Source organism: Paenibacillus sp. FSL K6-1096, from assembly GCF_037977055.1.
In the GTDB taxonomy this organism is placed as follows: domain Bacteria; phylum Bacillota; class Bacilli; order Paenibacillales; family Paenibacillaceae; genus Paenibacillus_AQ.
In genome coordinates, this window is record NZ_CP150274.1 from 4,556,048 (window position 1) to 4,613,718 (window position 57,671).

Genomic DNA, 57,671 nt, shown 5'->3' on the forward strand with positions numbered 1-57,671 from the left:
CGGTACTGACCAAGAAGGTCGATCTGAGACAGCAGCAGATGGACCTGCTCGGCCAGGAGATGATGACCGAAGATAAGGTCACGCTGCGCCTGAACTTCGTCTGCCAGTACCGGATCGTAAGTCCGCACCGTGTGCTGGAGATGAAGGACTTCGATGAGCAGATTCACATCCAGCTTCAGCTCCTGCTGCGGGAGTATGTCGGGACACTGAAACTGGACGATCTGCTGAAGCGGAAGGAGGATGTGGCGACGTTCATCCTGGACCGTATCCGGGAGAAGGAGGAAGAGTTCGGGGTGCGCTTCCTCGGGGCGGGGGTGAAGGATGTTATTCTGCCGGGAGATATGAAGGAGATCCTAAACACCGTGCTGCTCGCTGAGAAAAAAGCCCAGGCCAACCTGCTCACCCGCCGGGAAGAGACAGCCTCGACTCGCAGCCTGCTGAACACGGCGAAGCTGATGGATGAGAATCAGACGCTGTTCCGGCTCAAGGAGCTGGAATTCCTGGAGAAAATCTGCGACCGGATCGGCTCTATCTCGGTTACGGGCGGCGGCGATCTGCTGGAGCGGTTAAGCTCGCTGATCGGGAGCAATAAGTAGATACCGCATCCAGAGGAAATATTCATACTACTGTCATTATTTCGTGCCGCCACTTGTTCGTGGCGGTTTTCTTTTGACACGGGCTGGGGATTAAGAGCGCTGCGCAGATAATTTCTTCGCTCAACCGGGAGCGGGTGCCGGGCAGCCGGATTTCGGCTTACCTGACGGATGAGGGGCTTTACTCCGATTTTACCTATATCGCTTCACTCGGAAACTCACGCATTGGCCCTCAGGCAGCGGAAAAAGACAATCCCAAAACCGCCATCTATCGGTGTCAGATCCTATATTACCCGCTAAAGGAGCGGGTATCTTCGTTCAAGCCTACAGGCCCCTATTAGCCAGCCGGACGCATGCACCGGGCTGCTGATAGGGTCTTTATGTGTTGTCTCCCATTTTTACAGGATATGTGCCGGATTGAAGCCGTAAAACACACACGGGAACCGTTAAGAAGAATATTACTGTATAAACCAACCTTTCTACTGGTAGCTTCCACATGAGATAGATTCAGTAGAGGTTGGTGATTTGGTAGATACTCAAATCTGAGAAAGGGAGACGGAGCGATGAGCATATCATCAACAGGTCCAACAGGTCCAACAGGTCCAACAGGTCCAACAGGAGCAACGGGAGTGCAGGGACCAAGGGGAGTCACTGGTATGACCGGAGTAACGGGAGCTACTGGAGCGTCAGGAGCGACGGGAGCAAGAGGCAATGCCGGGCAGGTAGGTGCGACCGGAGTAACTGGAGCCACTGGTGCGACCGGAGCACCGGGAATACCGGGAGTACAGGGAGTAAGAGGAGCCACTGGTGCAACGGGAGCAACCGGAGCAAGAGGTATTGCCGGGCAGGTAGGTGCGACCGGAGTAACTGGAGCCACTGGTGCGACCGGAGCACCGGGAATACCGGGAGTACAGGGAGTAAGAGGAGCCACTGGTGCAACAGGAGCAACCGGAGCCAGAGGTATTGCCGGGCAGGCAGGTGCGACCGGAGTAACTGGAGCCACTGGTGCGACAGGAGCAACCGGAGCAATGGGAGTCACTGGTGCGACCGGAGCTACTGGTGCCACTGGTGCCACCGGTCCGAACGTTGCAACCGAAGGCTTCTCTGTATTCCTGCCTGCGTTCTCAACCGCTGCCAGCACTCAGCTTACGGGCTGGACAGTGACCTCGCCTTTCTATAGCAGTGCGGCATTTGATGAAGCTACGGGTAACTATACAATCCCGGAATCGGGCCGGTATTCGTTTGAGGCGACCATTAATTACAGCACTACTGCTGCGATCACTGCTTCATTAGGAACAGGAGTGAATCCAGTCTTTGTCGTGCGGAGAACCTCGCCAACCGTAACCGATCTGGTCACCGGAATGTTCCCGCTGCTCAATATTAACGTTGCGTTTGTGCTGACCCTGCGGACGATCCTGGGGAATGGCACCGTAACGCTGTCCGGGGAGTTTGAACTGGCAGCAGGCGATGTAATCGGCTTATTCTATGAAGCAGACGGTTTAACGATTCCGCTGCAGCTTGGCGGTTCATCCTCAGGCAGTGTATGGTCTGTTCATCGCTTGACTTAACTCGAAACTGGCCTTTGAGATAAGGGATTACGGCCGGTGACACGGCACAGCAAGGCGTTCCACAGTTAACGTGGAGCGCCTTGTTCTATTTCCAGCCTAATCTCAAAAGTGATCGCATCCTCCAGGAGCTATGCCTGTATCGTGCCCTTCATCGACTGGATAATCTTCCTGGCAATCGACAAGCCCAGACCGAGATGTCCCTGAGCCTCTAGAAGTGCTTCCGTAAAGCACATTCTGGACTGCCTGCTCCAACGGATAGAGATCAATACACGTCGTGGCCAGATTCTCCGGCTCTTTCTTGTTTATTCTACGTTTAGCGCTGTCGTGTAGAATAAATTAATGCGGAAAAAATGAAAATAATGGGGGAAAAGGCATTGAGATTTAAACGGATAATTGCCTTGTTGCTAGTGTTTATCATGGTTATACCGGGGGGCATAATCCATGCTGCTGATCCGGTACTCAGAGAGGATGCAAATTTTGCGAAGCAGCTGCCTTCCGGGTTGATATTCCTGGAGGATACTGTTGATGTTACGGATGAATCGTATGAGGCAGACATTCGTGTTACCTTTTATGACGGGGAGGCGTCTTATAGTCCGGATTCTGTTCAATTATCCATTGTAGACGATAATCCGGTCGGCAAGCGGTTTGAGGGCAATAGACTGATTATTGATCAAGGAGCGCCCGCTGGAACGATTACCATCAGAGCGGTATTGCCGGATAATTTTTATACGGTTCATACTATTACTGTGGTGAATTCTGGTGCGGGGAATCCGCAGCCTTCTCAGCCAAGAATATCCCACACGCTGCTGGATACAAGCGATCTTAATCATCTCATCGTAAGAGCAACGGCTCTGGATGATGGGATTAACAAGGTACAGATCAGAACATTTTATAAGAACGCCTCTGGTATGTTACCGGGCGACATCGTAGATCTGGTGCGGGAAGGCGGCAATAGTTCAGTATTTTCTGTAGACATTACTGACAGGGTCTCCAGTATGATGAGAGATTCCAATGCCTATGAACTGACTTATTTCTTCACGATGTTGGATGGAGACGGGGGATTCCTGCAATATCCCGAGGTTATTGATACGAACTCGTTGGAGGGGGCTTTGACGGTTAAGCTGGCTGAAGCACCGGACAATGGGTCTGGAGAGCCTGAGCTAGATAAAGCTGGTTTGATTGCTAAGATTAATGAAGCGAAGGATTTATATGCTTTTTCAGTAGCTGGCAACGGTTTTGGGGAATATCCGGGAGAAGTGATGGATGCGTTTAATACAGCTATCGAAGCAGCCTCCCGCGCAAAGGATACAGCTACAACCCAGGCACAAATTGATGCTGCCTATCAGGATTTGGTGGGTTCCATAACGTCATTTAAGGCGGATGCCATTAAGGGAGCGAGTAAATCGGACCTTATGGATAAATATGATGAAGCGAGATTTCTCTATTGGGATACCTCAACAGGTGAAAGGATTGGAGATTATCCTCCTCAAGCAAAGGCTGCACTCATGACTGCCCTTGTGTCAGTAGAGGGTGTTCTAAACAACCCGGCACCTCCTCAAGATGAAATTGATGATGCCTACCAAAGGTTATATTATGCGATACAGGAGTACCGCGCTGCACAAATCAAAGCAGGTGATCCTGCACCGCTTCAGGTGAAAATTAATGAAGCCTGGAACCTTTACCTTGAGAGTAAAGTAGGCGATGAACCTGGACAATATCCGGAAGCAGTACACTCAGCCTTAGCTAATGCTATTTCAATGGCACAGGATACGATTTTTTTAACGACGACACAAAAGAAAATTGATGAGGCTTATCAAGCTCTATCCAAAGCGATGCAGGAACTCATTGATGCACAAATCCCGGAGCCGGATAAAAAAGAGCTGCTGCAGGCGAAAATTAATGAAGCGCAGCTGTTATGGGAGGATGCCGACGTGGGGACAAGTATAGGCCAATATCCCGCTGAGGCAAAAGACGCGTTGGAAGCTGCTATATTTGCCGCTAATGAGGGGTTGAACAATGTTGCCACGGAAGCTGAGCTGGATGCTGCCTATCAAGCATTGAATACCGCAATCACAACTTTTAATAACACTAAAATTAAGCAAGGAGATACCACCGCACTTGAGGGCAAGATCCATGAGGCCTGGGTCCTTACGGTTACTAAAGAAGAAGGTAATGATTCAGGACAATACCCTTCTTCGGCATTCGACGATTTGCGCAGTGCCATCACTGCCGCAGAACAATGGGTGACTGACCCGGTAAACAACCCGGGAACTCAAGCGGAAATTAATGCAGCTTACGAGGTTTTGGTGAATGCGATCCAGACTTTCCTCGATTCCCAGAATACCGGACCGAACAAACAAGCACTTCAGAGTGCCATCGAAAACGCCAAGTCAGTTTTAAACAACAGTGTTGAAGGCACCGGAGTTGGACAATATCCAGAAGATTCGAAGGCCATCCTCCAGGGCTCCATAGATGCTGCGTGGAATACGTTGATCAACCTGTCATCCACGCAAACAGAAGTTGATCAGGCATTTAATAACTTAACTGCTGCGTTGCAGGATTTTGAATTATTAAGAATTGAGCCTGGGGATAGCACGCTCCTTCAGGACAAAATTCATGATGCAAAGGACCTTTTGCAAAATAGTGTAGAGGGCAATCATGTCGGAGAGTATCCTTCGGAAGCCTTCGATGCTTTGGAACAGGCTATTGCAGATGCTGAGACTCTGATTGACTCCTCCGGGACACAACAACAGATCGATGCAGCCTATCAAGCTATAGTACAAGCCATCAAAGCTTTCGAAAATGCCGAGATTCAGGCAGGCAATTATATGCCGCTTCTAACAGCGATATCGGAGGCAACGGCGTTATATGATACTAGCCCGGAGGGCTATGGCGCAGGACAATATTGGCCTGAAGTCAAAGCGTTGTTCATGACAGCGATTGAGGCGGCAAACGTGGTATTGGGAGGGCCATCTACTCAAGAAGAAATAGAGCAGGCACTCCAAGAACTTGCGGATGCAGTTGAAGAGTTTCAGAACTCCGTGGTTCCCGAAGGAGATAGTACAAAGCTTCAGGCAGCCATTGCTGAGTTGACAACCTTGTTGAATAGTGTAAGTGAGGGCGATGACGCAGGAGAATATCCGGCAGGTTCAAAAGCGATTTTGCAAGCAGCGGTTACTGCCGCGGCGAACGTGATCAGCGTACCAGCTACCCAAGAAGAGATAGACCATGCCTATGAGGTATTGGAAGACGCAACAGATTTGTTCAAAGCTGGAATCATTCCAATTGGCGATAACTCGAAAGCTCTTGAAAAAATTCAAGAGATAGGCCGGCTTTTGGAGGGCAGCGAAGCAGGAAATGGAGTTGGGCAATATCCGGCTGAAGCAGTGGCAGCATTGCAAGCAGCATTCGATGCAGCAGTGCTAGTGCTCGATAAACCATCTTCGCAAGTGAAGATTGATGCTACGTACCAAGCCCTTGTAGATGCGGCCGATGTGTTTGAGAAGGCGCAGATACAGGCTGGCGACAGCGAAGAAGCTGGCGCAGTAGTGAGCGAAGCAGGAACGCTGCTGAAAGACAGCGTTGCAGGCGAAGGCGTGGGCCAGTACCCGGCTGAAGCTGTCAAAGCATTGGAAGCAGCGATTGCAGCCGCGAAGGAAGTGCTGGATCATCCGGCGACGCAAGCGCAGATTGACGCTGCGAAAGCGGAGTTGGAAGCAGCAGTCACCACATTTAAAGCTACAGTAAACACAAAAGGCGACAGCGAAGAGGCTAACACAGTATTGACGGAAGCAGGAACGCTGCTGAAAGACATCGTTGTAGGCGAAGGCGTAGGCCAGTACCCGGCCGAAGCTGTCACAGCGTTGGAAGCAGCGGTTGCGGCAGCGAAGGAAGTGCTGGATCATCCGGCAACGCAAGCGCAGATCGACGCAGCGAAAGGGGCTTTGGAAGCAGCAGTCACCACATTTAAAGCTAAAGTGAATACAAAAGGCGACAGCGAAGAAGCTGGCGCAGTAGTGACGGAAGCAGGAACGCTGCTGAAAGACAGCGTTACAGGCGAAGGCGTAGGCCAATACCCGGCCGAAGCTGTAACAGCGTTGGAAGCTGCGGTTGCCGCAGCGAAGGATGTTTTGGATCATCCGGCAACGCAAGCGCAGATCGACGCAGCGAAAGCGGTGTTGGAGTCAGCGATCACTACATTTAAGGCGGCAGTCATTAAAGTTGGCGACAGCGGAGAGGTTCAGACGAAAATTAATGCAGCGACAACTCTCTTGAATGAAAGCACAGAGGGCAGCGGCGCAGGCCAGTATCCGGAGGGATCAAAGGCCGTTCTGCAGGCTGCAATTACGGCGGCGGAAGAGGTCATCCGTTCGGCGGCATCACAAGCTGAGATTGACCAAGCCAATGAGAAGTTAACAGCGGCTTATAATGCCTTCCTGGCATCAGTCATCAAGAAGACGGATGATCCTTATACACCGCCGTCCACTACACCAACTACGCCAACTGTGGCGCAACCGTCAGCTACGCAGCCTGTAGTACAGCCGTCGACCAAAATTACAGATGGGCTGAACACTGTTGAAACGGGACAAGGCACGGTGAAGGCTGCCGCGTCTGAGGTTCAAGCCATCATGAAGGCTGTAAAGCCGGTCATTCTTGAATCCACATTGGCAGTGATTGATTTTGGCAAGAATGGCTTGAACGTACCTGAGCTCAGACAAGGACTGGAGACTTCCCTGGAGTTAGGAGCCCTTCTGACAGAGAAGTCCAAAAACGATGAGGTGTTGGCAGGAGCCAAGCTGGATCAGGCTGGACTGCAGCCGCTCGGCGGGAAGGTTCTGGACCTGATTGCCCAGCTGAATTACTCCAATGGTACAAGTACGAAAATCAAGAGCTTCGCGGAGCCGGTCAAAGTTACAGTGAACTTGAAGGAGTTAGGCTTGACTGGTGATACAACAAATCTGACAGCAGTCCGGTTCGTGCCTCAGGCAGATGGCACATATAAGACGATCAAGCTGGGCGGGGTCTATCTTCCGGAAACAAACAGCTTCGAGTTCTATACCGACAGCTTCAGCTTGTACAGTATTGTTAAGGCCGATTCCGTTACCAAGATTACGTTCAAGATTGACAGTAAGGCGTATTCCATCGGAGCACTTGATAAGGTTAACGACGTAGCGCCGGTGATCCGGGAACAAAGAACCCTGGTGCCAATCCGCGCTGTAGCGGAAGCTCTGGGTGCTGAAGTCAAGTGGGATCACGCAAGCAAAACAGCTACCATTACGCTTAACGGTAAAGTGCTGACTATGACTTTGGGAGAATTAATTGCAGGAATGGACGTACCTGCGCAAGCGATTGACGGCAGAATCATGGTGCCGCTGCGTTACGTCTCGGAAACTCTGGGAGCTTATGTCATGTGGTTCCCGCAAGACCAGCGGATCGAGATCATCCGTTAGCATAATCTTAATCGAAAGAAGCCGATTGCCTGTTTCCGGGCAATCGGCTTTTGTCTGCTTACCTGATTAAATGGTGCATCAACTCACGGATGGGAGCGCCCGGCTGCGTTCCGAGCTCCTGCAGCAGAACCTCCTCCAGCTTGCGGTACCGCCGGATGGCCTCGCTGGTCCGCCCCAGTCCGATCAACAGCCGCAGGACGTGCACGGCGATATCCTCACGCAGGGCATCGGTCAGGAGGATTTGCTCATAGGCCTGCAATGCCTGTTCCACCTCATGCTGCTCCAGAAAGAGACGGGCGGCCAATTCCAGCAGCTCCATATAATCCTGCTCCAGACGGCGTGCCTTGGTGCCGGCCCACTCATAGGTTTTGCCCTTAAGGAAAGGTCCGGTATACCAGGCTGCCGCCTGCTTCAATCGTTCCTTGCGCCCGTCTCCGCCCAGCCGGATTTCCCTCAGCACCTGCTCAAACACATACAGGTCACAGGACAGGGAATTCTCTACAATCTGTACTTCATTCCGGCCCGCCAGCAGGCAGACCTTAAGCCCGCTATCACTGATAGCCTTGCGGATATAATATAGATTGCTGTTCAGGTTGTTGCTCGCCTTGTCGGAATCAAACCCGCTCCACAGGGTATCCATGATCTCGTCACGGCTGACAGAGCGCTTATATAGGAGAAAAGCGAACAACTCCTCCGTCTTGGGACTCCTCAGCTTAAGGGGCCTCCTGTCCGGACCGGGGTGCACCAGCTTAAACCCGCCAAACATGTACACCTCAAGCATAGGCTCCGCCTGCGGGCGTACCGGCCGCCTCTGGATTTTGTCCAGGGCTTGCCTCACGCGTTCGGCCGATACCGGCTTCAGGATGTAGTCTGTCGCGTTAATATCGAATGCCTGAAGGGCATATTCCTCATAGCCGGTGACGAATACGATGTCCATGGCCGGGTACAGCTCGTGAATCTGCCTGGACAGATTCATCCCGTGTACCTCCGGCATAGAAATGTCCAGAAAAGCAACATCCACAGGGTTCTCCCTGACATATTCATAGGCCATGAGCGGATTCTGGAAGGTCTGGCAGACCTCAATCTCACCGCTCTCTGACAGAATCCGGCTGAGCCGTTTCAGTGAAGGCTGTTCATCATCGACAATGATTGTCCGCAGCATCTATTCACCCCCTAATGCATTAAAGACTCAGCTGGAAGATCGAACCAAATTCTGGTGCCGTTCCCCATGCTGCTCTCAATCTGTAGCTCCCGGCCATACAATAGCCTGAAGCGCTGTCTGATATTCCATAGCCCTACTCCTTTTTTATCTATATCGGCCTTCTGTAAATCTTCGAGCAGCTCAGGGCTCATTCCCTGCCCGTTGTCCTCAATGGCCAACCGGATCTCGCCACTGTCCAGCCGGACAGCGGACAGTCTGACCAGGCCGCCTTGATAACCGGCCATCAGCCCATGCCGGATGGCATTCTCGACCAGCGGCTGAAGCATCAGCGGCGGGATGGGAACTGCTGTATCCACCTCAATCTCATAGTCTACCTGCAGCCGGTCTCCGAAGCGCACCTTTTCAATATAGACATAGGCTCTAACCAGATTCAGCTCCTTCTCAAGGGTCGTCAGCGATGCAAGCTGCTTGAAGTCAAAGCTGGCCCGTAAATAATGCGATAGCTTGAGCGTCAGCTCCTCCGCCTGATCCGGCTCGTCCACACATAATTCTGCGATGGCATTCAGCGCATTATAGAGGAAGTGCGGATTGATCTGTGCACGCAAAAAGGCAATCTCGTTGTCACGGGCTTCTTTTACAGCGGTCTTCAGTTGAATCAGACTGCGGATGCGGGCGAGCAGCTCCTCGGCTTCAAAGGGCTTCTCCACATAATCGTTGGCTCCGTTCTCCATCGCCAGCCGGATCTCGGCAGCCTTGTTACGGGCCGTCAGCATGAGCACCGGCAGCTCGAAGAGGGAATACTTGGCTCTTATCTGCTCCAGAACCTCATAGCCCGTCATGTCCGGCATCGCAATATCCAGCAGCACCAGGAGAAAATCTGCCCTGCGGGTGAGCTCATCCAGAGCAAGCTGGCCGCGGTGTACAGCAACCATGGAGTAGCCGGCAAGCGATAGCAGACTGACCATGGCCTGGAGATTGGCATAGTCATCGTCCACCACGAGGATCCATTGATTAAGTCTGCCGGCAATGACCTGGGGGTACACAGGCTGGAGCATTCCTGCCCTTACCTGAGGCAGCTCCTTCTCCCAGGGATGCTCGGAGCTCTCTTGCTGCTGCTCATCAGGATCTGCCAGAGGCAATGTGAAGTAGAACTCCGATCCCTCCCCGGGGCTTGAGACTGCGTGAATGGTTCCCCCGTGCAGCTCGACCAGCCTCCGGGTGATGCTGAGTCCGAGACCGGTTCCGCCAGAAGGCTTGTCTGCCGGGCGCTCCGCCTGCTCGAAGTCCTCAAAGATCCGCTCCAGCATATGAACGGGAATGCCCCATCCGGTATCCCGGACACTGATCTTGGCCCATCCGCGTTGTACCTCAGCCTCAATACTCACCAGCCCGTTGTCGGAATACTGCACTGCGTTGCCAAGCAAGTTATGCAGGATTTGAATCAAGCGGTTGCTGTCTGCCCGCACAGCCGGGAAATCCGCCGGAATCCGGTTCTCGAAGGTAATCGTTTTTCCGCCGAGCAGAAACCAATGAATCCGCAGAACGGAATCTGCAACCGCCCGCAGATCCACGCTGCCGGGGTACAGCTTGAAGTCGCCGTGCTTCATTTTGGAATAATCCAGCAGTTCATTTACCAGCAGCGTTAATCTTCTTCCGCTTCCCATTACGATAGCCAGATTACGGGTCTGATTGTCCGTCAGCGGACCCTCCGCTCCCTTCAGCAGGGTGTCCGTGATGCTGACGATGGCATTGAGCGGTGTTTTCAGCTCATGGGAGGTGGCAGACAGGAATTCATCCTTGAGCTTGTCCATATCCAGCAGCCGGATTCGCATTTTGTCCATGGTATTGTAAGCTTCGAAGAACCAGAGGATGATCAAGAGTATGACTACCAGATTAAAGACCACCATATAAAATTGCGCAAGAACAAGGTCCTCTTTGATGGACATCCCAAGCAATAGGGCATCGACTGAATAAAGGTTGAGGGTGAGCGTTACCAGGAACAGCAGCAGCGACTTCAGGGCATTGGCGGCAGGGCCGCGGATGTGAAACCAAGCTGCCCTCCAGAGCAGGGCAAACAGAAGCGCTTCATAGCAAACTCCGATAAACGTGGAGAATTCTGTGTATGCACGGATCGGCAGAAGGATCGACAGGACGACGAAGCCGCCAAGAAATACGGCTACCAGCCGCGCCTGTCTTAAGGAAACCAGGCTGCGTGACATCTGGTTGAACAAGAAGGTCAGCAGAATGAAGCAGAGGATGGAGAAGATGTCCTTGACTTTATATATAACTACAAAAGGAACATCGGGCATGAACAAGAGCAGCGGACGTTCACCGACAAGGCCGTGATAAAGAGTATAGAGAAAGCAGATAAGGGAATACAGCAGAAGGGTAATGTCCCGCTTGCGGTAAAAGGCTGCCACCAAATAGCAGATCAGACACACCATAGCGAGCGTACTGAGGCTGGCCAGCATGGTGAACTCTCTTGCTGTGCTCTTCTGCTGATGCTCCATCATCGCTGATTGCTCGCCAAAGTACAGCGAAACCGGGATTCCGCCGTTGACATAATCGAAATTCGCCACCTGAATGAGAATCTCCGCTTCACCAGCCGCTGAAAAAAAGCCGATCTGCGGTTTATTTCCGGGCACATAAGAGGAGGAGTTGCTTGCTGGCGCGCCATCTTCAAACAGCTTATGACCATTGACAAATATGGCGCTGGAGAAGCGGATATTGGTCTTTTTAATCGCATAAACAGTGTTAGCGGGGGCATTCTTCAGCACCATACGGTAAGTGGCGTAGCCAAAGGCCGGAATAGGCTTCCCTTCGACCAGACTGCCGTTCCAGGGGGAGGGAACTGTCATCCAGATCATCGGTTTGGGCGGGTTCACTGCCTTGAAATCGCCGGAAGTAAGCAGCTGATTCCAGTAGAACTCCCACTCTCCATCCAGCTTAATGCGCTTATCCACGGCGGGGTTCCACGTAGAAAGATCCATAACGCCTTTCCGTACCTGAAGGTGCTGCGCCCCGTAATCTCTGTTCAGGAACACCGAAAGGGGGATGAGCGAGCAACCAATGAAGCTGATCAGAATGATCAGAATAGCTCTTCTGCGCAATATTGCCCGCTCCTTTATCATCATGAGTCATTAGTCCCGGTATAACTAATCAACCATTAATACTAGCAGCTAACTGATAGGCTTTCAATTAGAATTTACACGGAAAAAGTCTATATTTGTCGGATCTACTGCACCAGCCCCATCAAATATCCGTAATGCTCCCCCTTCATCTGGTCCAGCGTGATGAAGCGGATAGAGGCGCTGTTGATGCAGTAGCGCTTGCCGCCGCGGTCAGCGGGGCCGTCGTCGAAGACGTGACCCAGGTGGATGTCGCCGGATTGGCTGCGCACCTCGGTGCGTTCCATACCGAAGCTGGTATCCGTGTGGTAGGTGACGACCTGCGGGGCAATGGGCTTCGTGAAGCTGGGCCAGCCGCAGCCGGAGTCGTATTTATCCTTGCTGGAGAACAGCGGCTGGCCGGTGGCGATATCGACATACAGGCCGGGCTCGTAGTTATCCCAATATTCGTTGCTGAAGGCATGCTCGGTATCATTATTGACGGCTACCGCATATTGTTCAGCGGTAAGTTGCTGCTTGAGCTCTGCATCTGAAGGGCGCGGGTATTGGACCGGATCAATAACCGGCTCTTGCCCGTCCAGGATTCTCAGGTCGATGTGGCAATACCCGTCCGGGTTCTTCGCCAGGTAATTCTGATGATATTCCTCCGCCAGATAGTAGTTCTGAAGAGGAAGGACCTCCGTTACGATCTTCTTGTCATACTTCGTCTGCTCCTGCGCTACGGCCTGCTGAATGATCGCTGCATCCTCCGGGGACGAATAGTAGATTCCCGTCCGGTATTGGACGCCCTGGTCATTGCCTTGCTTGTTCAGGCTGGTTGGGTCAATGACCTTGAAATAAGCCTCCAGGAGCTGCTTCAGGGTGACCTGCTTCGGATCATATTTCACATGCACCGTCTCCGCGAACCCCCGGTCCCCGCGTATGACATCCTCGTAGGTCGGATTCTCGCCTTCCCCGTTGGCATAACCGGAGGTAACGTCCTGAACGCCCTGGATGCGGGACATGTAAGCCTCGACACCCCAAAAGCAGCCGCCCGCCAGATACAGATTCCGCAGATCCTTGTCAGGTATATTGTTGGTCGTGACTGCTGGCACCGGGGTGGCGGCTGAAGCGGCGGAGTTCATACCCGCGAACGTGTCCTTAATCTGTTCATTGGAGGCATGGCCCGGGAGGGATTTTACTAACATTCCTTCTTCATCGATATAAAAAGAGCTCGGATACGCCCGTACCTGAAACTCCTTCGCCCATGTCCCATCTTCGTCAGGCAGCACGGTCAGATTGTCATATGACTGCCGGTTGAACCAGTCCGTGAATTCCTCAGCGGATTTCTCGCCTTTGTAGCCGGGGGCTACAATCGATACCACCTCGAAATCCTTCTCCTGTCCGGCCAGCGTATTCAGCTCCTCCAGACCGGCAAGACAGATGGAGCACCAGGAGGCCCAGTATTTCACATAGACCGGCTTACCCTTCAGGTCCTCCAGCTTCAGCGAATCACCCTTCAGATCCAGCAAGGCGAATGCCGGTGCCGGCTTCCCCTTGCTCATAGCTGCGGCAGAATCTGTCTTGCCTGCGTCTGCCTCCGGCTTGACGCCGCAGGCGGCAAGGACCGCGAGCAATCCGCCAATGACCAGAAGCATGCCGAACCATTTCCATGTCTTCTTCATGCTTGCTTCCTCCTTCCGTTATTGAATCCAGCTTACCAATGTGTTCAGTTGGTCGGTCATAAGCAGCAGCCCCATGACGACCAGGAGGCAGCCGGAAGCGATCTTGATGCCGCCCATGTACCGGTACAGGCGGCGAATCCGCTGGAGCAGAACCTCCGAGAAGACGGCCAGGATGAGAAAAGGAATCGCCAGACCCAGCGTATACAGCAGCATCAGGAATCCACCGTAGGCCGGGGAGCCTTCACCGGCGGCGATGCTGAGAATCCCCGCGAGGACCGGGCCGATGCAGGGCGTCCACCCGAAGCTGAACGTCAGGCCAAGCAGGAAGGCTCCGAGATATCCTCCCTTGGTGGCGCGCTGGCTTGACAGCTTCTTTTCCCGTTCGAGCCAGGAGAGCCTGATGAGTCCCGTCTGATAGATGCCGAATAGCACCACGATGACTCCGCAGACGGCAATGAACCGGGGGCTTGAGATGAGATTGCCCAGGATGCCGGAGCCGAAGCCCAGAATAATGAACACGACCGAGAGTCCGAGCACGAGCAATAATGTCCGCAGCAGGAACACCGAACGGAACCGGAAGGCGCTTGCCGCATCTGTGCCCTGAACCATCGTACCGCCAGCCATGCTTCCCGACAGATACGAGACATAGACCGGAAGCAGCGGCAAGATACATGGCGCAAAAAACGACAGCCCCCCCGCGCCAAACACACCAAGCAGAAAAACAAGCTCACCCGCCATCTCCATCACCCCCTTATAAAGTACTGCTTCGCTACAGCGCCAAGCTTACCGGCTGGTATAGACCGGAACGGTGAACCAGAAGCGGCTGCCCGCGCCCTTAATGCTGTCTACGCCAATCTCGCCGCCATGCAGCTCAACAATCGATTGGGCGATGGCGAGACCTAGCCCGGCGCCGCCGCTATTTTTGCTGCGTGATTTATCGATCCGGTAGAAGCGTTCGAAGATGCGTGAGGTCTCCGCCGCATCGATTCCCTGGCCTTCATCCGTCACGGAGATGCGCAGGAACGGGCCGTCCTCGGCAGCCGCCAGCACGATATTTCCGCCCGCGGGAGAATGCTGAATGGCATTCTGCAGCAGATTGGACAGCACCCGCTTAATCTGTGTGGGCATCATCAGGGCCGCAGGCAGCTTATCCGGCAGCTCGATCTCTACCTTCAGCTGCTTCTCCGCCAGATGGAACGAGAAGCTCTCCAGCGTGCTGATCAGCAGCTCATCCGCATGGCAGGGCTGCGGGTCGAAGGTTCCGCCGCTGGCCTCCAGGCTGGATAGCTCAAAGAGGTCCTGAATCAGCCCGGCCAGCCGCTTCGTCTCCAGCCGGATGGTGTTCAGATACCGCTGGAAGGTCGCATCGTCCTTGATCACATCATCCTCCAGCGCTTCCACGAATGACTGAATGGAGGCGAGAGGGGTCCGCAGATCATGCGAGACATTAGCAATCAGCTCCCGCCGGGCGGACTCGGACTGGTGGAGATGGTCGAAGCTCTCTTTTAACTTACTGCTCATCTCATTGAATTGCCGGGCCATCAGCTTGAACTCGTGCGGGCCAATCGTGGGAACCTCGGTGTGGAAATCCCCCTCAGCAATCCGCACCGTCTGCTCGGTAATCCGGGCAATGGACTTCTCCACCGGCCGGGTCAGGAGGTGCTGCACGATGAAAGAGAACAGGGCGATGCCGGCGGTGATGCCGGAGAGGTAGTAGAGCTGGTCAATGGTGAGCAGCATCCGGGAATAGCTGACGAAGAGACAGACCAGCAGGACGCCGATGCCGGTGAAGCTGGACAACAACAGATAGGTGCGCAGCTTCATCAGATACCGTCACCCGCAAACTTATAGCCGATGCCCCAGACCGTCTTGATATATTTCGGGTCGGAGGGAGCGGGTTCAATCTTCTCGCGTAATCTTCTTATATGCACAGTAACTGTGGTCGTGTCTCCTTCGTAGCTGAAATCCCAGACTTTGCTCAGAATCTGCGTCCGCGAGAACACCTGCCCCGGATGGCTGGCCAGCAGATACAGCAGCTCGAACTCGGTCACCGTCAAGTCCATCGCCTGCCCGCCGATCTCCACGGTGCGCTTCCCTACATCGATAGTCAGCCCTTCGTACTTAATCGTGTGCTCCGCAGCGGTAGCGGGCGATACCTGGACAACTCTCATCCGGCGCAGAATCGCCTGCACCCGCAGCACCAGCTCTCTTGGACTGAAGGGCTTGGTCAGGTAATCATCCGCCCCCATCGTCAGCCCCATCAGCCGGTCCTGCTCCTCGCCGCGCGCCGTCAGCATGATGATCGGGAGATCATCGGTCTGCCGGATCTCGCTGCACACCTCCCAGCCGTTCTTGTGCGGCATCATCAGATCGAGCACCATCAGACTGGGCGGCTGGCTGCGCCATAGCTCTAACGCCTCCAAGCCGTCCTTGGCGGTGGTGACCACATACCCTTCCCGTTCCAGATACCTGCGGCACACATCGGTAATATTCGGATCATCATCAGCGACCAGCAAGCGTTCGTTCATCTTAAACCCACCCCATATCCGTAAAAATCCATTTGATTCCATCATATCATATGGCGGGGGCACTGCTCTGTCTGGCTTATTCCATAGCCCCGGCAGGCTTCATGTACATGTTCACTACCGTATCCGCCACATAAGTGCTGCCATCATACAGGGCCGGAGCCATGCTCAGATTGACCGTTTTACCGTCGACCATCATTTTTTTCGACCCGATCATGATCTTGATCATCTTGGCCGCCGGCATCATGGTATCATCCATCATCTTACTGTCGTCCATCATCTTGCCATCGTCCATCATCTTGTCCATGTACATCAGCGAGACGGAGCGGTCTTTGCTGTTCCATTCAATGCTGTAGCCGTACATCATGGCCGCCTGTCTTAAGTTCATCAGCTCCATGCCGTCTTTCTTCATCGTCTTGATGCCTGCCGCCGCACCGGCGATGCCGGACACCGCCAGAGAGAGAACCAGTACCGCTGTCATCATGAACCGTTTGCCTGCTTTGCTGTTACCCATGCTAATCACGCTCCATTTCGTTGTAGTGGTTACAGGGAACAGAATAAGCGGGAGAGCTTACGATTCTCTAAGCGAAATCTTACGATTGTATTACGGCAGCGGAGAAGCAGTATAACTTTTGACTATAGCCAGGTATCAAGTTTAAGTGTTACGTCCTTGAGCGTTCTCCATGCTAGAATTTATACACCAAGACAGAACAGTGAGAGACTAGAGGAGGACTATAATATGTGCGAGAGATTTCAGATCGTAGGCAGCCTGCTGCGTCCGGCGGAGCTATTAGAATATAAACAGCAAATCGAACACCGGGACGATATTCAATATCCGTTCTATGGAGACTTCCAGGGGTATGAGCAGTGTGAAGCAAAGGCAATTCAGACGGTAGTGGAGCAGGAGAAGGAGAACGGGCTGTCGATTCTGACTGATGGAGAATATTCCAAGTCGATGTGGCATCTGGACTTCGTGTGGGGCTTCCAGGGGATTCAGCGTTATATTGCCGATCACGGGTATTTCTTCAGAGACATTGACGGCAGCTCCAAATACGAGACGCGAAAAGACATCGGCCTCCGCATCACCGGCGAGCTGGGCGGGAAGAATCACCACTTCCTTCAGGCGTACCGCCAGCTTCAGGACCATGCCGGAGACCGGGAGACGAAGCTGTGTGTGCCTTCGCCGTCCCATATTTTCGGAGAGCTGTCCTGGTCGGATAACATTGGCGGCGAAGGTGCAGTGTACCAGAACCGCGATGAGCTGAAGGCAGGGCTCGTGAAGGCGTATAAGGATTTTGTTGGGGAATTCGCAGCTGCTGGCGGCAAAATCCTTCAATTCGACGACTGCCTCTGGGAGCTGTTCGCGGACGATAATCCGAATTCACCGTTCACCGGCGAGAAGGTCAATCATGAGGAAGTACAGAGTCTTGCTGCAGACTTCATTGATATTAACAATACGATTATCGATTACGGGCACAGCCTGGGGCTGAAAATGTGGACCCATAACTGCCGCGGTAATTATGATTCGCGCAATATGGGCGGCGGCTCCTATGTGAAGATTGCCAACCTGTTCCTGAAGCAGCTGAAGTATGACCGCTTCTTCCTGGAGTGGGACGATGAGCGCGCTGGCTCGCTGGAGGCACTTGCCGTGTTCAAAGATAGACCGGAGACGGAGATCGTGCTGGGCCTGCTGTCCTCCAAGACGAGCACGCTGGACGATGAGGAACGTGTTCTGAGAATGCTGGACGAAGCCTCCAAAATCATTCCGAAGGAGAGACTGCTGCTCTCCCATCAATGCGGCTTCGCCTCCTGTGACGGGGGTAATGAGCTGACGCAAGCGGAGCAATGGGCGAAGATCAGACAGGGGCAAAAGATTGCTCAACAATATTGGGCTTAACATCATTAATTAGACAATAACTGTTCTTAAAAGCAAGCCCGCACCTGGAAACAGGATGCGGGCTTGTTGCTGTTTAGGAAGTCCACTGAACGAGGAGCAGATGGTGCTGCTGCGCCAAAGGTGGCCCATGCTCCACAGCCAGTAACATTTATAGAAAAATCCTGCAGGAAGTGCAACAATACTGCTCCTCACAAGCGGTTTATGTCGAAATTATGCAAGAAATGCAACAATTTTAGCGCTAATCTGCTCTAGACTCCGAAATTTGTGCAAATAATGCAACATTGTACATTCAGTAAGTAATAGTTAAAGAGGAATCCTGCAAAAATTGCAACAATTTTCTATACAAACGGCCGGAAGTCCAAAACTTCTCTGGAGTCACGGCCAATCCCCCCAAAAAAACGTTAGCCCTTTTTATATAGCTAAACACGATGTCGCATTTATCCGGCCGCAATGTCGCAAAAGTACATGGAAACAAAGGCGGCAAATCGGATATACTCGCTTTAACAATTATGATAATGAAAATCATTATCACATAATAGATATTAGGGGGATTTCAGCATGAACAGAGCAACAAGGGGACAGAAGGCCGGACGGAAGAAACACGCCACCCGGAAATCAGGACTATTCATGGTATGTATGCTGGCACTGGTACTCGTGCTGGCAGCTTGCGGAACTGGAGGGGGCAACAATGCAGGCACAACTGCACAGCCGTCAGCGTCAGCCGAGCCGTCTCCGTCATCAGAAGCACAAGCTCAGGCCACGCCGGAGGCACAGGCTACAGCAGCCTACCCGGTTACCCTCACACATATCAAGGGTGAATATACGCTGACGGAGAAGCCGAAGGTAATCGCTGTGCTTGACGTGAAATTCGCCGATCAGCTGATCGCGCTGGGAGAGAAACCGGCAGGCAGCGTTGTTGCCGGAACCAAGGACGAGTTCCCGGAATATCTGAGTGCTCAGATGGACGGTGTGAAGGTCCTGGGTACCCGGGATGAGCCCAATCTGGAGGCGATTGTGGCGCTGAACCCGGATCTGATTCTGATGACAGACTTCCAGGAGGAAGCCTATGAGAGCGTAAGTAAAATTGCGCCTACGATCGTCCTGGACTTCTATGAGGATTGGCGGGATACGCTAGCTACCATCGGTACAATTACAGGCAAGCAGGCAGAAGCTGAAGTGGTGAAAAAGGACTACGAGGACAAAATCACCGGACTGCGGGAGCAGCTGTCGGCGAAGCTGGGTGACGAGACGGTAGCGCTGATCCGTCCGAGACCGGAAGGGATCCGGGTACATGGTCCCGAGCACCGGACCGGAAGCATTTTATATGAGGATCTGGGATTAAAGGCTCCTGCGTTCGTTCAGGCAATCAAAGATGACACCTCAATTGAAATATCGATGGAGACCGTCGCTGATATCGGGGCAGATCACTATTTCCTGCTCTCGGATGATCTATTCGCCAAAGAGGCAGAGGCGCTGGCCAGCAGTCCGATCTGGAAATCCCTTGAGCCAGTCAAGAATAACCGTGCCTATGAAGTGAATTCAACGCTCTGGATCGCTTATTATGGTCCGCTTGCAATCAATATTATTGTGGATCAGGCCGCAGAGGCGCTGCTCGGAGCGAACTGAGATGGACCGCTATCTGTCGTCGGCCTCCTGGAGGGAACTGGCGGAGGATTTCTGGATGATGCTGGGGGAGCCGCCTGCGGACAGTGTCCGCACCATTGCTCTGAGTGAACTGCAGGACGAAGCGGCATGCCGCGAATATGTCAGCTGGTTTAAGGATTATATCGGTGCGCCGGATACGCAGGTTGCGGCTTCCATGCTGGCCAAACGGATCGGTTATCTGTGGATTGCGCCAATGTTGACCGCTATGACTTTGCATAATCGTGAGGTGCTCTTCCCGCTGGACAGAAGCTTCCTCTACCACCCGGCCTCTACAGAAGAGACGACCTTTCCTTTCCTGGCGGTGGACGGAATTCAGTCATCCTCACCGGCGGATGATCGTGAGGTGTGGCGCGAAGCGGTTGTAGAGGAGAATTTTGCGGCACGGCTTGCCCCGATGCTGCAGACGCTTGCCACGGTTGGGCCTGTCTCGATGGCCGTGCTGTGGGAGAATATTATGGTGCGGATTGCCCCGCTGTATGCGTCTGGAACAGACCCATCCGGCCAAGCAAGGCTGCGGGTGCAGGAGGATTTTGCATATCTGACCCGGACGGCCCCCGGCCAATGCTTCGGCGCAAGACGCAATCCGTTCACCCGGTTCACAGAGGGAAATGATGAGTCACCGGTTGCGAAGAGCACGCGTATCACCTGCTGCTTGTACTACCGGATGTCAGAGGAATATTGCAGGAAATGCCCGAAAATTGACAGTGAGAATAAATCTCAACTAAAATGACAGCAGGTCTATCCATTTCGTACAGGATACTGTTGTCAGGAGATGAGAGAAATGCCGCAACAAGAACAGGCAAGTCTATGGAGTGATACGGCGGTCAAGATGCTTGACGTGCGCAGCGGCACTGTGCCGCCCGGTGGTAGTATAAGCGAGACGGGACTGGCGGCTAATCTGCTGCTGCTGGCCATCGGCGGGCAGGGAGGGCTTGTGATCAATGGTGAAGGCTGCCATGTCCAGGCCTCTTTTGCTTGTCATGCTGCCAAGGGATCAGCCTATACTCTGACTGCGGAATCAGACAACATTCATTATACAGCGATCGGCTACAAGGCCATTCCTGTGGCGGGAGCCGCCCATGTGCTCTTCCCTCCGCGCAATCACCCGCTGCGCACTTCGTTTGTGCACCATCCCGCGCTCCCGGCGGAGCTGCATCTGGCGGCGGACAGGATTGCAGCCAAATGGCGCCTGGGCGAAGGGCTGGAACGCTTCCATGCCAATGCGCTGCTGCAGGGGATGCTCTACGAGCTTATTATGGAGCATGAACGCGGCCAGGGCGGCATGGAGCCGGATGTGGTGGAGATTGTTGCCGCCTATATCGAGGGGCATTACCGTCAGGAGCTGGGGCTGAAAGAGCTGGCGGCGCTGGCCGGATGCGGCGTGCGCCAGCTCCAGCGGCGGTTCAAGCAGGAGAAGCGGCTCGGGCCGATGGAATATGTGATCCGTCTGCGGATGGAGAATGCAGAGCGGATGCTGCGTTACACGGACGCTTCTATCGGTGAAATCGCCGAGCGGACAGGCTACCGTGACATGTATTATTTCAGCAGAGCGTTCAAGAAGCATTACGGAGTCCCCCCGCAGCACTACAGACGCACTGCCGCTTCAGCTCCCGGTGCGCTCTCCGCTGCTTCAGGACTGCCGGAACGCTTGACTTCCCCGCAAGGGTCTCAACAGGCTCCGGTGATCCCCCATCTGCGGGGCGAATATGGTGTTACCGCTGCTCCGCAGCGGATCGCCGTACTGGACGTTCAATATGCTGACCATCTGCATGCGCTGGGGATGTCCCCCGCAGGAAGCGTAGGCTTCGGAAGCAGAGAGCTGAACTTCCCCGCTTATTTCCGGGAGAGGTTAAGGGGAACGGAAATGCTTGGAACCTATGAGCACCCGGACCTGGAGGCAGTTGAGCGGCTGCGGCCGGATCTGATTATCTGCACCGAGGTGCATGCTCCGCAGTATGAACGCCTGAGCCGGGTGGCGCCGGCGATCATGTTCAAGCGCAATGAGAGCTGGCAGACGATTCTGCGCCTGTTCGGCGAACTGACCGGCAAGCAGGCGGAGGCGGAACGGATGATTGCCGGTTACCTCCGCCGTACGGCGTTGCTGTCCGCTGAGCTTGCTCCGGTATTGGCCGGTAAAAGCGTTGCACTAATCCGCCCGCGGGATTCAATAGTCCGGGTACATACGGCTTCGCACCGCACAGGTGCTGTGCTGTACCGCGACCTTGGTCTGCCTGCTCCGCAATTTGTGGCCGCCCCTTCCTCCGACACGGCTTATCACATTTCCGTAGACAGACTGCCGGCTGTGCATGCGAATTATTACTTTCTGCTAAGCAACGAGACGATGCAGGAGGGAATATCCCTGACAGAGCAAAGCGTGAGGGGTATGCTGGGTACAGACCCGCAGCGTATCTACCCGGTGGATGCGGCTACCTGGATCGGCTGCTATGGACCGACAGGCATCAATTGTATTGTGGATCAGGTGGCCCGGGCCTTGCTGGCTTAGGCGTGTTAAGTAGCCAAGCCGGAATCGTCTCACATCTCCCTATCATACTTCAGGCGGTAATACGTCCCGTACCCGATAGTGAACAGGTAGGCGAATACCAGTAACAGCACCACGGTGAGCTCGGTCTCCATCAAGGCGAAGGCCAGCATCAAGGCTCCGAACACAAAAACCATCATATCATAGGCTTTCGCCTTCGCCCGGTTGGCAATGGCAACATTACGTTCATCGTTCTTGTTGATCTCAAGCTGCTTGGCGATGGCGGGGCTGTTCTTCAGCGCACGCCTCCCGATCAGTTCCCCCATTCCGCCGCCGAACAGGCCGCAGCCTATTCCGATACAGACATAAGGCAGTGACCGCAGCACCCCCTGCGGGTCTGGAGTAGTTCGAATAAGGTACAAACTGCCCGCCAGCAAGAGTAGACCAGCAATGACCAGAACATAAGCGGTGACCGATTTCTTCATCTCTTCTCTTCCTCCTCATAAATAAAAATCTCCTCAATACTGAGTCCAAAATACCGGGCAATCTTGAATGCGAGCAGAATGGACGGGTTATAACGGCCGTTCTCCAGTGAACCAATCGTCTGCCTGGACACCTCAAGCGCCGCTGCCAGCTCTTCCTGCCGGATTCCGCGCTGCTTGCGCAGCTCTTCCAAACGGTTATTCATGGAATCCCTCTTTCATGGAAAGTTAACTTTACATAAGGAGTGTAGCGCATTATGTAATGGATGTAAAGCGTGCTTTCCATTTTTGGGCGTATAGAGAGGTTGGTCACTCCCCATATGCGAACATCTGTGCTACAATAGGCTTTGTGAATATATGGAAGGCGGTGGGGCTGTGACTGCAGGGCAGTGGGTGATCAAGTTCATGCGGATGCACAGGTGGGTGTTTGTATGCGGATTCCTCGTAACTACGGTGATGACGCTGGTTAATCTGAGCTATCCGTTTCTGGGCGGGAGGATGATTAATATTGCTTTTTATGATCAGGATCTGAGTGCATTTATGAATCTGTGTCTGGTCTATGGCGGTATTCTTCTGTTCAATCAGTTTATTGTGGCGACGCTGAACAATCTGATCTCCTCGCATTTAATGACGGGGTTCGTGTTCGATATCCGGCGGGCGCTGTTCCGCAAGATTCTGCACCAGCAGGGGAAGGATCTCTCCGGGATGTACAGCGGCGATCTGATCAGCCGGATGAACCGCGATGCCACGGACATTATGAATCTCGTCTTCTGGAGTGGTCTCTGGGGATATTCCAATCTGCTGCATATTGTGTTTGCCGTGGGCTTCATGTTCTATTATCATGTCCTGCTGGGCGTGTTCACTGTTGTTCTGGTCCCTGCCATATTCCTGGCTTCGAGATACTTCAAGCAGCGGGCGCTTAGCGTTAACCGGGATCTGGCGGAGGAGCAGGGCAGGCTGTCCTCATACTTATTTGAGATTGTGGCCAATATGCGGGAGATCAAGCTCCTGAATGCGGGGAAGCAGGCTGCTAATACATACTTGAGAAAAACGGTCTCGATCCATGGCATGAATGTAGAGAATGGAAGAATTGAAGTGACCACGGAGCGGGTGAATGCCTTCATCTCGCTTGCCGCACAGCTGCTGCTGTTCCTGATCTGCGCCTATCTTATTGCCGAGGGCCGGATGCCGCTGGGGGTATTCGTGGCTGCTGCCAGCTATTTCAATATGGCGGTGACTTACTTCAGCTCGATTAACAGCAAGATTACCGATGCCTGGCGGCAGACAATCTCCTTGCAGCGGGTAGCGGGTATACTGAATCAGGAGGAGGAGGATTACAGGGCAGACCTGCCGCCTGTGCTGATTCAGAAGGGAACTGTGGAATTCCGTGATGTCCGCTTCGGATACACTGAAGGCAGGCCGGTGCTGGACGGTTTCAATCTGCGCGTGGAGGGTGGAAGCACGATCGGCATCGCCGGAAGAAGCGGCGCCGGGAAGACGACCATCGGAAATCTGCTCTACAATCTGTATAACGTAGATGACGGCGAGCTGCTGATCGATGGTGTGAATGTGCAGGAGATGAACCTGCACAGCCTGCGGAGCCAGGTGGGAATAGTTCATCAGGAGACGGTGCTGTATGATCATACGCTGCGGTATAATCTTTCTTTTACGAATAACCGGGATAATGACCTGCTGTTAATGGAAGCGCTTAAGAAGGCGGCCCTGCATGAGCTTGTACTGACCTTCCCTGACGGATTGGATACGATGCTTGGCACATACGGCCAGGAATTGTCCGGCGGGCAGAAGCAGCGCCTGAGTATCGCAAGAATCCTGGTTAAGAATCCGAAGATTCTGATCTTCGATGAGGCGACCTCCTTCCTCGACAGCAGAAATGAGACGCTCATCCGGGAGATGATCCGTAAGCTTGCACAGGACCGCACAATGATTATTATCGCCCATCGGCTCTCTACAATCAGGGACTGTGACAGAATCGCCGTTCTGGAGGATGGCGTGGTTACGGGGTACGATACGCATGACGTGTTGATTAGAGAGAACCGGACGTATATCAGCTTATTCAGTGAACAGTGTGAGGGAGGCGAGGCGGTATGAGCAGACGGGCAACGTTCAAGGCATTAACAAGGGATATTGGCGGTATCCGCAAGCCTCTGCTGGCGCTCGCTTTTTTCAAACTTTGGAATTTACTGCTCGGACTTATTCCGTTGTTCCTGTATTCACGGCTCGTTAACCGGGTGCTGGTGGGCCGGAACCTTCATGAGCTGTGGCTGATTATTGCCGGGTATCTGGGAACCTTCCTGCTTACGACGCTCGGGATTGCCGCCAGCAGGCGCTACTCCAACCAGTTGATGCTGAAGTATGACTTGAGAATCAAGCATAAGCTGCTGAATACTGTGCTTCATCTGGATTATGAGGACTATAGCAGATATAGCGTTGGCGATGTCAGAGGCCGGATTGAGCAGGATGCTGCGGTGGCCGGGAGATTTTTCACGACTCATATTCTAGAGTTCATCTACTCTGTGGTGTATGCTGCTGCGCTGGCTGTGATTCTATTATGCTATGATTGGCGGATTGCGCTGCTCAGCTTCATCTTCGTTCCGGTCTCCCTGTGGACGGTGCATCACCTGGGGGAGAAATCGCGGACGGCCGGAGAAGAGCTGTGGACGCTGCAGAACGCATATGAATCCTTCCTGCATGGCAATCTGCAGAACTGGAAGGATATTAAGGCCAATCATCTGGAGGAGGCCCAACTGGCAGAATTGAACAGACATTACATGAGAATCCGGCCGGTCTGGTTCCGTAACCAGCTCTATCTGCATCTGGGCGTCACCTATTCGTTCTTCACCAAGAACTTTATTACCCAACTGTTCATCTACTTTATTGGCGGACTGTTCGTCATTAAAGGATATTCGCAGGTCGGCGTCCTGCTGGTGTTCATCAGCTTCTACGGGCAGTTCTTCGGGTTCATCGAGAGCATCAGCAATGGCATGATCAACTACCGCAAGGATTCGGTGAATATCAGCAAGGTGATTGGGCTGTTAGCGGCAGAAACGGACAAGCGGCCGTACAAGCATATTAACGGAAGCGATGTAGACGTTCAGCAGCTGCGGTTCCGCTATGAGGGGAATGATTCTTTTGCCCTTGAGGACATATCGTTCACAGTAGGCAAAGGGGAGCACCTGGCGATTGCCGGGCTAAGCGGCAGCGGGAAGTCTACTCTGGCGAAGCTGCTGACGGGGCAGCTCAGGCCGCAAGAGGGAAGGATCTGCATTGGCGGCATTGATCTCACTTCAGTCAACAGCGGGAGCATCTCCGCCAAGGTAAGTATTGTGGTGCAGGAGCCGGTATTGTTCAATATGACGATTAGAGAGAACCTGCTGCTGGCTAAGCCCGGTGCAACCGGAGCGGAGCTGGTGGAATGCTGCCGCAGGGCAAGCATCTATCCCTTCATTGAAGCTCTGGAGCATGGTCTGGATACGGTCATCGGTGAGAAAGGGATGAAGCTATCGGGAGGTCAAAAGCAGCGTCTGTCGATTGCCCGGGCGATTCTGCAGGATCGGGACATCATCATCTTCGATGAGAGCACCAGCGCTCTGGACAGCGGGAATGAGAGCGATATTATGGCCGAGCTGAAGAGTCTGTCCGCCGGGAAGACGATGATCTCCATTGCCCACCGCTGGTCTACGGTTCAAGCCTGTGACCGGATTATGGTACTGCAAGCGGGAAGAGTAGCCGCCTGTGATACCCATGAGAATCTCATTAATCATAGTGAGGCCTACAAGCTGCTCTTCCAGAGCCAATATAAGGCAGGCTAAGGCATAACTGTCCATTGACGGCATCTTCACCCGGTAATATATTAAAATTAAATCATGTGACCGGCGGAAGAGGAGAAAAGTAAATGAGCCCGACCCATGTGTGGATTCCCGTCGTATTCTATTGGCTGCCGATGCTCATTTTTTTCTACATGGGGCTTGATGTGCTGCTGCGCAATCCTAAGAAGACTGAACACCGTCTGGTGAGCGCTACTATACTGTGTTATTTCCTGATGTTCCTGGAGGAGTACTTCCGGTATATGCTGCCAATGGAATATAGCCCGCTGCTGGCAGCGGTGTGGTTCTCGAATGTGGGGGTTCTGATTCCGGGACTTGGATTCCACCTGATCGCCCGGTTGATCGGCCTGCATAAGCGGATGCGGCGGCCCTGGTATCCGTATCTGTTCCATATCCTGGCGCTGGCGATTCCGGCCGGGCTGATCAGCCAGCGGTCCTATACCTCTGTACAGATGTTCACCGTAAGCGGAGTCTGGAAATGGCCAGTGGCGAATGGGGCTTACTACGGGACTATGACGGCCAGCCTGCTGCTGAGCTTCATCCCGATTGCCATGCTGCGCAGCGCGCGCAAGTGGAGCGCGGCCGATCCTGCCTACCAGAAGCATGACGGCATCTTCAAGCTGCTGGAGTACGGCTCCTGGGTGACGTTCCTCTGGGTAGCGGTGTTCGGTTATTTTCGCTTCAGTGAAGTGTTGCCGCCCTATGCGTATATTTATGGAGGGCTGATCTGGTGTTTCGTCCTGCGGCTGTCCATGCAGCGGTATGAGTTCCTTAATCATGCAGGGCAGCGTTACAAAAAGATGTTCCAGATCAATTCGCAGGCGGCTCTGCTCGTCTCCCTGAACGGAGACATTAAGGAGGCGAACCTGAGCGCGGAGAAGATGTTCGGGCAACTGGTTCCCGGGAAAGCCAACCTTACCGGTCTGGGGGGTGGAGAGATTGTAGCGAAGCTTAAGGCACAGGACGATATCGGTGAGCTGGAGATGGTCCTGCACAGCGGCGACAGCGTAATTGAGGCCATGATTAACGGGGATTATGTGACCGTAGATCATGAGCTATATGCTGTTCTGCTCATCCGCGACATCCGGCTGCGGAATCAGCATCTGCGGCAGATCGCCTTCATGGCCTACCATGATCCGCTTACCGGGCTGCCGAACCGCAGGCAGTTCTATGACAAGCTGGAGGAGGCGCTGGCAGAAGCCGGGCGGACCGGCGGAGAGCTGGCAATTCTGCTGCTGGATCTCGACCGGTTCAAGCAGGTCAACGACCGCTGGGGCCATGAGGCCGGAGACCAGATGTTATGCAAGGTAGCAGGCATGATCCATCAGCTGGTCCAGCCTGACGGGCTGGCGGCCCGCTTCGGCGGCGATGAATTCGTCATGTTCTGCCCGGTGGGGCGGGAGGGGCATACGGCCGCAGAGCTGGAGCGCAGGCTGCAGGCAGCGGCTGCCCAGGCCACGCTGGATTATGAGGGCGAAGTGCTGAAGATCGACATGAGCGCCGGCCTCAGCCTGTACCCGCAGGACGGATCGGCCCCGGACGCGCTGCTGCGCCAGGCGGATAAGCGGATGTACGAGATCAAGCGGGGTTTTACGGAGGGGAATCACGAGATATGAAGATAACGACGGATATTAAGGGACCCTGACGGGTTCCTTTTCATTTGCGAAGATGGTTACCATAATCAATCTTCGGAGATTAATGAACCAGATTAGCCCGGCCATCGCCTATAGAGTATAACAAGTTAAATGGAGATGAAGCAGTTGGAACAGGAGCAATTATGGCTGCAGCAGTGCCGGGATGGGGAGCAGGATGCATTCTATCAGCTGGTAAAGCCTTATCTGGACCGGGCATACAGCACGGCCAGGGCGATTCTGAACTCCCCGCACTATGCAGAGGATGCCGTCCAGAATGCGATGCTGGAAGCCTATAGAGCCATTATGAGCGGCAAAGAAATCCGCAGCTTCCGAAGCTGGTTCAACCGGCTGGTTGCGATGCGGGCGTTGGATCTGGCCAGAGCACGCTCCAGGCGGTTCAGACAGACAGAAGTGCTGGGGGATCATGAGGAGCCGGGGGATGAGCGGGAACAGCCTTTGGATGCGGTTTTGAAGAAAGAAGAGCAATCCCGGTTGCTGGCCCAGGTCATGTCACTGGATATGCGCCACCGTTCAGTGATTGTGTTGTATTACTATCAGGAAATGTCCGTAGAGGAGATTGCGGATGTGCTGGGCGTCAAGGCCGGGACCGTGAAATCCAGATTGTATAACGCGCGCTTGAAGCTGATGAGTCTGAATGAATCCATTAATCCGAAGAAGGTGATTTTCGATGTCTAAGTTCAAGAACGGGATACAGGGTGAACCGCAGCGGCAGGCAGAGGAAATGGGCGGTGTGCTGAGCCTTCATGCTGCGCCGCAGAGCCTGCATGATTTTGCAAAAAATATTGTGATGCACGCGGCGGCTGCGGAGCCTGCTGCACCTAGCCGTCCGGCCCGCTCCCGCACGAAGCGTCGGCTGATCGGTGCTGCCTGCAGTACGGCTGCTGCTGCTATGCTCCTATTCTCGGCCCAGGTATCGCCGGCCTTCGCCAGTCTGGTGCAATACATTCCCGGCTTCTCGGTGGCCTCCGATTGGCTGACCGCGCTGCGTACCGGTGACGGTGTGCAGAATGCGGGTAATTATGATTACCGGCCATTCCAGCCGGTCGTGATGAGCTTTGGAGATACCAAGGTTAGTCTGAGCGATGTGTATCTGACCAGTGACAAGCTGGTGTACAAGGTCTTTGTCCAGTCGGACAAAATTAGCGGGAGCGTGACCACCTGGCCGGACGGAACGCCGGGGATTGACTACAGCAACGCCGGTTATCACGTAACGAGCAAGGATTTTCCGGGCGCCAGAGCAGGCGGGGTGATGAAGCTTACCCATGATGAGCAGACCGGTGAGCCGATTCTGGTTCTGCCGACCGAGCAGCAGCTGTCGCCGCAGGAGGTGGCCGATTTCCTTGCGGGGAACCCGTCCAAGCTGAGCTTTACCTTCTATGAGCCTCAGGCGGGAGGCGCGGTTCCGTTGAAGCACAGCATGGACGTTCCTTTTGACAAAAGCCAGTGGAAGCAGGACCGGATCATCCCGCAGCAGACCTCTATTCCGGTTATGGTCAACGGAGACCAGCAGGAAATTGAGGTACAGGAGATTAAGCTTACGCCGCTCAGTACCTATGTAACTCTGCATCTAAGCAACACGGACCGGAGCCTGCTGGATATCGATTGGAGCAACCCGTCCATTGAATTGACGGATAACGCTGGCGGTACCTACGAATTTAAAGATTACACCAGCCTGAATACTGTGCCAGGACGCAGCAACGGCGGCTCCGGTACGATCCGGCTGGAGTTTGCTTCTTCACCGTATTTCAGTAAGCAAGCTCGCCAGCTGAATCTGAAGATCGGGCATGTCCAGCTCTCAGAGGTAGGCTCCTTCTCTCTGGCCATGGACGAAGTACTGCCCAAAGTGATCCCGTTCAGCGGCAAGCAGATGCTTCTGACCGAGAGCCGTTATGAAGACGGATTCCTGAAGCTGAAGCTTACGCAGGATGCACAGAACCGTATGAGCATTGACTTCAATATCCCGGGCTATATGGCTAAGGTGCTTCAGTCCCGGGAGCTGTATGATAAGTTCTACGCGGGCAACAGGGATCAGTCAGGCTTCGCCCGGAATATTTTGCAGGTTCAGGAAGGACGCGGAGAATATGAGGTCTGGATTGCGGCCCCTGAGCAGAAGCAGTATGAAGTGGAGATGATTAATGCCGTAACGCAGCGCGAGCAGGTCCAAGTGAATCAGCAGGTTGAACTCAGCGTGCGATAATGGAATTATCCGCCAGGCAGCGCTCCGGCCTCGGGGTTGTCTGGCGAAGGTTTTTACAATCGTATATACTGATTAGACCAATTCATTTCATAGGAGCTGTGTTCCAAGCCATGATCAAGAAAGAAGCCGCACATATACGCAAGCAGTTCAAGATGGACCATGATCAGCTGAACCTGTACGATATTCTGAACGTGTATATTATGAAGGATACGAATGAAATCTACCACTTCGAGCGCCAGCCGTTTGCCATGCTGGAGCGTGAGAAGCAGGAGCTGTATATGGGCAACTTCCGGAAGCTGCTGACCGGCGAGCTGGACCAGAAGCTGTTCGAGCTGAAATTCCTGAAGGAGGCGGAGGAGCCGTCGCAGGTGATGCTGCACCAGGGGCTGGTGACCGGGGACCCGGAGGAATGGCAGGACCTGATGCTCATGCTGGTAGACAAAATGCTGGTGGATGCCAAGTACGAGAAGGATACAGTCGTCACGTTCGTGCGGGGGCAATATTTCCGGCCGACTAAGGCGCGCAATGACGAAGCCGAGGAGACCGGCAAGGACGAGGTGTTTGCCCATCCGTTCATTCTATGCAGCGTGAATTCCACGGAGCAGCAGCGCAAGACGCTTCTGTTCGATTATGTGGAGCGGGAATTCAAGTATAATATCATGGTGGACCCGATTATTAAGCTGAGCACGCCGGAGCAAGGCTTTTTCTACCCAAGTGTGACGGACAACTACTCAGATGTGAACCGTGTCCTGTACTGCACAGGAAGCGCCAATAATCCGAACCCGCATTTCATCGAGCAGGTGCTGAATGCGGAGCGGTCGGTGACGGCGCTGGAGGAACGGTCTATTTTTGAGGAAATTGTTAAGGAAGTGGCCGGTGAACAAATCGATGTGGCGACCATTGCCCAGGTGTATGAGGAGATTCATCAGGTGATTGAAGATAACGCGGAGGAGGAAGAGCCGCCGAGACTCGATTACCGCGATGTGGAGCGTGTGCTGAAGGCCAGCGGGGTAGAGGATGTGACGGTGGAGAAGGTCGAACGCGCCTTCGAGACCATCGTGGACAACAAGCATTATGAGATGAAGGCCAGCAGCGTCATCCCGAAGTATACGACCAAGTCGATTAAGATTGACACGAAGGTCGCTTCGATCACGATCAGTCCGCAGGACCTGAGATATGTGCGGCAGGTGAATTACCAGGGCAAGCGCTGCATTATGATTGAGATTGAAGAGGATGCGGTGATTGAAGGCTTCACATTATTGACAGAGAACTTATAAAATGATTCGTATGACGGGCTATCCCGGTGTCTCTGAGCAGACCTGGGATAGCCCTTCTGTATGGTTACTGGGCTAATACGCTATAACTACAGTCCGTTCTCCGCCCAAATGGCCGCATACTTCTTCTCCCAGATCGCCCAGCGCGTCTCGGCCCCGTATTTTCCCTGGAGTTGCTTCAGGTATTGCTCTGCGGTCTCTGTCTCGCCTGCGCGGAGCAGGAACCGGAAGGTCTCCTCGCTGAGATGCAGCGCTGTGTGTTCCATATAATAATCGAGAATGTCTCTGGCACCGGTTAAGTTATGCATGAAGGCAAGCGCCTGGTCCAGGTGCTGCAGCAGCTCTGCAGTGAAGCTGTCCGTATCGGTATCCTCCGTTAAGGTGTAGCGGTCCGGGGCGGCGGGGACGATCTCCCTGATCCGTGAGGTGAAGTGGGAGGTGCCTGTGACAGATACGATGGATGACTTGCCCGCCTGCAGCTGCTCAAGCTCTGTAGAGTGAATAGTACAGTTCACATAGAAGCTGAGCTTGTCCCAGGAATTGCCCGACGATTTCTGAATATTGATGTTATAGATAAGCTGATCCTCAGTTTTCGTGAAATTCAGAGCTTTTTTACGATAGCCCCGTGCGGTTAAAAAAGGTTTCACGTCCTGTGTAATGATCTCCTTGAACACATCCTGCATGGAATGCCTCCTTCGTGTGCGGTGATATTAGATTGCCTGTGATAACCTGTCTGATGACAGTTATATTGTACTATAAACAGGATGAACTCAAATGTCTTCCTTTTGGGTAAAAATAGGTATAGAGGAAAGGAGAGTCTGTAGATTCATGAAAAACGTTAAGATTCTGTTGGCTGTATTCGGCTTCGCTGCCGTTATGGTGGTGCTGTTCGGGTGGGGCGGGCCTATTGTTCTGAAGTTATTCCTACATAATGATTACGCGAGGAGCGTTATCCTGCTGGTGGTGTTCAGTCTGGTGGTATTCGGCAAACGGTGGCACTGGTCGAATGGTCTGGTCTATATCATTGCCCTGTTCTCCTTCTTCGGCATGTTCATTGACTCGGCGGGCAATCCGCTCTATAACAAGCCGCTGGAATGGATCGTCTCGCCGTTCGGGCAGTTGCAGGTGGACCGGTATGTCACTAATTATGCGCCGGGACAATTCTCCATTACGGATAATGTGACCATTCTGAAGCCGGACGGAGAGGTCACCCGGTTCAGCACAATATGGCTATACCTGTACCGCTTGGCGCAGTATATGGTGTTTTACTCTATTATAGGCACCTTGCTTAGTGCGATCCGGGGCAAAAGGCCTGAGAGCCTGCCGCTCACCCCTACATCCGCAGCCGAGACGTTGACGCCGGAGATGGAGCAGCGGGTCGCGGCTGAGCTGAAGCGGCGGGAGGCCGCAGGCACAGCATTGAAGGTTGTGCCTGAAGAAGTCCAGGCACAGGTGCGGCAGCTTAAGCAAGAGGGTCAGCTCATCCCGGCAATCAAGCTCGTCCGCGGGCATACGGATATGTCCCTGGGGGAAGCCAAGCGGTATGTGGAGGGACTGTAACTGGTGGGATTAGAACACAAAGCCTATTCTGTTCAGTAAACAGAGTAGGCTTTTTTTGTTGTTGGCGTGCCCAGAGGCACGCATTATCTAGTTGGTGAAAGTCCAACCAAAGGAGGGACCAAGCCACCTTTGTAGCTAGGATGCTTGCGCATGGCGAAATCTGTGTGTAAAAGCGCATCGACAAAAGTACCGGTCAGAGACTGGGCGAGCAACAATCCAGGCCGCAACATGAAGTGAATCTTGCCGCGTCGTCAAAAAGGCCCTGCGAAGGGGAAGAGAGGATGCCGAGTCTCGAAACAATAGACGAAGGCCAAGGAAACTGTACAGAACTTGGAACAGCAGTGAAGAATCCTCCGGCGTATAGGGAACGGCATGGATTGAAAGATAATGCAGTGAACTGGGGAGACCCTCCCCCACACGGGAGAAAAAAATTTTTTTTTTTTAAGGAACCCGTAGAGAGACGCTCTATAAGTCCAGAAGACGAAGTGAACCGTCTGTGGGAAGGGAGTCCGAGGGGCTTATAGTACCGAAGAACCTAAGGACAACATAACCTTAGGGAGGGAAGGAGCCCTGCTTTGTTTACGCTTTTGGAGGAGGTACGAGTGAGTGAATGCCAAACGGCTAACGACACCCAAGGAAAAAGTTCAAGAACTCCAAGAAAAGCTAGGTCATGCGGCCAAGGAGAACAACAAGCGTAAATTCCACGCCTTGTACGACAAAATCTACCGGTGGGATGTGCTAGGCGAAGCCTGGAAACGGGTGAAAGCGAATAAGGGAGCCGCGGGAGTAGATGCCGTAACGCTCGCTGAAATCGAGAAACAGGGAGTGACGAGATTTCTCAAAAGATGTGAGCGAGAACTGAAAGCAGGCAGCTACCATCCGCAGCCGGTACGGCGGCACTATATCCCGAAGAAAGACGGGAAGCCAAGACCGCTAGGCATCCCCACCGTACGAGACCGAGTGGTGCAGATGGCAACTAAACTGGTGATTGAACCCATCTTTGAAGCCGATTTTAAAGAAGTCTCCTTCGGATTTCGCCCGAAGCGAAGTGCAAAAGGAGCACTGGAACGAATTCGGAAAGCCTGCAACCGCAAAGGAAATTGGATAGTCGACGTCGATATCCAAGGCTACTTCGACAATATAAATCAGGAGAAGCTCATGAAACTGGTACAGATGCGTATCAATGACAGGCGAATCCTGAAATTAATACGGAAGTGGCTTCATGCGGGAGTGATGGAAGAAGGAAAGGTACGGCGCTCCGATCTAGGTACACCCCAAGGTGGCGTCATCTCGCCACTGTTGGCGAATATCTATTTGAACTACTTTGACCGGTTATGGGAGAAACACGGAAGTAGGGTGGGAGAACTGACGAGGTATGCAGACGACTTTGTCGTGGTCTGTAAAACGAAAAAGGATGCCGAACATGCGTATGAACTCATCCGCAACATTATGGAACGTCTGGAACTCACGCTACATCCGACCAAAACCCGCATTGTAGGTCTGTGGACAGGAGACGAAGGCTTCGACTTCTTAGGAATGCACCACCGAAAAACGAAAGCAGAAACTTCTCAAGGGAAGGTGTACTATACCACCCAGCAGTGGCTAACGAAGAAGGCAGAGGAACGTATCCGGGGCGTGGTCAAAGACCGATTAGCACCGCCTGGCATGCGCTGGAAATCGTTTGAGGAACATGTGGAATGGCTCAATCCAAAGATACAGGGATGGAGAAATTATTACTACACGAACTACAGCCAAAAGAGGTTAGCGAAGCTGGATTGGTATATTATGCAGCGATTCACACGGTGGTATGCAAAGAAGAGAAATCGGAGGAGATGGATGAGTTCATTCCCGGAGGTCAAGTATATGGCCAATAAATGTGGACTAAAAACGCTATTGTAATCTGCATGCCCATGAATGACAAACATCGGAAAGCCGTATGAGGGAAAACCTCACGTACGGTTTGATGAGGAGGGGCTGGGTCATACCAGCCCTTTACTCTAGAGGAAACTATAGTTTCCTCTTGTTGTGGACAATGGATATGTAAATTTATGGAAAATAGTTCTTTGATTGATTCGAAGAGTGACTTTGTTGCTGAATGTATGTGAAAAACAGCATACGTTGTGCTCGTAAGCCATCACACGGCCTGAATGTATATGGAAAACAGCATACATTGTGTTCGTAAGCAGGCATACGGCCTGAATGTATGTGAAAAACAGCATACATTATGTTCGCAAGCAGGCACACGGCTTGAATATATGTGGAAAACAGCATACGTTGTGTTCGCGCAAAGGTAATCTTATTCATCCGTTAGGATGATTTCGTCCCGTTGTTTGTGATGCGAAAGAATAATGCAAGGACTAAAGATTCATTTGTATGAAATTTCAATATAATATTTTGACTATTTCGTTAAATGTTTTGCGAAAAATGTCGATAAACCACTCAGGGAAACCTGCTTCCCCGTTGTGGACCTCACTGCGGCGGAGTTGCTTATATTATAGAGGCTGTCATCCGACAAGGAGGAAAACAATGTTAAGAAAAATGGGGAAGATCGGGCTGGCGCTGGTGTTAATCATCGGACTGCTGCCCATGATGCCGCTCCGGGGCTATGCGTCTGTGCCGTCCTTCAATGAAGCGGCTGATTATGCGATTGAGGGTCCGGTCACTTACGGTGGGGGTCTTAATTTCTCCGGTGCCCAGGGTCTGCAGGATGGAAGCACGGCGGTTCTGATGAATAAGTACGTCTCTCAGGGGAACACCTACGTTGCATCCAATTTTCTGAGAGTATATAACAGCTCAGGGACGCTTACTACGGATGTCAATATGAGCAGCCTAATGGATACCTATTATAATATGACGAATGTCGGTATGCTTGCGCTGAATAACGGCAATCTGTTGGTGTTCTATGGTAAAAGCGATTCCGGTGATAAAAATCTGCAATTGGGTACCGTTACCGAGAGTACGCCCAATGCCTATTTCATGATCCTTAACAAGGCAGGGCAGAAGGTAACCGGCCAGACCAGACTCAACACCTTCAGCGCCGGCACTCTTCCGCAGCTTACACGCTTCATCTCTGCGGCGGAATTGTCGGACGGCAATATTGCTTTTACCTGGCAGAGAAATGACAACAAAAGTACGGTAACCCGTGTATTCACCCCTGCGGGCCAGCCGGTGACCAACGAGATTCTGCTGGTTGATGCGAATGCGAGCATGTCTTATGTGGCCGCCGGAGATGGCGTATACATGACCGCGTACAATTCGGGGCCCTCGAACGATAACATCTATCTGCAGTTGTTCAGCAACAGCGGAGTACCACTGAAAACAATTAATGTGGGACCAAGAACAGATGAGAAGCAGCTGCATCTGTCTGTGCTGAGTAACGGGAACTTCATGTTCGGCCAGTACAGATCGCAAAGCGACAACACCGCGGTTACCTTATATGATAACAATGGCGATAGCCAGGGAAGCTTCTCGGTAAACGGCGCTCTGAGCGGAGCAGCGGTCTACCGGAAGGGCGGCATCCCGGGTTTCGTAACCGTAAGTACGGATGCGGCGTCGAATCAGGCAATCAATGATGCGTATTATTCCGGCGGGGAGTGGACAGGAACCCAGTATGCTTACCTGAATTACTATGACAATGACGGGAATCTGGTCTTTACGACTGATCAGCCGATTGACTCCGGTTCGGTTGCGCTTCAGGGATATGATGCAGAGAACTGGATGTACGATGTGGAATATTATCCTGGGTTTAGAGTATATACGGCCTTCGGTGACAAGATTGTGTTCATCAAGACAGATAATACCGATGCCAGTCATTACAGAGTCACCGGGAAACTGTTTAATCAGGGAGCTGGTGCCTTAACGCCGGTTACTTTGCAGTCGGCAGTAGCTGACGGTACGCCGGGTGCTGTAACCTCGACGAAGATTGATCTGACCTTCGATCAGCCGATCACTGGACTGACGGCGGAGGATATCACGATTACGGATGGTACAGGCTCTGCAGTAAAAGGGGCACTGAGCGGAGGTGGCACTGCGTGGAGCATCGGGCTTAGCTCGGTGACTAAGGAAGGTGATGTCTCAGTGGCCGTAAATTCGCCAAGCGGATATACCGTAAGCGGCTCGCCGCTGACAGCGGCCGTGTCGCTGTTCAGGCCTGCGCCGGAAGATACTCCGACGGCAGTCATTGATTATGCGGCGGAGCAACTGACAGGCCTAACACCAGGCGCTGCTTATACAGTGAACAGTGAGCCTGTAACGGCAGACATTAACGGCAAGCTGGCTATAGATAGCAGCTGGCTGGGAGCGTCATTAAGCATCGTGAAAAAGGGTGACGGTTCGGCGACAGTCGACAGCGCGGCGCAGACACTGACTGTGCCTAGTCGTCCGGCAGCGCCAGTGAGTGTAACGGCGACCGATGAGACGGCGATTAATGCGGTAGATGGCGCATTGGTAAATGTGGATTCGGGGATGGAATACAAGTCAAGTGGTGCGGGAGTATGGACGGATGTGACGGGAACAACGGTGACAGGGCTTGCTCCGGGTACGTACGAGGTCCGTGTGAAATTGACGGCTGCGTCTTTTGTGTCGGAAGCGCATAGTGTAACGGTGAACGCCTATGTGCCAACGGTAGAGACTACCCCGGCGGCAGTCATTGACTATGCGGCGGAGCAGCTGACAGGGTTGGCAGCGAACGGGAAGTACACGATCAACGGCACGCCGGTAACGGCGGATGTAACTGGGAAGCTGGAGCTGGACAGCAGCTGGCTGGGCGTCACGCTGAGCATCGTGAAGCAGGGGAATGCTTCTACGACGGTGGACAGCGCGGCGCAGACGCTGGACATTCCAGTTCGTCCGGCAGCGCCAGTGAGTGTAACGGCGACTGACGAGACTGCGATCAATGCGCAGGATGGCGCATTGGTGAATGTGACTAACGCGATGGAATACAAGCGTGGAACCGCAGGCGAATGGATGGACGTTACAGGCACGACCGTGACTGGTCTTGCACCGGACACATATTACGTGCGTGTGAAGGCGACCGCAACGGACTTCGCTTCCGAATTGCAGAGCGTAGCCGTTGAGGCGTATGTGGCAGTGCCGGAAGCTATTCCGGCGGCAGTCGTTGACTATGCGGCGGAGCAACTGACAGGGTTGGCAGCGAACGGGAAGTACACGATCAACGGCACGCCGGTAACGGCGGACGGAGCGGGCAAGCTGGAGCTGGACAGCAGTTGGCTGGGCGTCACGCTGAGCCTCGTGAAGCAGGGCAATGCTTCCACGACCGTAGACAGCGCGGCGCAGACACTGACTGTGCCTAGTCGTCCGGCAGCGCCAGTGAGTGTAACGGCGACTGACGAGACTGCGATCAATGCGCAGGATGGCGCATTGGTGAATGTGACTAACGCGATGGAATACAAGCGTGGAACCGCAGGCGAATGGATGGACGTTACAGGCACGACCGTGACTGGTCTTGCACCGGACACATATTACGTGCGTGTGAAGGCGACCGCAACAGACTTTGCTTCCGAATTGCAAAGTGTAGCCGTTGAGGCGTATGTGGCAGTGCCGGAGATCACTCCGGCCGCAGGGATTGACTATACGGCGGAGCAATTGACCGGCCTGGTTCCGACCGGTAAGTATGTAATTAATGGTACGCTGGCAGTAACGGCGGATGTAACCGGGAAGCTGGAGCTGGACAGCAGCTGGCTGGGCATCACGCTGAGCCTCGTGAAGCAGGGCAATGCTTCCACGACCGTAGACAGCGCGGCGCAGACACTGACTGTGCCTAGTCGTCCGGCAGCGCCAGTGAATGTAACGGCGACTGACGAGACGGCGATCAATGAACAGGATGGCGCATTGGTGAATGTGACTAACGCGATGGAATACAAGCGTGGAACCGCCGGTGAATGGATGGACGTTACACGCGTAACCGTGACTGGTCTTGCACCGGATACGTACTACGTGCGGGTGAAGGCGACTGATGCTGCTTTTGCCTCGGCTCCGGTGTCACTGGCGGTCACGTCCTTCACAGCGAAGGCTGAGGCAACACCTGAAGCGGTTATCGATTATGCCGCTGAGACATTGACCGGTCTGGTGCCAGAAGGCTTATACACTGTAAATGGTGTCGTGGTCACGGCAACAGCGCAAGGGGTGCTGGTCATCAGCAGTGATTGGCTGGGAACCACGCTTAATCTCGTGAAGCAGGGCAACGGGGTAACAACCACCGACAGTGCCGTGCAGACGTTGAATCTCCCGGCCCGCCCGGCTGCACCTGTCGGTGTTAGTGTGACGGATGTGACCTACAAGGGGGCCAATGACGGTACTCTGCAGAATCTGAATGTTCAGATGGAGTACAAGGCAGGCAACGCAGGTCTGTGGACAGACATTACAGACACAACGCTTACTGGCCTTGCGCCGGATACGTATTACATCCGCGTGAAGGCAACAGACGGAGCCTTCGCTTCGGTTGCGGCTCAGGTTACCGTTCACGACTCTGATGCGGTCATTCCTGGGGCGCCAGAAGTAGCGGCAGACGATCAGAATAATACCATTACCGGTCTGGATACAAGCATGGAATTCGCAGTGGATGACGGACCCTACGTGCGGTATGACGGAACGAATCTGCCGGATCTCAGCGGTGACCATACTGTGAAGGTGCGGGTGGCGGCCAGCGGATCGGTTCCGGCGGGACCGGCAACGGCGCTGACTTTTACAACGAATATGCCTGTTCCTGCATCAGGGTTAACTGTAAGTGCCAGTGATCCGGACGGTGTAGCCAATAATGGCAAAACACAGATCACCGTTACTCCTGCACCTGCGGAAGGGAACAAGCTTCTGTATATGAATTTTGGAACGGGCAGCGTAATTGTACCTGAGGTTGGAGAGCTTCTGACGGGGTACACCCTTGTGGGCAATGATGGCCTGATTCCTGCAGAGGGTGGTGATACGCTTGGGATTGCAGAGGTTGACGCTGACGGCAGGGTAGTGAAGTATGGCAGCGTAATTGCGGCTGTAACCGCGTCGACACCTGTGACTCCGGGACCTGATCCGGTGAACCCCGGCAGCAGCGGTAATAACCCGGGCGGCGGAACGGTGCCAGGAAATACAGCAGGCAATGTTACCAGCGTCATCGTTCTTGTGAACGGTAAGGAGGAGAATGCGGGCACAGCCACCACAATAACCTCCGGCAATATCAAAATAACCACCATCGCCGTAGACCCGGCCAGACTGCAGGCGAAGCTGGATGCAGAGGGGAACGGGGCCGTTGTCACTATCCCGGTGATGCTGGATTCCAACATTATCATTGGCGAGCTGAACGGTCAGATAATCAAGAATATGGAGGATAAATCAGCTACGCTGGTGCTCCAGACCAGCCGGGGCACGTATACACTGCCGTCATCGGAGCTTAATATCAGTGCGTTAGCGGCAAGACTCGGAAACGGGACCAAGCTGGAGGATATCACACTGAAGATTACGATTGGCGAGTCTTCGGCAACGATGAACCAGGTTGTGACTGCTGCGGCAGGCAGAGGCGGCTTCGCGGTGGTTACGCCATCCCTGGACTTCTCTGTTACAGCTTCATCCGGTTCAGCAACTGTGGAGATAGACCGGTTCAAGGCGTATGTAAAACGGACAGTGACGCTTCCGCAGGGTATTGACCCGAACCGGGTTACGACGGGGATCGTTGTAGATCCGGACGGCAAGGTACGTCATGTACCAACCCGAGTCATTCAGCAGGGCGGCCAGTATTATGCCGAGATTCACAGCCTGACGAACAGCACCTATTCTGTGGTCTGGCATCCGCTAAGCTTCAAGGACATGGAACAGCATTGGGCGAAAAATGCAGTGAATGACATGGGCTCCCGCCTGGCCATTAACGGGGTGAACGAATCGACGTTCAACCCGAACGCTGACATCACCCGCGCAGAGTTCGCAGCCATTATCGTGCGCGGTCTGGGACTGAGGCTTGAAGAGGGCGCTGCGAAATTTGCAGATGTTCCGGCGGACAGCTGGTATGCAGCGGCGGTCGAAACAGCCTCACGGGAGGGGCTGATTAACGGCTTCGAGGACGGAACCTTCCGCCCGGATGCCCGGATTACCCGCGAGCAGGCCATGAACATCATCGCGAAGGCAATGAAGCTGACGGGGCTTGCTGAGCAGACAGGTACCGTTGATACAGCAGGTGTACTCGCAGCCTTCACAGATGCAGGCCAGGTGGGCGCTTGGGCGAAGGACAGTCTGGCGCTCGCTGCGAGAGCCGGCCTGATCACCGGACGCGGCGGCAGCAAGCTGGAGGCCAAAGCAAATGTCACCCGTGCAGAGGTGGCCGTGCTGATTCAGCGCTTACTTCAGAAATCTGATTTGATCGATTAACCAGAGCTACAAACATCCAAAAAGCGGATTCAGACGTTGAGCTGAGTCCGCTTTTTGCTGCACAAATGAAGCTACTCCGTCCGCCCAAGGCGCTTTATCCTGCTGAGGTTGCTATAATTGGCTGTAACAAAGTCTTTTATGAGAGGAGCAGGGGCTGGATGTTCATAGTTAACGTAGAGGCTGCAATCTGTAAGGAGGACAAGTGGCTTCTGATCACACGGAGCACCAAAGAAGAGCATGCCGGGGGAACCCTGGCCTTAGTAGGGGGCAAAGTAGACGCTGAAGGCAATACACTGGAGATCCTCGAACGGACAGTGAAACGGGAATGCTATGAAGAAGTTGGGATTGTGATCAGGGATGCGGTTAAGTTTGTGTATAGCTCCTCCTTCGTGACCGGGGATGGGCGGCATGTGATCAATATGGTGTTCTTATGTGAATATGACAGCGGGACAGCAACAATTAAGAGTCCAGATGAAGTTGAAGCCGTACATTGGTTAACCCGCGAGGAGATCATGAATCATCCCCTGGCCCCTCCCTGGACGAAGGAGAGCATCAGAAGAGTATCGCTGGCGGGAAAATAATTTACACCCATCCCGTAAACTCCTGAATGCTCGCCTTGGCCGACTGTGCCTCCGCTTGCGCACTCCTGCGCCATTCCTTGGGCGGGACGCCCATCAGCCTGGAGAAGCAGCGGTTGAAGCTGGAGATCGAGTGGAAGCCAACCTTCTCTGAGATGGCCAGAATGGACTGCTCTGTGCTTTTAAGCTGCTTGCAGGCCTCCTCGATCCGGGTGCTGTTCAGGAAGTCGAGGGGGGCGGTGCCCATCGTATCATGGAATTTGCGGCGGAAATGGGTGGTGCTCAAGTGGCACAGCCCGGCCAGGTCATCGATGGTCATCGGTGCCATATAGTTGCGGGTGATATATTCCAGCGCGGGGGCGATAGCGAAGTCACCAAGGAACGTAGGCCCGGCTTCCTGGCCGCTCAGCGCTTCCTGCGTGGAATGAATGCGGAGCAATTCAATGTACAGGGACAGCAATAAGCCGTAAGCGCTCTCCTGATAATAAGGCCGCTGCTGCTGCAGCTCCAGAACGATGGAGGTAGCCAGAGTATACACCAGCGGATAGCGCTCCCGGCTCAGAATACAGCTGTTTCCCTGCACGGACCACAGGTTCGGCTCGAAGTGGCTGTAGGCGCTTTTGAAGGAATGCTGAAACAGATCCTCCGGCGAGAAAAACAAATAAGACCACAAGCTGGCCTCTCCCGGCGAACTATACGTGGTATGGGGCAGATACCTGGGCAGAAAGGTCACATCACCGGCTGCAAAAGGCACAGCCTCACCCTTAATCTCCATCACCCCGCTGTCCGAATGGCAGATGCCGATCTCCAGATGGTTGTGGAAATGAAGATGCTCGCTCTTGATATCGGAGATTCTCCAGCGTTCGCCGCTGAGCAGCAGCACCGGGAAATGGAGCGGGAGGCTGTAGCGGCGGTATTCAATGACGGGCTTCTTGGCTCTGGGCATATTCGCGGCTCCTGCTCTCCTAAGATAGATGCTGAGGATAAATGGTCGAAACTGCGCAGTTTTGCTATGAATGTGCTTAGATGTTGAATATTTTACTGCTTACAATAGACTCTGTAAAGCGTTTACATGGGAGGGGATACATATGCTGCAAGTAGAGTATAACCGGGAGGAAATTCTGGACGTGATCGACAAGGTCACCCGGAAGACGCTGGCGATGGACTTGACCTGGGAATGGCCCTGCGGCGTAGCCTACTATGGGGTATCGCGGGCGTACCAGACCACCGGGAACCAGGAGTATCTGGACAGGCTGGTGCAGTGGGTGGAGGAATATATCGGGCTGGGGCTGCCGGACTGGACGGTCAACACCTGTGCTATGGGGCATATGCTGATCACCTTGTACGAAGAGACCGGAGAGCAGAAGTACTGGGATATTGTTATGAGCAAAATCGGTTATCTCCGCGGCTCGGCACTGCGGTTCGGAGAGAATGTGCTGCAGCATACGGTATCGGTGTCGAACGACTTCCCGCAGCAGGCCTGGGCGGATACGCTGTTCATGGCGGCGTTCTTCCTGCTGCGTGTAGGCTGTAAGCTGGAGGACCAGGAGCTGATTCAGGATGCGCTGAACCAATATTACTGGCACATCAAGTACCTGCAAGACCCCGCCACCGGACTCTGGTACCACGGCTACAACCATCTGAAGCAGGACCATATGTCCGGGCTGTATTGGGGCCGGGCGAATGCCTGGGGCGCGTATACGATGTCACAGGTGAAGCCGCTGCTGAAGGAGTGGTATCTGTATCCGCAGTGTATGGATGTGGAATGCTCCTTGCGTGATCAGCTGGCGGCGCTGAAGCTGGTGCAGACGGAGAACGGCCTGTGGCGCACGGTGCTGGATGATGAGGAATCGTATGAGGAGGTATCGGCTTCCTGCGGGATTGCGGCGGCAATGGTGAATAACGGTAATCCACTGCATAGCAAATATGTGCAAAAGGCACTGGCCGGCATCCTTGCGAACATCACCGCAGACGGCCGGGTGCTCGGCGTATCGGGCGGCACGGCCGTCATGAAGGACCGCGAAGGCTACCGCCAGATCCCGAAGGACTGGATTCAGGGCTGGGGCCAGGGTCTGGCATTGGCCTTCTTGTCTGATCTGCTTGCTGCACATTGATTCAAGCGGGGAGCATCCTTGGATTAGGATAAGCTCAAGACCGGGAAAGGCCGGGCTTGGGCTTATTAGTGTAATAACACATAGTTATAGTGAAATCCTGCAAGAAATGCAACAATCCTGCCCCATAGAAGCGGTCTATCCCAGAAATCATGCACGAAATGCAACAAATCCAGCGCTAATTTGCCCTAAACACCAAAAATTGTGCAAATCATGCAACATTGTACTTCAGCCAGTAATAGATGTTAGAGGAATCCTGCAAAATGTGCAACAATGCTCTCTACAAGCGGCCGCTGAGAGAAGGAATTAGCGATGAGCTTGCTGCACCGGATGCGGCTTATCAACTATTGGACAAGCTCGATCAAGCTATCTCCAGGCTAAAATCATTCCCCTTCTTCGGGCCAGTTACACGCAACATGAATGGACTGAAAGATGAATATCGTTCACTGATTGTGGAGAATTACATAGTCTTCTACTTGGTGCTGGATGATATTATTGAAATTAGAAGGGTGCTTCATGGAAAACGCAAGGTTGAAGATCTGATGTAATATAAGTCTACCGGAGGAACGTCTATGCCCCAATCCGCCCGTATCAGACAAGCTATAGCCTTCATCGAGGAGCATCTGTACGAGGATATTCCGCTTGAGCAGGCTGCGCAGGCCGGGTACACCTCGCTGATGCAGTTATACCGGGACTTCTACACCTGCACCGGCCATTCGGTCAAAGAGTATATCCGCAAGCGCAGGCTCTCGGATGCGCTCGGACTGATCCGCAGCTCGCAGCTTCCCTTAGCTGAGATTGCCTACGCCTGCGGCTACAGCTCCCAGCAGGCCTTATGCAAATCCGTCAAAACCGCAACCCGCCTCACCCCGCTGGCCTATCAAAAAAGTGAAGCCAGCTATTTCTTCCCCAGATTCGACAGCGAAGCCATCCGGCAGGTTACCGTCCTTACCGAGACTCTTCCCAAGACCATACATATGAAATTCTATCATCCCGTTCAGGAAGGCATTGAGCAGCAGGCGCTGGAGGCACTGGACGCCAGGTTACATCATTACCAGGGCAGAATCTTCGGCAGAGACGGACCGCCGCAGGGCGGCTTGTACTGTTATGAGCTTGCGGTTGAGCATGATCCTGCTTGGCTGCACCTGCTGGCAGGCAGTGTGTTTCAAGAGATCGGGACTGTAGCCGGGCGCAGCTTAACTGTTGCCAAGACAGCGGTCAGCAACGTGCAGACCGAGATCAGATTGGCGTGGGACTATCTGTATCTGACGTGGCTGAGGGCCAGCATGTTCGAGCAGGAAGATGAAGATTATTACGAAGAATATATTCGTAAGGGCCGCGAGGTTAGAAGGCTGGTGCTGTATGTGCCAGTACGGAAGCGCGTAGATTATGACCGCATCCTGGTGCGCTGCTGCCCCGGTCTTGAGTATCTGGTGGCGTACCGGGAAGGGGAGAGGGCGGAGGAAGAGGCGGCTTCGGCGGTGGTGGAGTATCTGTCCATCCATCATCCGGAGATAATAAAGAACGCCAGAGAATTCTATGCAGCGCGAAGCGGCGGAGGTTATACTTGCGGCGTCCGGCTGAAGCAGCCACTGGAGCTGCCCGGCGGCAGCGGGCTTGAGGTGTTGCAGGTAGATGCAGGCAGCTATGCGGTGCTGGAAAGCAGCAGATACAGCGATAGCGGCAGATATACGGCTCTGCTGGAGGCCTGGATTGCGCAGAACGGGTGGGGGACGGAGGGGCGGCCTGCTTTTGCCACGTATGAGACAGGAGGGGGAGCGGACCCGGAGGCCATTACCATGAGCGTGTGGATCAGGCTGAAAGATGTTAAGAACGGATAATAAGAGGCGCGTGATTCCCGTTAGACTGGATGTATACAGGAAAGGAGTGAGAGAGTGAATCTGAATAAGCACGCATGGTCACCGCAGGCTTCCGAAGGCTATAGTCCCCGTGTGAAGCCGGTAATCCTGAGAATGGTGGAGGAGCTGAAGCAGGTGGAGATGTTAAGTGAGGTTCATGTAGAGCAGGTTACGGAGCTGTGCAGCATTGTGGACAGGCCGGAAATGAAGGTTGTGGGGATTGCGCTGCCGATATCGTATGAGAGCCGGGGGTATGGCGGATATTATGATTCCGGGCAGGCGGGCGGCACGATTAATGATTACTTTTATACGAAAAAGCTGGCGGCAGAAGGAGAGATCGCACTGCTCTCCAGTCTGATAGAGCACCAAATTAAGGGCCGGGAGATCGTCACGGTGCGCACCGAGGTTCAGGGGGATGGCAACTACAAAGTGATTGTGGGCATGGAGGTAAGCAGCTTCGAGGGGTTGCCTGCGCATTTGCCGGAATATACAGAGACGCTGACCGTACCCGCTTGCCGGTATGCCAAGGTTCTGATCAATGAATCGAAGAGCGCCGGGCGGACCGGCTACGAGGAACGGATGCACGCTGATGAATATTTCGTGGGTGAATTCCGCAAGGATACAAGCTATGTCTATAATCCCGCTGGCCTCAGCTTCAATACATATGACCAGTCCGGTGATATTCTTACCAAATACGAGCCGGTGATTCTGCCGGGGAATACGGCCGAACAATTCAGCTCCCTGCGCTTCAAGCCGGTGACGCTGCCGGAGATGAAGATTGCCTGCAGCATGACGCTGCCGGAGGATGAGGAGTTTGTGATTACCAAATATTTTGGCGTGCAGGATCAGGTATTCGCCACCGGGGCAGCCCGGTATTACCTGCATGACTATTACGGATTCCCGGTGAACAGCGGGGAGGAGGGAAAGGTGAATTCCTGCTTCGGCACCAGAGTCAGCAGCTTCGCTGGCCTTCCTGACTGTGTGGAGAAGATGACTGTGCCTGGGGGCATTTATCTGCATATTACCCAGCTTGAGGTGAACGGCGACAATCCAGGAATCCCGTACGATACCGCATTCAATCATCTGGAGGAGCTGTACCTGAGCGCTCACCCTGAGTATACGCGTGACTGGAGCAGACATGTGATTGCCCGGTTCCGCCAGGCGAACTGCGCCTCTGTCTTCGTACCGCTTACTGCTGAATAACTTGGCCGGGGACCGGCGGGGGGATAATATGATAGTATAGAGGTACATTTATTTTCCCATAAGGGTAGAAAAGAGTGTACGATGAGAATCATTATTTCGCCGGCCAAGAAGATGAAGACTGATACGGATGTCCTGGGATACCGCCAGACTCCGCAATTCTTAAGCGAGTCGCAGAAGCTGCTGGCCTTGCTGCGCAAGCTGAAGTACGAAGAAGCCAAGGCACTATGGCAATGCAACGATGCTATCGCCACGCTAAATATGCAGCGGATCAAGGAGATGGACTTAACCAAGAGCCTGACCCCGGCCATTCTGGCTTATGAGGGTATCCAGTACCAGTACATGGCGCCGGGGATCTTCCAGACACAGGAGCTGGAATATGTGGAGCAGCATTTGCGCATCCTGTCCGGCTTCTACGGGATCGTCCGGCCGTTTGACGGGGTGGTTCCCTATAGGCTGGAGATGCAGGCCAAGCTGGGCGGACCGGGCTTCAGCACACTCTATGAGTTCTGGAACCGCAGGCTGGCCGATCAGCTATTCGCGGAGACCGATACGATTGTGAACCTGGCCTCCAAGGAGTACAGCAAATGCATTGCCCCGTATACCGGGGACAAGGTGCGGATGGTAAGCTGCGTATTCGGGCAGAACATCGGCGGCAAGGTGGTGGAGCGGGCGACGCTGGTCAAGATGGCCAGGGGTGAGATGGTCCGGTTCATGGCCGAGCGGCAGATTACCAACGTGGAGGAGCTTCAGGCGTTCACCGGGTTCGATTTCCGGTATGAAGCGGCCTTGTCGGATGAGCACACCTATGTGTTCGTCCAGGCCAAGCAAGACAAAGAGTAGACTGATAGAGTGAGCAGCATAGAGGGTAATCTTGAGGATGGCAGAAGCGCCGGATTCGGGGTTGCCCTTGTTTGGTTGCGGGCGGAAGCCCGTTTTTGTAAGATTAAGGAATCAGATCAGGCTCAGGAGGAGGACATGCGATGGTTAGACAGAACCCGCTTCACAAAGAGCGCTTACTGAAGGAACTGGATCGATTAGGATATTCCGATAGAATCCGTAGAATAACCGCCTTAGGACGGCAGCACCTGGGGTCTGCGGAGTACTCCCGGCTGCTCATCTCATTGCTGGAAGGCGGAGCCTATGAGGCGCGCCTGGCCCTGATGGGAGCCATCGCTACGCTGGATGCGCCTGTGATTCTGGCGGGGCTGAAGCATCCTATGGCCAGCATCCGCAATACGGCGGCAGGGCTGGCAGCTAAAGTCGCTTCAGTGGAGGAGATCGAACGCGAGCTTCCCGGGCTGTCACAGGATTGCCGCCGCAAGCTGCTGCGTACAGTGGCCCTGATGAACCGCCGGGAATTGGCGGAACATCTGCTCCCGCTGGTTCGGGCCCGGTGGGGCGCGGACGAGGCGGCGATGGTGCTGCAGGCCTGCTCCGAAGCAACCGTCCGCGCACGGCTCGCTGAGTTGGGGTACGCGATTATGGACTGGAAGAAGCTGGCCAGCCGCCATCTGGAGGTAGTCGCGGAGTATGTCACCAGAGAGCTGGAAGCGGCTCCGCTCAGAGCCAAGGATCAGGTCTGGCGGCGCTTCTCCTCGGCGCTGGAGCAGCTGTGCAATCACAAGCCTGACCTGGTGCTGGCCTGTGCGCTGAACCATAGTCCGGCAGATAAGCTGCCGTCTGCGCTGAAGGCCCATCTCGGCATCCTGATGCGCCAGAGACCAGGCGCGGTGTATGAGCTGCTCATCCGGACGGAGACACGCGGTGAGTTGATGAACTTCGGTGTACCGGAGCCTGTGCTCAAGCGGGCGAAGCTCCTCTCGCTGGACCAGTGGAAGCAGCTTGTCAAGCTGCAGGCAGAAGAGCCCGTGCAAGTGGCGCGGCTGCTTGAGCATCTTGCGCCTTCTAAGCGCGGGGAGATTTTTGAGGCGGTGTATGAGGCGGAGAAGCGCCGGGAGCGGGTATTCCCGGAGCGGCTCCTGTATGTTTTGCCCCACGCGCTGCGTGACCGGGAGGCCGCCCGGATGCTGGGCCTGCGTGAGATCAGGGAAAACCGGGAGCGCAGCCTGCGCATCACCGCCGCCCGCTCGATTCATCAGGTCAGAGACCAGCTTGAGGAAGCCACCCGGGTATCCAGTGCAGACGAACGGGCCACAGCGCTGATGCAGCTGATCCGCAGCACGGTGCTGGCCAGACAGGGTATGGATGCCACGCTAACGACCTTAAGCCGTATCCGCAATGATCAGGACCCTGTGCGGGGGGCGGTGTTCAAGGAGCTGTCGGAGAGTCCGGCGTCTGTGTATGAGGCTGCCCATGTTCCGGCGCTTGCTGAACTGGTGGACAGTGTGATCAATGCCAGAGACACCTCCTACGGGACGAGGTATTCTGTTCAGCTATTGGCCTTCTCGATTCTGCGCCATCAGGCGGCGGAGCCTGACGGAGAGCTGTTCAAGTTCGCCCTGAACACGCTCCAGAAGCTCGCGAAGCAGGACGGGCAGCTCTCCCTGCCGTCTTTGGAGAAGAATATGCCGCAGGGCGTGGAAGAGATCATCTTTGAGGGCATCTATTCCTACGCTGCGCAGGCGGGCAAGCGGGAGAATTACAACCTGGTGCTGAGCCTGGCAACGTCTTTTGGCAAAAGAGGGTACGGCATTGCTAAGCTGCAGCAGCTCTTACGGGAAGCGGCCCGGGCCAAAACGGAGGCCACCGCAATCCGGGCCACCCGGCTCTGGCTGGAGCCGCTTAAGACGCGGGATGAACGGGTGAAGGAGCTGCTGGACGCCGATCCATCGTATATTACCATCTACGAGGTGTTCCGGCATCTGCATCTGAAGCGCCAGGAATGGCTGGACCCTTACATTTCAGGGGCTGCCATCAAGGGCAAATTCCTCTCAGGCAAAACAGTCTATCTGGTCCCGGCTGCGGACGGATTCCACCGCTGGCTGCCGCGCCAGCAGCAGGCGTATAGCGCCCTGTTGAGCAAAGTTGCAACTGGCTCCAAATACAGCTTGTTTGAGCGTTCCCGAGCGATTAGAATCATGGCAAGTATGCCGGATTGGCACCCGGAGCGGTTGTATGAGCTGGTGCAGGACCAAGAGGTGGCCGTAGCCGAAGCGGCGCTTCATGCCCTGTCCCTGCTGGAGGAGCCGGAGCAATCCCTGCCGGTGCTGCTGGAGCATCTCGATAGCGACCGGGCCCGTGTGGCGATGTATTCTATCCCAAGATGCATCCGCAGAGTCAGTCCGGGGCTGCTGTCCCTGGTGCTGAAGGAGCTGCTGGGACGCGACAAGCTGAAAATTACGGTGCGGAAGGAAGCCATCCGCCTGCTTGGTGCGTATAGAAATGAGGACAGTCTTCCGCTGCTCCTGAATGAGTTCGCGAAGCCTAACGCGCATAAGGATGTCATCATCGCCATTGGACATGCTGCGAGGGGGCTGCTGGACGATGAACGGAGCTGGGAGCTGCTTGGTGCCATCGCGGCTTCTCCGCAGCACGATATCGCTGTGAGCTTGTTGTCCCAGCACCCGGACGCGCTTCCGGCTGATTACAGACCCCGCTATCTGGACTTAATCATCGCCATTACCCGTCACCCGGATGTCTTCGTCCGCAGACAGGCCTATACAGCAATGAACAGATGGACGAATGGTTATGAAGATGTTGTTGCCGCGGCTGCGGCTCAGGCTATGATGGATCTGGAGGACGGCACCAGCTGGGAATTCGCGATGATAACACTGATTCAAGCCGCCCGGGACGGCAAGGTCAATGCAGTAGTAGCCGGTATATGCCGGCAGCTGGCGGCAACCGCTGTGACGCAGGAATGGAATGCAGCGGCGGACAGAGATCTGCCGCACCGGCAGCGCCTGCAGGCGCTCATCAAGCAGCTGACCGGTCTGCCCATGAGCACAAGAGTACAGCTTACTCCGTTGTACCTGGAGCTAATCGGTATTCTGGCTGCCGATGAGACCCTTCAGAGTCTCGTCCTGAAATTATATATCGCCTTGATTGATTGGAATAACACTGAGGAAGCCGCAGGTTACCTGAAGCGGATGGTTCAGGGCATAACCTCTCAGCCGTTGTTGTTAAGCGAGGTGTACAGCGAAGTGACCGGCACTCTGGAGCAGAGCGCCGGATATTGGACGCCGGAGGCGCTGCTGGAATTGGTAGATGCGCTGCGGACCGGGCCGCATTATGAGGTCCTGTACACCGGACTCCCGCTGCTTGCGGCAGCGGGCCATGCGCTGCACTGGAGTCCGGAAGCCGCTGAACGGCTGCGGTGGTACAGGAATTGCAGCCATCCGGCGGTCCGCACACAGGCACTTAATATATGGACAGCGCAGGAGTCGTCCGGGTTATTCCTGCGGTAACCGCATATGCAGGATAGGCCAGGGCTTACCCTGCTCATCCAGCTCAGACCGGTCGTAGACCTGGAAGCCTAGATGCTCGTAGAATCCGGCGGCTTGGGGATTATCTTCATTCACATCTACAGAATGTACATTCAGGTTGTGTATGGCGTAGTTCACCAGACTGGTACCAATTCCCTGTCCCCGGACGGCCGGGTCTACGAACAGCATCTCAAGCTTCTGCTCCTGAACGCCCATGAAGCCGAGGGGCTGGCCCTCCTGGTCCGTAGCAGCAAGTAAATGGGGGATAGCTGCAAGGCCTTGCAGGACCAGGGGGCGCAAGTCCTCAATATCCTGCGGGGTGAGGAACAGATGGGTAGCCCGCACGGCCTTCTCCCATATGTCCAGCAGTTTACTGGCAACCACCTGATTCCGGTCTGTAATGTTGTGTATCTGGTTCATAGCTTTCTCCTTAATCATTTTTTTAGATTATAGCATTAAGAATAAACAAGAATCGAGTGGAAGCGTATGAAAACGCACCATCGCCTGCTGAAGTTTGGCGGGATTACCCTGATCGGCTCCGGCCTTCTTTTCCTGGCCCAATATCTGTTCCTGAGACCGGTGCCTGCTCCCCCGCTGGAGGATACTGCACTATTATCATGGCTGAGCGAGTGGCGGTTCCAGCTGTCGATGGCAGACGAGGTGCTGTTCTTCGCTGCGGTATTGCTCATTCCCTCTATCGTGGCCTTGTACCGTCTGCTGGTCCAGGTGCATCCGGTGCTGACGGTTTTTGGCTGCGGCCTGTTAGCGGTTAGCATTCCTGTCTATATCGTGCTGGTCATTATTCTGGGCAGGCTGGTCTATCCGGTATATGGAATTGAGCTATCTTCTGAGAGCTATAGGCTGATTATCAGCCTCTATTATGGGGGCGTACATTGTGCCGCACTAGTCATGGGGATCGCTACGATTCTACTGAGCCTGGTGATCCGAATGGGCGGACTCGGACGGATTACGGCATCCTTCGGTGTGCTGGCCGGAATCTTTGATCTGATCGGCTCCTATCCCTGGCTGCTGGGGGACGTGATGATCCTGATCTCCCAGGTGCTGTTCGCGGGCTGGTTCATCATTCTTGGCGTCAATCTGCGGAATATAGCGAAGAAACAGTCACTTTAAGGCCACCAGTAAGGCCACCAGCCCAAAAGTATAATGACGGAGCTCCCGGTTTTTGATACAATAAGCTTAATTAAGTGAAAACATTCACAATTAAAACAACCAGATGATTGCAAATACGGTTGTCATTGTATATTATATTTATAGAGATAATAAAGTACATTTGTAAAAGTCGGAGGAAAAATAATGGCGACACATCGCTTGAACAGTATGGAAGTTAAAAGGATGAACCGGAACGCCATTTACCGATACTTGTATCACCGTGAATCTACCTCCATTCAGGAGATTGCGCAGGCGCTTAATCTAAGCCTTCCAACAGTAACACAGAATCTTAAGGAGCTGCAGGAGAAGGAACTGATCGTAGAGACCGGATTATTCGAGTCTACGGGCGGCCGCAAAGCGAAATCGCTGGCCTGCAACAGCGTGGCGGGATATGCCCTTGGCCTGGATGTTACACGCAACCATGTCGGCATTGTCATGATTGATCTCAGCGGCAAGGTCGTCAGAAACGTCAGGAACCTGTTCCCGTTCGCCAATGAAGAAGCCTACTTCCAGGGAGTCGGCCGGCTGGTGGAGGAATTCACCGAAGAATGCGGGATTGACCGCAGCCGAATCCTCGGGGCCGGTATTGCGCTTCCCGCCATCCTGACCGGCGACCGCCAGTCGGTAAGCTATGCTACCGTCATTGATTTCAAGGGCGGGCATGTCCAGCGCTTCGCTGAATATATCCCGTACCCCTGCATCCTGAGCAATGACGCGAACGCCGCAGGCTTCACCGAGTTATGGGGGGAGCAGGATATGCACAATGTGGTGTACCTCTCGCTCAACAACAGCGTGGGCGGTTCATTTATTGTAGATAACCAGATTTATGCCGGCAAGAATCACCGGGCCGGAGAGTTCGGCCATATGACCGTTGTGCCGGGAGGCCGGACCTGCTACTGCGGGCAGAAGGGCTGCGTCGATGCTTACTGCTCTGCGCGGATTCTCTCGGACAGCACCGGGGGCAGCATAGTGGAATTCTTCCGCCTGCTCGGGGAGGGGCATGAGCCGCAGCGGGTCATCTGGGAGGAATACCGGGACTATCTGGTGGTAGCCATCAACAATCTGCGGATGTTATACGATTGCGACGTTATACTCGGCGGCTATGCAGGCGCTTATATGGAGGACTATCTGGAGAGTCTCCAGGAGCTGGCTGCGGCGAAGAACACCTTTGAGCCGGACGGAAGCTATCTGCGGGTCTGCAAATACAAGCTGGAGGCTACAGCCGTAGGTGCCGCAATGGAACTGGTGACGGATTTTATTGATACTATCTAGCGTTAATATTTCGAGAAGAAGGCTCCTCTGCAAGAGGGACAAGCTGTGTCAGTGCGGCGGTCCCTTCGCAGGGGAGCTTTTTGTGTAAATAGAAGAATTTATATGTTACACACGATAACTTATATTTCTCGCTGAAACGGTACCGTCCTTTAAAAGGCCGGCAAAGCCGTATCCACTTGCTAATTTTCTTTGTGAAAAAAAGAACTTTGAATGCGGTTACATTTGTTTGCTTTTTCGTATTGACTTCAAACAGAATCTGATTATAATCTTATTTAGATCGTTTTATAAAAGTGTTTTATTAATGATGGAGCAGGGGGTTACCGGCATCGCCCGGAAGCTGCAACAGGCTAGGCACATGCTCCAGTAAGGGCCTGGTGGCGGGGAGAATTGACATCAATGGGAGGGAAGGGGAACGGAATGGAACAGAGCATTAAGCTCAGGGTGTCGCAGATTGAGAAGTCCTTTCCGGGGGTTAAGGCGTTAGACAAGATTGACTTCAAGGTGAGAAAAGGCTCGGTGCATGTCCTATGCGGCGAGAACGGGGCGGGCAAGTCGACGCTGATGAAGATCATTAACGGCATTCATCAGCCGGACAGCGGCCAGATCTTCATCGACGAGCAGCCTGTGCGGATCAGCAACCCGATTCAGGCACGCAATCTGGGGATTTCGATGATTTTTCAGGAGCTGAATTATGTGCCGGAGATGACGGTGGAGGAGAACATCTTCCTGGGCAATCTGCCGGTAACGCGGCTGGGGAAGGTGGACTGGAAGCAGGTGAGACAGCGGACAACGGAGCTGCTGCGTGCAGAGAATCTGCCGTACTCGCCGACCACACTGCTCAAGGACCTGACGGTATCTGATATTCAGATGCTGGAAATCATGAAAGCGATTTCGTATAAGGCAGAGATCATTATCATGGATGAGCCGACCTCGGCGATTACCCATGAGGAGGTCGAGAAGCTGTTCGTGAAGATCAGGGAGCTGCAGGCCCGCGGGGTCAGCATCATCTACATCTCGCATAAGTTGGACGAGATTTTTCAGATCGCAGATGAGATTACGGTGTTCCGGGACGGAACGGTGGTGGATAGCCATCCGAAGGAGAAGCTGGATATCGAGACGGTCATCTCCCTGATGGTCGGCCGCAAGCTTACGAACACCTACCCGAAGGAAGAGGTGGAGGCCGGGGAGACACTGCTGAAGGTAGAGAATCTGAGCGGTCCCGGGGGCTACCGGAATGTGAGCTTCCACGTGCGCCGGGGCGAGATGGTCGGCTTCGCCGGACTGATCGGCGCAGGCAGAACCGAGGTGATGCGCTCGCTGTTCGGGCTTGATCCTATCGCCTCCGGGGAGATTTACATAAAGGGACAGAAGGTGAACATCCGCAATGTGGAGCAGAGCATCAGGCACGGTATGGTCATGCTCTCTGAGGACAGACGCCGGTACGGGATTATTCCGATGCGGTCTGTGAAGGAGAATACGACCTTGTCTTCCCTGAAAAGCATCTTCTACCGCTTCCGGCATCACAGCAAGGTCGAGCAGGACATCGTATCGGAGCTGTTCCAGAAGATGCGGGTGAAGACGCCCTCCATGGACACCGTCATCGCTTCCTTAAGCGGGGGCAACCAGCAGAAGGTGCTGCTCGCCAAGTGGATGCTGCTGAACCCGGACATTCTGATTCTGGATGAACCAACGCGGGGCATTGATGTCGGAGCCAAGTTTGAAATCTACAAGCTGATGACCGAGCTGGTCAAGGCGGGCAAGGTGGTCATTATGGTCTCCTCCGAGCTGCCCGAGCTGCTGGGCATGTGCGACCGGATCTATGTGATGAATAAGGGGACCATTACCGGAGAGATCAGCCGGGAGGCGTTCTCCCAGGAGCAGATCATGAAGTATGCCACCGGAACGATTACATCGAATGAGGTGAACTGAAGTGAAAGAGATGAATTGGAGCCAATTCTGGACCACCTTTAAAAAAACATACAGCATCTACCTGGTGCTGCTGGCCTTGTTTATTGTCTGTTCCTTTGCCAACCCGAACTTTCTGTCGGTCAACAACCTGACCAATATCTCCACCCAGCTTGCGGTTACCACCATTCTGGCCTTCGGCCAGACCCTGCTGATCATCAGCGGAATGCTTGATCTGTCGCAAGGCTCAGTGCTGGCGCTGTCCGGAGTGTTCGCCGTATCCGCCTACAAGTCCACCGGCTCCTTCACCGTCGCTATCGCGGTCGGCATTGTGACCGGGGTGGTATGCAATATCGTCAATGCGGTTATGGTCAGCACCTTCAAGACACCGCCGTTCATTGCCACGCTGGCGATGCTGACCATGGCCCGCGGGGTGGCCCTGCTGTTCACGAAGGGGCAGAACATCCTGCAGCTCGGGGACTTCACCGTACTCGGTCAGGGCTCCATCGGGGTAATTCCCATCCCCGTCCTGTTCCTGGTCGCCTTCGCTATCATCACCTGGTATATCCTGCGGCATACCCGGTTCGGCCGCGCGTTGTTTGCGGTCGGCGGCAACGAAGAGGCGGCGACCGCCTCCGGGATCAATGTCTCCCGGGTCAAATACACCGCCTTCATTATTAACGGGATCTTCGTGGGCATCGCCGGAATTCTGTTCATGTCCCGGGTCAACGCCGGGCTGCCTAACGGCGCAATCAACTATGAATTCACCGCGCTCACTGCAGCTATCATCGGGGGAACAAGCTTTTCCGGGGGGATCGGTTCAGCGGGCGGCACCCTGGCCGGGGCCTTCATCGTCGGCTTCCTCGACAACATTATGAACCTGACCAATGTCGATTCGTATATGCAGCAGATTATCCGCGGGGCGATCATTGCGCTGGCGGTCATCTACGACATCCGCTCCAAGAACCGCAGAACGAAGAGCACGCTCGGCAGAATCGAAGATAAGCGCGGCAAGAACGGCAAGAGCAGCGGCCGCCCGGGGGAGCCGGGGCCGGGACTCACGGGCTGACGGCAGCGCACTGACAAGCGGAAGACCAGGCCACCGGATTAAACAGCCCTGCTGTTTAAAATAAAAAAAAGGGGAAATACCATGAAAAAAATATCGTTCACCTTGGTTTCGCTGCTGCTCATTCTGGGGCTGCTCGCCGGCTGTGGCAATAATAAGGCGGATTCGTCTGATTCGGGAGGCGGGGGCAACAGCGGCGGAGAGAAAGTGTATAAGGTCGCCTATATTGCCCGTGCGCAGTCTGACTCTTTTGCCGCCTGGCTGGCTAATGCGGTGAAGGAGGAAGCAAAGAAGTATCCGAACATCAAGCTGGAGGTCTTCGACGGGCAGGCCAGCGACGATAAAGAGAACTCCATGATCGAGAATGCGATCACCAACAAGTTCGACCTGGTCATTGTTCAGCCGAATAACGGCGAGGCGCAGAGACCATATGTGGAGAAGGTCATCAAGGCCGGACTGTTCGCGATCACCACCAATGCCCGGATTACCGGAATTGAAGGCGCCTCCAGCGTGGACGCTGATCCCTACGAGCAGGCCGGGGTGAATGCGCGCGCTGCGATTGACCAGATTCCCCAGAATGCCAAGGTGGTCGTCCTCAACGGCCCTTCCGGCAA

42 protein-coding genes (2 of these 42 running past the window's edge) are annotated in these 57,671 nt (G+C 54.1%); 29 read left to right on the plus strand and 13 right to left on the minus strand.

Annotated features, from left to right (window positions below; genetic code table 11):
- The 3 genes from MHI24_RS20195 to MHI24_RS20205 all read left to right on the plus strand — a co-directional run.
- Positions 1-596 carry the 3' portion of a slipin family protein gene (locus MHI24_RS20195; RefSeq protein WP_340021323.1) on the plus strand. 508 nt of this gene lie to the left of the window's left edge, so the window shows 596 of its 1,104 coding nt (coding positions 509-1,104); its start codon lies beyond the left edge, outside the window; the stop codon is at positions 594-596.
- A 134-nt stretch (positions 597-730) separates the two neighbouring features.
- On the plus strand, positions 731-934 hold the full coding sequence (locus MHI24_RS20200; RefSeq protein ID WP_340021324.1) for a hypothetical protein: 204 nt from the start codon (positions 731-733) through the stop codon (positions 932-934).
- Between the two features lie 315 nt (positions 935-1,249).
- The gene (locus tag MHI24_RS20205) at positions 1,250-2,161 is read left to right on the plus strand and encodes a collagen-like protein (protein ID WP_340021325.1); all 912 of its coding nucleotides are present in this window, start codon (positions 1,250-1,252) and stop codon (positions 2,159-2,161) included.
- 128 nt (positions 2,162-2,289) lie between these two features.
- Here the strand turns inward: MHI24_RS20205 and MHI24_RS20210 are convergent, their stop codons facing one another.
- Positions 2,290-2,394 (minus strand): ATP-binding protein, encoded by a 105-nt coding sequence (locus MHI24_RS20210; RefSeq protein WP_340021326.1) that lies wholly within the window; start codon positions 2,392-2,394, stop codon positions 2,290-2,292.
- Positions 2,395-2,535: 141 nt separating this feature from the next.
- Here MHI24_RS20210 and MHI24_RS20215 point away from each other — a divergent pair, with 141 nt between their 5' ends.
- Positions 2,536-7,611, plus strand: a complete 5,076-nt coding sequence (locus MHI24_RS20215; RefSeq protein ID WP_340021327.1) for a stalk domain-containing protein — start codon at positions 2,536-2,538, stop codon at positions 7,609-7,611.
- Positions 7,612-7,669: 58 nt separating this feature from the next.
- Here the strand turns inward: MHI24_RS20215 and MHI24_RS20220 are convergent, their stop codons facing one another.
- The 7 genes from MHI24_RS20220 to MHI24_RS20250 form a co-directional block, all read right to left on the minus strand.
- Positions 7,670-8,773: a response regulator gene (locus MHI24_RS20220; protein WP_340021328.1), complete on the minus strand. Its 1,104-nt coding sequence runs from the start codon at positions 8,771-8,773 to the stop codon at positions 7,670-7,672.
- 11 nt (positions 8,774-8,784) lie between these two features.
- On the minus strand, positions 8,785-11,883 hold the full coding sequence (locus MHI24_RS20225; protein ID WP_340021329.1) for an ATP-binding protein: 3,099 nt from the start codon (positions 11,881-11,883) through the stop codon (positions 8,785-8,787).
- Positions 11,884-12,008: 125 nt separating this feature from the next.
- Entirely contained in the window at positions 12,009-13,565 is a 1,557-nt protein-coding gene (msrAB, locus tag MHI24_RS20230) for a bifunctional peptide-methionine (S)-S-oxide reductase MsrA/peptide-methionine (R)-S-oxide reductase MsrB (protein ID WP_340021330.1), read from the minus strand.
- An 18-nt stretch (positions 13,566-13,583) separates the two neighbouring features.
- Positions 13,584-14,303: a cytochrome c biogenesis protein CcdA gene (locus tag MHI24_RS20235; RefSeq protein WP_340021331.1), complete on the minus strand. Its 720-nt coding sequence runs from the start codon at positions 14,301-14,303 to the stop codon at positions 13,584-13,586.
- A gap of 45 nt (positions 14,304-14,348) precedes the next feature.
- Positions 14,349-15,389 (minus strand): ATP-binding protein, encoded by a 1,041-nt coding sequence (locus MHI24_RS20240; protein WP_340021332.1) that lies wholly within the window; start codon positions 15,387-15,389, stop codon positions 14,349-14,351.
- Positions 15,389-16,093, minus strand: coding sequence for a response regulator transcription factor (locus MHI24_RS20245; protein WP_340021333.1), 705 nt, complete (start codon positions 16,091-16,093; stop codon positions 15,389-15,391). Before MHI24_RS20245 ends, MHI24_RS20240 begins: the two co-directional genes overlap by 1 nt.
- 76 nt (positions 16,094-16,169) lie before the next feature.
- Positions 16,170-16,604 carry a stalk domain-containing protein gene (locus MHI24_RS20250; RefSeq protein WP_340021334.1) on the minus strand — a complete coding sequence of 145 codons (435 nt, stop codon included), beginning with the start codon at positions 16,602-16,604 and terminating at the stop codon, positions 16,170-16,172.
- 225 nt (positions 16,605-16,829) lie between these two features.
- On the opposite strand from MHI24_RS20250, the gene MHI24_RS20255 reads away from it, so the two are divergent.
- From MHI24_RS20255 to MHI24_RS20270, 4 genes are all read left to right on the plus strand, one after another.
- The gene (locus MHI24_RS20255; protein WP_340021335.1) at positions 16,830-17,987 is read left to right on the plus strand and encodes a 5-methyltetrahydropteroyltriglutamate--homocysteine methyltransferase; all 1,158 of its coding nucleotides are present in this window, start codon (positions 16,830-16,832) and stop codon (positions 17,985-17,987) included.
- A gap of 558 nt (positions 17,988-18,545) precedes the next feature.
- On the plus strand, positions 18,546-19,613 hold the full coding sequence (locus tag MHI24_RS20260; RefSeq protein WP_340021336.1) for an iron-siderophore ABC transporter substrate-binding protein: 1,068 nt from the start codon (positions 18,546-18,548) through the stop codon (positions 19,611-19,613).
- Position 19,614: 1 nt separating this feature from the next.
- Positions 19,615-20,382 carry a (2Fe-2S)-binding protein gene (locus tag MHI24_RS20265; RefSeq protein WP_340021337.1) on the plus strand — a complete coding sequence of 256 codons (768 nt, stop codon included), beginning with the start codon at positions 19,615-19,617 and terminating at the stop codon, positions 20,380-20,382.
- Positions 20,383-20,433: 51 nt separating this feature from the next.
- On the plus strand, positions 20,434-22,155 hold the full coding sequence (locus tag MHI24_RS20270) for an AraC family transcriptional regulator (RefSeq protein ID WP_340021338.1): 1,722 nt from the start codon (positions 20,434-20,436) through the stop codon (positions 22,153-22,155).
- Between the two features lie 29 nt (positions 22,156-22,184).
- On the opposite strand, the gene MHI24_RS20275 is transcribed toward MHI24_RS20270, so the two are convergent.
- Complete coding sequence (locus tag MHI24_RS20275) at positions 22,185-22,616, minus strand: DUF6442 family protein (RefSeq protein WP_340021339.1); 432 nt, start codon at positions 22,614-22,616, stop codon at positions 22,185-22,187.
- Positions 22,613-22,819, minus strand: coding sequence for a helix-turn-helix transcriptional regulator (locus tag MHI24_RS20280; protein WP_340021340.1), 207 nt, complete (start codon positions 22,817-22,819; stop codon positions 22,613-22,615). The genes MHI24_RS20275 and MHI24_RS20280 overlap by 4 nt, the downstream gene beginning before the upstream one ends.
- A gap of 169 nt (positions 22,820-22,988) precedes the next feature.
- Here MHI24_RS20280 and MHI24_RS20285 point away from each other — a divergent pair, with 169 nt between their 5' ends.
- The 6 genes from MHI24_RS20285 to MHI24_RS20310 all read left to right on the plus strand — a co-directional run bounded on the left by MHI24_RS20285 (position 22,989) and on the right by MHI24_RS20310 (position 31,587).
- Positions 22,989-24,722 carry an ABC transporter ATP-binding protein gene (locus tag MHI24_RS20285; RefSeq protein ID WP_340021341.1) on the plus strand — a complete coding sequence of 578 codons (1,734 nt, stop codon included), beginning with the start codon at positions 22,989-22,991 and terminating at the stop codon, positions 24,720-24,722.
- Complete coding sequence (locus MHI24_RS20290; RefSeq protein WP_340021342.1) at positions 24,719-26,443, plus strand: ABC transporter ATP-binding protein; 1,725 nt, start codon at positions 24,719-24,721, stop codon at positions 26,441-26,443. Before MHI24_RS20285 ends, MHI24_RS20290 begins: the two co-directional genes overlap by 4 nt.
- A gap of 83 nt (positions 26,444-26,526) precedes the next feature.
- Positions 26,527-28,074 (plus strand): GGDEF domain-containing protein, encoded by a 1,548-nt coding sequence (locus MHI24_RS20295; RefSeq protein WP_340021343.1) that lies wholly within the window; start codon positions 26,527-26,529, stop codon positions 28,072-28,074.
- Positions 28,075-28,209: 135 nt separating this feature from the next.
- Positions 28,210-28,788, plus strand: coding sequence for an RNA polymerase sigma factor (locus MHI24_RS20300; RefSeq protein ID WP_340021344.1), 579 nt, complete (start codon positions 28,210-28,212; stop codon positions 28,786-28,788).
- Positions 28,781-30,310 carry a hypothetical protein gene (locus MHI24_RS20305; RefSeq protein ID WP_340021345.1) on the plus strand — a complete coding sequence of 510 codons (1,530 nt, stop codon included), beginning with the start codon at positions 28,781-28,783 and terminating at the stop codon, positions 30,308-30,310. The genes MHI24_RS20300 and MHI24_RS20305 overlap by 8 nt, the downstream gene beginning before the upstream one ends.
- A 110-nt stretch (positions 30,311-30,420) precedes the next feature.
- Positions 30,421-31,587: a DUF4317 domain-containing protein gene (locus tag MHI24_RS20310; protein ID WP_340021346.1), complete on the plus strand. Its 1,167-nt coding sequence runs from the start codon at positions 30,421-30,423 to the stop codon at positions 31,585-31,587.
- Between the two features lie 86 nt (positions 31,588-31,673).
- Here the strand turns inward: MHI24_RS20310 and MHI24_RS20315 are convergent, their stop codons facing one another.
- On the minus strand, positions 31,674-32,267 hold the full coding sequence (locus tag MHI24_RS20315; protein ID WP_340021347.1) for a DUF4304 domain-containing protein: 594 nt from the start codon (positions 32,265-32,267) through the stop codon (positions 31,674-31,676).
- Positions 32,268-32,412: 145 nt separating this feature from the next.
- Between MHI24_RS20315 and MHI24_RS20320 the strand changes: the two genes are divergently transcribed.
- The 4 genes from MHI24_RS20320 to MHI24_RS20335 all read left to right on the plus strand — a co-directional run bounded on the left by MHI24_RS20320 (position 32,413) and on the right by MHI24_RS20335 (position 42,092).
- On the plus strand, positions 32,413-33,144 hold the full coding sequence (locus MHI24_RS20320) for a hypothetical protein (RefSeq protein ID WP_340021348.1): 732 nt from the start codon (positions 32,413-32,415) through the stop codon (positions 33,142-33,144).
- Between the two features lie 606 nt (positions 33,145-33,750).
- Positions 33,751-35,043, plus strand: a complete 1,293-nt coding sequence (gene ltrA / locus MHI24_RS20325) for a group II intron reverse transcriptase/maturase (protein ID WP_340021349.1) — start codon at positions 33,751-33,753, stop codon at positions 35,041-35,043.
- Between the two features lie 627 nt (positions 35,044-35,670).
- On the plus strand, positions 35,671-41,511 hold the full coding sequence (locus MHI24_RS20330; protein WP_340021350.1) for an S-layer homology domain-containing protein: 5,841 nt from the start codon (positions 35,671-35,673) through the stop codon (positions 41,509-41,511).
- A gap of 158 nt (positions 41,512-41,669) precedes the next feature.
- Complete coding sequence (locus MHI24_RS20335) at positions 41,670-42,092, plus strand: NUDIX domain-containing protein (RefSeq protein ID WP_340021351.1); 423 nt, start codon at positions 41,670-41,672, stop codon at positions 42,090-42,092.
- 1 nt (position 42,093) lies between these two features.
- Here MHI24_RS20335 and MHI24_RS20340 read toward each other — a convergent pair whose 3' ends face one another.
- Positions 42,094-43,035, minus strand: a complete 942-nt coding sequence (locus tag MHI24_RS20340; protein ID WP_340021352.1) for an AraC family transcriptional regulator — start codon at positions 43,033-43,035, stop codon at positions 42,094-42,096.
- 142 nt (positions 43,036-43,177) lie between these two features.
- On the opposite strand from MHI24_RS20340, the gene MHI24_RS20345 reads away from it, so the two are divergent.
- The 6 genes from MHI24_RS20345 (at position 43,178) to MHI24_RS20370 (ending at position 51,626) form a co-directional block, all read left to right on the plus strand.
- The gene (locus MHI24_RS20345) at positions 43,178-44,203 is read left to right on the plus strand and encodes a glycoside hydrolase family 88 protein (protein WP_340021353.1); all 1,026 of its coding nucleotides are present in this window, start codon (positions 43,178-43,180) and stop codon (positions 44,201-44,203) included.
- A 260-nt stretch (positions 44,204-44,463) separates the two neighbouring features.
- Complete coding sequence (locus MHI24_RS20350) at positions 44,464-44,748, plus strand: type II toxin-antitoxin system RelE/ParE family toxin (protein WP_340021354.1); 285 nt, start codon at positions 44,464-44,466, stop codon at positions 44,746-44,748.
- A gap of 24 nt (positions 44,749-44,772) precedes the next feature.
- Positions 44,773-46,041 (plus strand): helix-turn-helix domain-containing protein, encoded by a 1,269-nt coding sequence (locus tag MHI24_RS20355; protein WP_340021355.1) that lies wholly within the window; start codon positions 44,773-44,775, stop codon positions 46,039-46,041.
- Positions 46,042-46,095: 54 nt separating this feature from the next.
- On the plus strand, positions 46,096-47,262 hold the full coding sequence (locus tag MHI24_RS20360) for a GyrI-like domain-containing protein (RefSeq protein WP_340021356.1): 1,167 nt from the start codon (positions 46,096-46,098) through the stop codon (positions 47,260-47,262).
- Positions 47,263-47,343: 81 nt separating this feature from the next.
- On the plus strand, positions 47,344-48,102 hold the full coding sequence (gene yaaA / locus MHI24_RS20365; RefSeq protein WP_340021357.1) for a peroxide stress protein YaaA: 759 nt from the start codon (positions 47,344-47,346) through the stop codon (positions 48,100-48,102).
- A 140-nt stretch (positions 48,103-48,242) separates the two neighbouring features.
- A complete protein-coding gene (locus tag MHI24_RS20370) occupies positions 48,243-51,626 on the plus strand; it encodes a HEAT repeat domain-containing protein (RefSeq protein WP_340021358.1) in 3,384 nt (1,127 codons plus the stop codon).
- Here MHI24_RS20370 and MHI24_RS20375 read toward each other — a convergent pair.
- Entirely contained in the window at positions 51,612-52,064 is a 453-nt protein-coding gene (locus MHI24_RS20375; RefSeq protein WP_340021359.1) for an acetyltransferase, read from the minus strand. The genes MHI24_RS20370 and MHI24_RS20375 overlap by 15 nt on opposite strands.
- A gap of 66 nt (positions 52,065-52,130) precedes the next feature.
- On the opposite strand from MHI24_RS20375, the gene MHI24_RS20380 reads away from it, so the two are divergent.
- The 5 genes from MHI24_RS20380 to MHI24_RS20400 all read left to right on the plus strand — a co-directional run.
- Positions 52,131-52,775 (plus strand): hypothetical protein, encoded by a 645-nt coding sequence (locus MHI24_RS20380; protein WP_340021360.1) that lies wholly within the window; start codon positions 52,131-52,133, stop codon positions 52,773-52,775.
- A gap of 183 nt (positions 52,776-52,958) precedes the next feature.
- Complete coding sequence (locus MHI24_RS20385) at positions 52,959-54,086, plus strand: ROK family transcriptional regulator (RefSeq protein ID WP_340021361.1); 1,128 nt, start codon at positions 52,959-52,961, stop codon at positions 54,084-54,086.
- Positions 54,087-54,503: 417 nt separating this feature from the next.
- Entirely contained in the window at positions 54,504-56,015 is a 1,512-nt protein-coding gene (locus tag MHI24_RS20390; protein ID WP_340021362.1) for a sugar ABC transporter ATP-binding protein, read from the plus strand.
- A gap of 10 nt (positions 56,016-56,025) precedes the next feature.
- Positions 56,026-57,060 carry an ABC transporter permease gene (locus MHI24_RS20395; protein ID WP_340026739.1) on the plus strand — a complete coding sequence of 345 codons (1,035 nt, stop codon included), beginning with the start codon at positions 56,026-56,028 and terminating at the stop codon, positions 57,058-57,060.
- A gap of 81 nt (positions 57,061-57,141) precedes the next feature.
- A protein-coding gene (locus MHI24_RS20400) for a sugar ABC transporter substrate-binding protein (RefSeq protein ID WP_340021363.1) crosses the window boundary here: on the plus strand, positions 57,142-57,671 show its 5' portion. The gene runs 472 nt beyond the window's last position; only the first 530 of its 1,002 coding nucleotides appear in the window; the start codon lies at positions 57,142-57,144; its stop codon lies beyond the right edge, outside the window.

What these genes read in the sequence shown, in the direction of transcription:
- MHI24_RS20205 (WP_340021325.1), top strand. Translation starts at nt 1,250, where the DNA reads ATGACCGGAGTAACGGGAGCTACTGGAGCGTCAGGAGCGACGGGAGCA.
- MHI24_RS20210 (WP_340021326.1), bottom strand. Translation starts at nt 2,394, where the DNA reads ATGTGCTTTACGGAAGCACTTCTAGAGGCTCAGGGACATCTCGGTCTG.
- MHI24_RS20220 (WP_340021328.1), bottom strand. Translation starts at nt 8,773, where the DNA reads ATGCTGCGGACAATCATTGTCGATGATGAACAGCCTTCACTGAAACGG.
- msrAB (WP_340021330.1), bottom strand. Translation starts at nt 13,565, where the DNA reads ATGAAGAAGACATGGAAATGGTTCGGCATGCTTCTGGTCATTGGCGGA.
- MHI24_RS20235 (WP_340021331.1), bottom strand. Translation starts at nt 14,303, where the DNA reads ATGGCGGGTGAGCTTGTTTTTCTGCTTGGTGTGTTTGGCGCGGGGGGG.
- MHI24_RS20240 (WP_340021332.1), bottom strand. Translation starts at nt 15,389, where the DNA reads ATGAAGCTGCGCACCTATCTGTTGTTGTCCAGCTTCACCGGCATCGGC.
- MHI24_RS20245 (WP_340021333.1), bottom strand. Translation starts at nt 16,093, where the DNA reads ATGAACGAACGCTTGCTGGTCGCTGATGATGATCCGAATATTACCGAT.
- MHI24_RS20250 (WP_340021334.1), bottom strand. Translation starts at nt 16,604, where the DNA reads ATGGGTAACAGCAAAGCAGGCAAACGGTTCATGATGACAGCGGTACTG.
- MHI24_RS20255 (WP_340021335.1), top strand. Translation starts at nt 16,830, where the DNA reads ATGTGCGAGAGATTTCAGATCGTAGGCAGCCTGCTGCGTCCGGCGGAG.
- MHI24_RS20260 (WP_340021336.1), top strand. Translation starts at nt 18,546, where the DNA reads ATGAACAGAGCAACAAGGGGACAGAAGGCCGGACGGAAGAAACACGCC.
- MHI24_RS20265 (WP_340021337.1), top strand. Translation starts at nt 19,615, where the DNA reads ATGGACCGCTATCTGTCGTCGGCCTCCTGGAGGGAACTGGCGGAGGAT.
- MHI24_RS20270 (WP_340021338.1), top strand. Translation starts at nt 20,434, where the DNA reads ATGCCGCAACAAGAACAGGCAAGTCTATGGAGTGATACGGCGGTCAAG.
- MHI24_RS20275 (WP_340021339.1), bottom strand. Translation starts at nt 22,616, where the DNA reads ATGAAGAAATCGGTCACCGCTTATGTTCTGGTCATTGCTGGTCTACTC.
- MHI24_RS20280 (WP_340021340.1), bottom strand. Translation starts at nt 22,819, where the DNA reads ATGAATAACCGTTTGGAAGAGCTGCGCAAGCAGCGCGGAATCCGGCAG.
- MHI24_RS20290 (WP_340021342.1), top strand. Translation starts at nt 24,719, where the DNA reads ATGAGCAGACGGGCAACGTTCAAGGCATTAACAAGGGATATTGGCGGT.
- MHI24_RS20295 (WP_340021343.1), top strand. Translation starts at nt 26,527, where the DNA reads ATGAGCCCGACCCATGTGTGGATTCCCGTCGTATTCTATTGGCTGCCG.
- MHI24_RS20300 (WP_340021344.1), top strand. Translation starts at nt 28,210, where the DNA reads ATGAAGCAGTTGGAACAGGAGCAATTATGGCTGCAGCAGTGCCGGGAT.
- MHI24_RS20305 (WP_340021345.1), top strand. Translation starts at nt 28,781, where the DNA reads ATGTCTAAGTTCAAGAACGGGATACAGGGTGAACCGCAGCGGCAGGCA.
- MHI24_RS20310 (WP_340021346.1), top strand. Translation starts at nt 30,421, where the DNA reads ATGATCAAGAAAGAAGCCGCACATATACGCAAGCAGTTCAAGATGGAC.
- MHI24_RS20315 (WP_340021347.1), bottom strand. Translation starts at nt 32,267, where the DNA reads ATGCAGGATGTGTTCAAGGAGATCATTACACAGGACGTGAAACCTTTT.
- MHI24_RS20320 (WP_340021348.1), top strand. Translation starts at nt 32,413, where the DNA reads ATGAAAAACGTTAAGATTCTGTTGGCTGTATTCGGCTTCGCTGCCGTT.
- MHI24_RS20330 (WP_340021350.1), top strand. Translation starts at nt 35,671, where the DNA reads ATGTTAAGAAAAATGGGGAAGATCGGGCTGGCGCTGGTGTTAATCATC.
- MHI24_RS20335 (WP_340021351.1), top strand. Translation starts at nt 41,670, where the DNA reads ATGTTCATAGTTAACGTAGAGGCTGCAATCTGTAAGGAGGACAAGTGG.
- MHI24_RS20340 (WP_340021352.1), bottom strand. Translation starts at nt 43,035, where the DNA reads ATGCCCAGAGCCAAGAAGCCCGTCATTGAATACCGCCGCTACAGCCTC.
- MHI24_RS20345 (WP_340021353.1), top strand. Translation starts at nt 43,178, where the DNA reads ATGCTGCAAGTAGAGTATAACCGGGAGGAAATTCTGGACGTGATCGAC.
- MHI24_RS20350 (WP_340021354.1), top strand. Translation starts at nt 44,464, where the DNA reads ATGTGCAACAATGCTCTCTACAAGCGGCCGCTGAGAGAAGGAATTAGC.
- MHI24_RS20355 (WP_340021355.1), top strand. Translation starts at nt 44,773, where the DNA reads ATGCCCCAATCCGCCCGTATCAGACAAGCTATAGCCTTCATCGAGGAG.
- yaaA (WP_340021357.1), top strand. Translation starts at nt 47,344, where the DNA reads ATGAGAATCATTATTTCGCCGGCCAAGAAGATGAAGACTGATACGGAT.
- MHI24_RS20370 (WP_340021358.1), top strand. Translation starts at nt 48,243, where the DNA reads ATGGTTAGACAGAACCCGCTTCACAAAGAGCGCTTACTGAAGGAACTG.
- MHI24_RS20375 (WP_340021359.1), bottom strand. Translation starts at nt 52,064, where the DNA reads ATGAACCAGATACACAACATTACAGACCGGAATCAGGTGGTTGCCAGT.
- MHI24_RS20380 (WP_340021360.1), top strand. Translation starts at nt 52,131, where the DNA reads ATGAAAACGCACCATCGCCTGCTGAAGTTTGGCGGGATTACCCTGATC.
- MHI24_RS20385 (WP_340021361.1), top strand. Translation starts at nt 52,959, where the DNA reads ATGGCGACACATCGCTTGAACAGTATGGAAGTTAAAAGGATGAACCGG.
- MHI24_RS20390 (WP_340021362.1), top strand. Translation starts at nt 54,504, where the DNA reads ATGGAACAGAGCATTAAGCTCAGGGTGTCGCAGATTGAGAAGTCCTTT.
- MHI24_RS20395 (WP_340026739.1), top strand. Translation starts at nt 56,026, where the DNA reads ATGAATTGGAGCCAATTCTGGACCACCTTTAAAAAAACATACAGCATC.